We start from the raw sequence: 54,370 nt of genomic DNA, 5'->3' as shown, positions 1-54,370 counted from the left end.
CCCCGGATGCCGACACGATGCGGCGAACGGTGTTGGCGTCATGAACGAAGTTCTGGCCGAACGACTTGCGTGGTCGGAAATCCAGTTCCTTCGCCAAATGTCTTATCTCGGTTCGACCGAGGAGCCGAATCGTCAGCGTGCACCCACTCTCCCACTACACACAGGCCAAGCGCCCCATCCTTGACGCGCCCGAGTTACCTCAGCTATCGCGATCTGCTCTTCCTTAGTAGCTAGATCGGCTCTCGGAGCATACCGCAAACCGCCCTGCCGTTCCCAAGTGTTCTGATCAAATTGGACGCCTCCGTAAAAACCGTTACCAGTGTTTATAGCCCAATTACCACCGGCCTCGCAGCGGGATAGCGCGTCCCAGGTGGCGCCGTTGGACACCGGCGGCACCTCGGTACCGGGCTTGGCACCCACCCGGAGCACCCCGTCGCGGGCCGGAGTGATTACGACATTGGCTACTGGCAACCTGCTGGTTTCAACTCCGTTGAGGTAGGCCACGGCAAAGGTGACGTCCTGCGTGCCCGGGGTTCCGGGGTCCTCGACGACCTGGCGGCTCATGTTCAGCGTGGGGTCGGGGATCTGCTTGTTGCCCGGCGCCAGCGGCATCCGCTGGGTGGTCTTCTCGACGCGCATCCGCGTCACCTGGATCTGCATGCCGTCGACGACGGGCGACGACGCGACCGGCACCACGGAGTCACTCTGCAGCAGCGGAGCGCCCGCCGCCTCAAGCAAACCGGCGACGTTAGCGGCGGCCAACCGGACGGTCCGCACGACTCCCGCATCGTTGATCTGCACCGTCCGTGGGCTCACGACGGGCAGTGACATGCCCTCGAGTGGCACGCGGCTGCCGCGGGAGGCCGCTGCCGGCGCGGTGTCGGACATCGACAACTGCGCGAGCGCCTCGGACACGGTGGATGCAGTCGTCCAGACCTGGCGGCTGTCGTGACCGTCCAGCGAGATCTGCAGGGGCCGGCTGCGGCGCAGCACGATGGTGTCCGACTGGTGCACGTCGGCGTCCCCCGCGGGGTACAGGTCGTCGCGCTCGCCGACGTCGAACCCGTACTCCTTCACCACGTCGATGACGTGGGATTTCATGGTCGGCACCGTCATGGACGCGCCGTCGACCGTCAGCGTGACGGTCTTGTGCACCACGACGGCATAGCCACCGGCGTAGACGAGCGTGACCAGCAAAGCGCCGACGAGTAGCCGCAACAGGGGCGAGCGTGCGTGATGAAGTTTGTCCAAGGCGTTCAAAAGTGTCTATCCCCGACTATGTGGGCGGCATGAAGTACCTCTCCAGCCGACCGTTGAATAACAGGACGGTAACGAAAGCCCCTGGTAGGGGCAACTCGCATCAGCGACTGATTCCGTAGGTTCTCATGGCGTTCTCCGATGTCTGGTGAGCGAGATCACCCGGCGATCGGCCTACGACCTCGGCCAATGCCCGCACGGTGTAGGGCAGGCAGTACGACTCATTCGGTGCCCCTCGGTACGGATGCGGGGTCAAGAACGGCGCGTCGGTCTCGACGAGCAGCTGCCCGGGCGGGATCAGCCGGGCAGCGTCGCGCAGCGCCGACGCGTTCTTGAAGCTGACCGTTCCCGACAGGCTGAGCAGCCAGCCCGCGTCCACGCAGATCCGCGCCATCTCCGGCCCCGACGAGAAGCAGTGGAAGATCACCGCGTCGGGAGCGCCCTCGGCGCGCAGCACGTCGATCACCTCGGCGTCGGCGTCGCGGTTGTGGATCATCAGCGGCTTGCCGGTGCGCTTGGCCAGATCGATGTGCCACGCGAATGCCTCGCGCTGCTGGGCCGGGTCCGCGCAGCCGTCGAGCTTGCCCGGCCAGTACAGATCGATCCCGGTCTCCCCGATCGCGACCACCCGCGGATGGGCCGCGAGCCGCTCGATCTCGGCCCGCGCGTCGTCGGTCAGCGCGTTGGCGCGCGTCGGGTGCAGCGCCACCGCTGCGTACACGCGGTGATCCCAGTCGGCGGCCTGTGCCGCCCACTGCGCCGAGGCCAGGTCGTCGGCGATCGTGACGACGGCCTGAACTCCCACCGCCTCGGCGCGGTCGAGGATCGCGCGGACGTCGTCGGCGTGGGACGCACCGCAGGCGTCGAGGTGGGTGTGCGAGTCGATCAGCGGTGTCAGCGGCTCCGGGGCCGGTGGCCTCTCGCGTCTGGAACTCACACCACACAATAAGGTGAGGACAAATGAGTGAGCCCTTCTACATCACCACGGCGATCGACTACCCCAACGGCGCCCCGCACATCGGGCACGCGTACGAGAAGACCGCGACCGACGCGATCGCGCGGTTCAAGCGGCTCGACGGTTTCGACGTGCGGTTCCTCACCGGCACCGACGTGCACGGGCTCAAGATGGCGGAAACCGCCGCGGCGGAGGGCATACCGACCGTCGACCTCGCCGGGCGCAACTCGGACGTGTTCCAGCGGATGCAGGAGCGGCTCAACGTCTCGTTCGACCGGTTCATCCGCACCACCGACGCCGACCACACCGCGGCGTCGATCGAAATCTGGAACCGGATGAATGCCTCGGGCGACATCTACCTTGGCGCCTACGCGGGGTGGTACTCCGTGCGCGACGAGCGCTTCTACACCGAGGACGAGCTCGAAGAACGCGCCGACGGCATCCGGTACTCCATCGAGACCGGCACGCCCGTCACGTGGACCGAGGAGCAGACCTACTTCTTCAAGCTGTCCGCCTACGGCGACAAACTGCTCGCGCACTACGAGGCCCATCCGGAGTTCATCGGGCCCGACGTGCGGCGCAACGAGGTGCTCAGCTTCGTGTCCGGCGGTCTGCGCGACCTGTCGATCTCGCGCACCACGTTCGACTGGGGCGTCCCAGTACCCGATCACCCCGACCACGTCATGTACGTGTGGGTCGACGCGTTGACCAACTACCTGACCGGCGTCGGCTTCCCCGACACCGAGTCCGATGCGTTTCGCCGGTACTGGCCGGCCAACATGCACGTGATCGGCAAGGACATCATCCGATTCCACGGCGTGTACTGGCCGGCATTCCTGATGTCAGCCGGAATCGAGCTACCGCGAAGGGTTTTCGCGCACGGCTTCATCAACGTCAAGGGCGAGAAGATGAGCAAGTCGGTGGGCAACGTCGTCGACCCCATCGCTCTGGTCGACGCGTTCGGGGTCGACCAGGTGCGCTACTTCCTGATGCGGGAGGTGCCGTTCGGACAGGACGGCAGCTACAGCGAGGACGCGATCATCGGCCGGATCAACGCCGATCTGGCCAACGAGTTCGGCAACCTGGCCCAGAGGTCGCTCTCGATGGTGAACAAGAACCTGGACGCGGCCGTGCCGACGCCGGGTGAGTTCACCGACGAGGACCGCGAACTGCTTGCCACTGCCGACGCGCTATTGGAGCGCGTGCGGGCCGATTTCGACGTCCCTGCCATGCACCTTGCGCTGGAAGCCATCTGGCTGATGCTCGGCGCAGCCAACCGGTACTTCTCCGCCCAAGAGCCGTGGGTGCTGCGCAAGTCCGAATCCGAGAGCGATCAGGAGCGGTTCCGGACCGTTCTCTATACGACGCTCGAGGTGGTGCGCATCGCCGCGCTCCTGGTGCAGCCGGTGATGCCGGAATCGGCAGCCAAGCTGCTCGACCTGCTCGGACAGCCCGCCGATCAGCGCACCTTCGCGGCGATTGCGACGCGGATCGTGCCAGGCACGGCGCTGCCGATACCCGAGGGCGTGTTCCCCCGCTACCAGGTGGAGTGACTCGCGCCACATCGGGCGGCAGCGTGTCACACTTCGGCAGTCAGCGGTGTCTTGAGGTCAGACCCGGCTCCCCATCACAGGGAAGAGGAGGCGGACCTACCTCAAAGGAGCAGTAGTCATGACCGAGAAGACCAACGTCGTCGTCATCGGAGGCGGATACGCCGGTGTCCTCGCGGCCAACCACCTACGCGTCAACGGTGACGTCGCAGTCGCGCTGATCAACCCGCGGCCGCAGTTCGTCGAGCGGATCAGGCTCCATCAACTCGTCACCGGATCCGACGACGCCGTCGTGGACTACGCCGACGTACTCGGCGCTGACATTCGACTCGTGGTCGACACGGCGGAGGGCATCGACGCCAGGTCGCACACCGTGACGCTGGGATCCGGCGACACCATCGGATACGACTACCTCATCTACGCGGTCGGAAGCACCGGAGCGGCATTGACGGTTCCCGGAGCTACCGAATTCGCCTATCCCATCTCGGATTTGGAGCACGCCGAGCAGTTGCGTGCGGCGATGGCCGCGGTTCATCCCGGCGCGATGGTGACGGTGGTCGGCGCAGGCCCCACCGGAATCGAGACCGCCGCCGAACTCGCCGAAGAAGGCCAAGCGGTGACGCTGGTGTGCGGTGGCGTGCTCGGCCCGTACCTGAGCGAGGCCGGCAGGAAGTCGGTGGTCAAACGGATGCGCAAGCTCGGCGTGACGGTCGTTGACGGGCCTGGCGCCAAGGTGACCGAGGTGCGCAAGGACTCGGTGCTGCTCGCCGACGGCCGCGAGCTGCCAAGCATCGTGACGATCTGGACGGCCGGGTTCGGCGTGCCCGACCTGGCCACCCGCAGCGGTCTGGCCACCGACGCGATCGGACGCCTTCTCACTGATGAGACGTTGACCAGTGTCGACAACCCGTACATCGTTGCCGCGGGCGATGCTGCCGCGCCATCGGATTCACCGCTGCGGATGAGCTGCCAGGCGGCGTTGCCGCTCGGCGCGCAGGCCGCCAACACCGTGCTCAGCCGCATCGCGGGCACCGAGCCTGCGGTGCTGAACCAGGCGTTCACCGGGCAGTGCGTCAGCCTTGGCCGGGCAGGCGGCACCATCCAGATCGCGCACAGCGACGACCGGGTGACGCGGTTCTACGTCGGCGGTCGCGCCGCGGCGTCGATCAAGGAGGCGGTGTGCAAGGGCACGGTCTGGGCCCTCGGCCGAGAGGCCCGCAAACCGGGTTCGTACTTCTGGTTGAAGGGCGGCAAGCGGGCCGAGCGGCTCGCCGAGGTGAAGGTGCCGGTCGAGTGAGCAAGGACGAACACGCCGAGCGGTTCACCCTGCTGCGGCCACTGCTGTTCACGATCGTCTACGAAATACTGGGCTCCGCATCCGAATCCGACGACGTACTGCAGGACAGCTATCTGCGGTGGGCCGACGTGGACCTCGCGACGGTGCGGGACACCAAGTCGTATCTCGCACAACTGGTGACGCGCCAAGCGCTCAACGCGCTGCGGGCGGGCGCCCGTCGTCGGGAGGACTACATTGGCCCGTGGCTGCCAGAGCCGCTGCTGCTCGACGGTCGGGATGCTTCCGCCGACGTCGTGCTCGCGGAGTCGGTGTCGATCGCGATGCTCGTCCTGCTCGAGACGCTCACCCCTGACGAGCGGGCGGTGTTCGTGCTGCGCGAGGTGTTCGCCTTCGATTACGACGAAATCGCAGGGGCGGTCGGCAAATCCGCGGCGACGGTGCGGCAGGTGGCGCACCGGGCCAGGGAGCACGTGCAAGCCCGGCGCAAACGGTTCGAGCCCGTCGACGCGACCAAGACTGCCGAGATCACCGAGCAGTTCATGACCGCAGCCGCCACCGGCGACATGGAGGGGTTGCTGTCGATGCTGGCACCGAACGCCACCTGGACTGCCGACAGCAACGGCAAGGCCAGCGCAGCACGACGCCCGGTGGTTGGCGCCGCGAAAGTCGCCGCCGCCCTGGTCGGGCTGTTCCGCCGGGCCAGTCAGCTACCCGATGTCCGGCTGGAGACGGTGACGGCCAACAGCGCGCCCGCGATCATCGTCTACAGCGGCGATCACCTGGAGGGCATCTTCACCGTCGAGATCATCGACGGCAAGATCACCAACTTCTACGCCATGCGCAACCCCGACAAGCTGGCCACGATCTCGGTCCCCCGGACCATCAGCCGATAGCTTCTGTCACGCTAGGACGATGCGCGTCGAGCGAGTCGCCGGGCTGGGGCAGGCACCGTCGGTGCTGCGTGCCCTGGCCTCGGCGACGGCGCTCCGAGGCCTGCCTCCGCCCGCCGCCCTGACCGGCGACTGGTTCGGATCACGCGCGGTGATCGTGCCGAGTGTGGCGATCGAACCGGTCGGCGTCGGCGACGTCTTCGACACCACGCCAGGGTCATCCGGCGATGAAGTGGGCGGCGGATGGATCGGCTACCTGTCCTACCCCGATGCGGGTGCCGACGGGTCAGGGCCACGTATCCCCGAGGCCGCCGGTGGATGGACGGACGACGTGCTTCGTCAGGCCGTCAACGGAACCTGGTGGTACGAAAGCCTTTCCGGCAATCCCGCACCGTTCTGGCTGGCCGATGCCCTGAGCGCCGACGTGCCTGCGACGCCCTGCCGGATCGACTGGGGCCACGCCGATCGCGACGCCCACCAAGCCGGGGTGCACGCTTGCCTCGAAGCGATCGCCGCGGGTGAGGTGTACCAGGCCTGCGTGTGCACGCAGTTCGTCGGAGTGGTCACCGGCGAGCCCGTCGACTTCTTCGCCGAGGCGGTGGCGCGCACCGCACCCGCCCGCGCAGCGTTTCTCGCCGGCGACTGGGGCGCCGTCGCGTCGCTGTCGCCCGAGCTGTTCCTGCGCCGCGTTGGCGAGGCCGTCGACTCGAGCCCCATCAAGGGCACGCTGCCGATCGGCGAGTCACCGTCGGCGCTGCGCGCGTCGGTCAAGGACGTCGCCGAGAACATCATGATCGTCGACCTGGTCCGCAACGATCTCAGCCGGGTCGCGGTCACCGGCAGCGTCACCGTGCCCGAACTGCTGGCGGTGCGACCCGCGCCGGGAGTGTGGCATCTGGTGTCGACCGTGTCAGCGCGCGTCGACACCGCCGTGCCGATGTCCGCCGTCCTCGACGCGACGTTTCCCCCCGCATCGGTCACCGGCACACCGAAGGCAAGGGCCCGCGACCTGCTCGCGACGTGGGAGCCGGTGCGGCGCGGAATCTATTGCGGAACAGTTGGATTGGCCTCACCCGTAGCGGGCACCGAGCTCAACGTGGCGATCCGCACTGTCGAATTCGACGGCACCGGACGCGCGGTGCTCGGCGTCGGTGGCGGCATCACCGCGGACTCCGACCCGGAAGCGGAGTGGCGGGAGTGTCTGCACAAGGCGGCCCCGACCATCGGCGCTACTGCCTTGCGCGACAACGTTCGACGAGGATCTCAGCCAGCCGTTCGGGTTCGCTGACCATCAAGCCGTGACAGGTGTTCATCTCGATCACCTCCTGCACGCCGCCGATCGCCTCGATGCTCGCCAGCTGCTCCTTCACCGGATGAATGCGGTCCCGCCGGGTCAGGATCCAGGTGCGCGGGACGTCGCCGGGCATGCCGCGGCGGGACACCTTCTCCACCGTGATGCGCGAGGACTCCGGATACAACCGGCCAGCCATGAATCGGCGCCGTGCGCGCGGAACCCCGTTGAGGAAGACGAACCTCGGCACCAAGGGCGGCCACTCGTACGGTGCCCCCTTCTTCGAATTCCAGCGGGCGCCCAGTGCAAGCGGCCCCGACAGCGCGTCCACCATGGCGGCGCCTTCGGGTGGAACACACGCCGCCGCAAGGATCATCTCGCGAACGCGCGATCCACCGAGCTTCGTGACCACCCCTGGCACTGTGAGGCCGGCCATCGAATGACCTACGATCACAACGCCATCCAGACCGGCGTCCTCGATGTCGGCGACGACGGAGTCCACCCAGTCGGCGATGGTCAGCGTCCAAAGATCACCCGGCTTACCGCGCCGACCCGGCAGGTCCACCGCGAGCACCGTCGACTCCGGTGCGCGACGATGGATCTCGTCGATGGTGAGATCCCAGCAGTCCGCAGCGTGGGCGCCACCGTGGACGAGGACCAGCGCAGGCAATGACATGGTGACCTTTCAGCGGCGGGCTTCCAGAACCGCGTCGTAGAGCGCACGCCGCGACGGCGCGCCGGGATTCTCGGCGATCACCTCGGCGCAGGCGTCCTTGACCCGCTCGCCGCCGTCCACTCGTGCGAGTACCTCGGCGACCAACGTCGCCACGTCCGCGCGCGGCGCTGCACCGGCGAGCACCACGGTGATCTCGCCAAGCACGCCGTCGGCGGCCCAGTCGGCCAGCTCGCCAAGTGAACCCCGCTTGACCTCCTCGTGCGTCTTGGTCAGCTCGCGGCACACCACCGCGCGCCGACCGGGGCCGAGCGCGTCGACGGCGTCGCGCAGGCACTGCTCAAGGCGACGTGGCGACTCGAAGAACACGCAGGTCCGCTGCTCGGCCGCCAGCCCGCCCAGCCACGACCTGCGGGCGGCTTGCTTGCGTGGGGCGAAGCCCTCGAAGCAGAACCGGTCCGACGCCAGGCCCGACACCGCGAGCGCCGTAGTCACCGCCGAGGGGCCAGGCAAGCAGCTGACCTGCAACCCCAACTCAGCACACGCTGCGACCAGGCGATAGCCGGGATCGCTGATCAGCGGCATGCCCGCATCGCTGACCACCAGCACCGTCGCACCGGCCACGATGTCGTCCACCAGGGTCGGCACGCGCGACGCCTCGTTCTGATCGAAGAAGCTGACCACCCGGCCGGCAGGCTTGACGCCGAGCGCCTGCGCCAGGGTCCGGACCCGTCGGGTGTCCTCGGCGGCGATGACGTCGGCGCTGCCGAGCGCCTCGACGAGGCGCGCCGAAGCATCCCCGACCTGCCCCAACGGCGTGGCCGCGAGCAGCAGTCGACCGTCCGTCACAGTGCACAGCCTACGATCGCTCGTGTGACCGCCCCGCCCGTCTCGGATATCGGTGATGTCCCGGACGTCCCCGACGTTCCGGACGTTCCGGATGTCGTGGACACCCCCCGCGCGGTCCCCGTGATCAGTCCCGCCCCCTTGATGCCCGCCCCCGACTTCGGGCCGATGGACCGGTTGCAGGGCTGGGCCATGACGGCGGTGATCACCGCGCTGGCGGCCTTGACGCGGTTCCTGAACGTCGGCTCCCCCACCGACGGGGCAACGCCGATCTTCGACGAGAAGCACTACGCACCGCAGGCCTGGCAGATGCTCGGCAACCACGGCGTCGAGGACAACCCGGGTTACGGGCTGGTCGTCCACCCGCCGGTCGGCAAGCAGCTGATGGCCATCGGTGAGGCGCTGTTCGGCTACAACGGGGTGGGCTGGCGGTTCAGCGCCGCGGTGTGCGGCGTGATCATCGTGCTGCTGGTGGCCCGCATCGTCCGCAGGATCAGCCGCTCCACGCTGATCGGCGGCATCGCGGGCCTGCTGATCGTCGCCGACGGCGTCAGCTTCGTCTCGGCGCGCACAGCGCTGCTGGACGTCTTCCTCGTGGTGTTCGTGGTGGCGGCGTTCGGTGCGCTGATCGTGGACCGCGACCAAATGCGTGAGCGGATGCACGTCGCACTGCTCGAGGGCCGCATCGGCGAGACGCCGTGGGGCCCACGCCTCGGGGTGCGCTGGTGGCGGTTCGGCGCGGGCGTGCTGCTGGGTCTGGCGTTCGCGACGAAGTGGTCGGGCCTGTACTTCATGGTGTTCTTCGGCGTGATGACGTTGGCGTTCGACGTGGCGGCGCGTCGTCAGTACCGGGTGCCGCGGCCATGGCTCGGCACGCTGCGCCGTGACTTCGGGCCGTCGCTGTATGTGATCGGGCTGATTCCGTTCGGCGTCTACCTCGCGTCCTACGGTCCGTGGTTCGCCTCCGAGACCGCGACCAACCGGCACGAGGAAGGGCAGACGATCGGCGAGGGCGGCCTGATGCCCGACGCACTGCGCTCGTTGTGGCACTACACCTATTCGGTCTACAAGTTCCACTCCGAGTTGACCAACGCCGCGGGCAACCACCACCCGTGGGAATCGAAGCCGTGGACGTGGCCGATGTCGTTGCGGCCGGTGCTCTATGCGATCGACCAGGACAACGTCGCCGGGTGTGGCGCGCAGTCCTGTGTCAAGGCGGTCATGCTCGTCGGTACGCCCGCGATGTGGTTCCTCGCGGTGCCGGTGCTGGGCTGGGCCATGTGGCGCGCGTTCGTCAGGCGCGACTGGCGCTATGCCGTGGTGCTGGTCGGCTACGGCGCGGGATACCTGCCGTGGTTCGCCGACATCGACCGGCAGATGTACTTCTTCTATGCCGCGCCGATGGCACCGTTCCTGGTGATGGCGATCGCGTTGATCCTCGGCGACATCCTCTATGCACCACGCCAGAGCGCCGAACGCCACACGCTCGGGCTGCTCGTCGTGTGTCTGTATGTGGCCGTTGTCATTACGAACTTCGCGTGGATGTACCCGATCCTCACCGGGCTGCCCATCTCGCAATCCACCTGGGACATGCAGATCTGGCTGCCCAGCTGGCGCTAATTGGGTCTTCCCTGCGCCCAAGCCCGTTGAGATTGTCCTGACGGCTGCTGTTCCGAGTTATCCACAGCCTTCGGCGCAATATCAACGAACAAGGCGCCGAATTGTCGTGGCGTCTCGCGAGCATCACGGCATGCGAGACGTTTTTATTGGCAGCGAGCGGTTGGCTCAGGGTGTGCTCACTCGCGGGCAGCTGCGGTGGAACTACGAGGCGATCTTCCCGGACGTCTACCAACCCAAGGACGCTCTGCCGTCACTGTGTCCGCGGATCGTCGGCGCCTGGTTGTGGTCGGGTCGCAACTACGTCGTCGCCGGGCGCGCAGCCGCTGCACTGCATGGGGCGTTGTGGGTCGACGCCGCAACGCCAATCGAGCTGATCGGGTGTCGCGGCCGTCCGCCGCGCGGCATCGTCGTGCGCAACGAGCGGATCGACCCCAGCGAGCTCACCGTCGTCGACGGCATGCCGGTGACCTGCCCGGCGCGCACCGCGCTGGATCTTGCTCGACACCTGCGACGCGATCCCGCGGTCCAACATCTCGACGCGCTAGCCCGCGCAACGGGTGTGTGTGCCGACGACGTGCTGTCAATGGCAGGTCGCTACTCCAGTGCGCGCGGGCTTCGTCGGGCTGAAGTGGCGCTTGGGCTGATGGACGGTGGCGCGCAGTCGCCGAAGGAAACGTGGCTGCGACTGGTACTGATCGATGCCGGGTTTCCGCGGCCGCGCACCCAGATCCGCGTGAGTGACGGCTTCAACACCGCCTTCTTCGACATGGGCTGGGACGAGCCGATGATCGGGATGGACTGCGACGGCGACCAACACCAGTTCGACCGCCAGCGCTACGTTCACGACATCGGCCGCAATGAATTGGTGCGACGCGAGCGCTGGCTCGACCTTCACGTGGTCGCCGAACATTCGAAGCGATTCATCGTTCACCGCGCCGCACAGGCGTTCGCCCGCCGCGGTCACTCGTTGACATTGCGCCCAGGGTGGTGAGGAACGCCGGATCACAGCCGTGGGCGCAATCTGAACGCGTCGCGGGGTGAGTGTGCGGATTCCGGAAGCCGCGTTACCTCCTACGACGATTTCCGAAGGCGATCGAGGTTCAAGCGGCGCCGTGCAGTGGACATGATGGTCCCCACGCCGGCACGACCGGTCCACTCAGTAGGGAGCCGACCATCAGCACATCGACGGAACTCGTCAGAGCGACGGTCACGCCGCCGCCCGACGTGCGCAAGACCCGTCGCTGGACCGGGCTTGCGCTGCTGTCGCCAGCCGTCGTCACCTTGCTCCTAATTGCCGTCGTTCCAACGGCGTTGGTGATCAGGAACAGCTTCGCGATCGCCGACGACTACGGTGGGGTCGTCGGCGGATTCACGCTGGACAACTATCGCGGGCTGGCCGATCCGGTCTACCTGAAGGTGCTGGGCTACAGCCTCACCGTGGCCGGAATCAACACCGTCTTCTGCCTGGTGGTCGGCTACTTCACCGCCAGCTACATCGTGTCCCGCCCACCGCAACGGCAGGCACTGATCCTGCTGCTGATCATCGTGCCGTTCTGGACCGACTTCCTGGTTCGGACGTTCGCGTGGATCAACCTGCTCAGCGACGGCGGCCCGGTGGTATCGATGCTTCGGACCATCGGGGTGGTCGACGGAGTGACTCAATGGGTGCCGGGTCAGGGTGCCGTCCTCGCCGGCCTGCTCTACGCGTTCCTTCCGACGGCAATCTTTCCGATCTACGCATCCATGCGCAGCATCGACGGATCGTTGCGGGAGGCCGCGGCGGATCTCGGCTGCGGCTGGTGGGATACGCAGCGCCGCATACTCGTTCCGCTCTGCCGGCCAGGCTTGATCGCGGCGGCGGTCCTGACGTTCATCCCGACGCTTGGTGTGTTCGTCATCCCGATTCTGCTTGGCGGCGGCAAGGACCAGCTGGTCGGCAACTTGATCGTCACGCTCTACACCGAGTTCCGCAATCAGCCGATGGGAGCCGCAGCGGCCACCATCCTCCTGGTGTTGATGCTCATCGCGCTGAGCGTCGCCGCCGCGTTCCTCCGCCCATCTCGCCGTCGAAAGGCGGTGTGACATGGAACGTCTCACCAATTGGATCGGTCGCGGAGTCCTCGTCTTCCTCTACATCCCGATCGTCGCCGTGGTGATCTACTCCTTCAACGCATCGCCCGTCAGTTACCGGTGGGACGGCCTGAGCCTGCACTGGTACCGGGAGCTGTTCGCCGACGGCCCGCTGCTGGACGCCGTTCGGGTCAGCGTGCTCGTCGGGGTGTTGTCCGCCACTGCCGCCACATTGATCGGCGTCATGACGGCGGCCGCGCTGGTGCGCCCGGAAACGCCTGGCCGCAAGGTCGTGACGGGGTTGGTGTTCATCCCGCTGATCGTTCCCGAGATCGTCCTCGGGGTGGCTCTCCTCAGCCTGTACAGCGCGTTGCACGTGCCGCTTGGCGTGACGACCCTCGTCCTCGGTCACATCGTCGTCACCCTGCCGATGAGCACCCTCATCATGACCGGCGCGATGAATGCCCTCGATCCGAATCTTCCCCATGCCGCAGCGGATCTCGGCACCACTGGGCTTGGGGCCTTTCGGCGGGTCGTGTTGCCACTGCTGTGGCCCGCGATCGGAGCTTCGTGGCTGCTCACCTTCACCACGTCCTTCGGCAACATCGTGATGTCCACGTTCACCAACGGCGTCGGGTCGACGACGATGCCGCTGCGGGTGTACTCGCTCCTCAAGACCGGCCTGACGCCGGAGATCAACGCACTCGGATCACTGTTGATTCTCAGTACTTTCGCGATCGTGCTGCTCGTCGGCGTGCGTCAGATGCGAACCATTCTCGCCGGTACCAATCGCTAGCCCCTCCACCCGTCCCGACCCTCCACACAAAGGAACCCGTCTCGTGATCAAGAAGGCATTCGTTGCACTGGCGGCACTGCCGCTGCTCGTCCTGACCGCGTGCGGCGACGGATCATCCAGCGGCTCAGGTGATCCCAACACTCTCAACGTCTATGCGTGGGCGGGTGAGATTCCTGACTCGGTGGTTCAGGCGTTCACCAAGGAGACCGGCATCAAGGTCCAGATGGACACCTTCGACAGCAACGAGACGATGATCGCCAAGCTGGCCGCAGGCAACTCGGGTTACGACCTGGTGGAGCCGAGTCAGTATGCGGTGCAACAGCTCGTCGGCCAGAAGCTCATCGAGGAGCTCGACCACTCGCGGATCCAGGGACTGGAGAATCTCTCCAAGAAGTTCGCGGATCCGTCCTACGACCCGGGCAACAAGCACAGCGTGCCATGGGTGTGGGGCACCACCGGTCTGATCTACAACGCAAAGTGCACCGGCAAGCCCGTCGACAGTTGGCAAGCGCTCTTCGACCCTGCCTACAAGGGCAAGTTGTACATGCTCGACAACATGCTCGCCGCATACATCGTCGGCCTGCAGATTCTCGACTTCAAGGCCGACAGCACCGATAAGGCGCAGATCGAGGCGGCCACCAACAAGCTGCAGGAGCAGAAGTCACTGCTGGCCGGGTACAACTCGACCAACTACGCCGACCTCGTCTCGCAGGGTCAGGCGTGTGTCTCCGAGGCCTGGGGCGGCGCGTCGACGGCGAAGGTGGTGGAGACCAACCCGGACGTCCACTACGTGATTCCGAAGGAGGGGGGCACGCTGTGGACCGACGGGTTGTCAATCGCCAAGGGCGCCAGTCACTCCGATGCCGCCTACAAGTTCATCTCCTTCACGCTGCGTCCCGAGATCGCCGCCATGGCCACCGATGACGGATCCATGGCAAGCGTGAACGAGCCCGCGCTGGCGAAGATCACCAACAAGAGCCTGCTCGACAACCCCGCGGTGTACGCCCCGACCGCGAGCCTCGAGAATGCCGACTTCGTCGTCGACCCCGGCAAGGCCATGGCGTACTTCCAGCAGGGTTGGACGAAGGTCAAGTCGTCGTGATCGAGGTGGCTGACATGCCAGCAGTAGAAGCGACGCCGGTTGACGCCGCTCCGCCGGCCATCCAATTGATCGGCGTGAGCAAGTGTTTCAACGAGGGCTGGGCAGTTCAGCCCACCGATCTGACCATCGGGCGAAACGAGTTCTTCTCGATCCTTGGCCCCTCGGGGTGCGGGAAGACGACGCTCATGCGCATGATCGCCGGGTTCGAGACGCCGTCCGACGGTGCCGTCCTACTGGACGGGAACGACGTGCGCGACCAGCCGACCCGCAAGCGCGACCTGAACATGCTGTTCCAGAGCTATGCACTGTTTCCTCATCTCGACGTCTACGACAACGTTGCGTTCGAGCTGAAGGTCCGCTACGGCAAGAAGGGCAAGAACCTGCCCTCTTCCTTCGGCGGCGAGTCTCTGGATTCCATTGTCCGGAGGTCGCTTTCGCTGGTCCGGATGGAGGACTTCATACATCGCAAGCCGGATCAACTCTCCGGCGGCCAGCGTCAGCGCGTCGCACTTGCCCGTGCCATCGTGTCCAATCCGTCGGTCGTGCTGCTCGACGAGCCACTCGGTGCGCTCGATCAGCAGCTGCGCAAGCAGATGCAGTTCGAGCTGACCAGGCTGCAGCGAGAGGTCGGCATCACCTTCGTCTACGTCACGCACGATCAGGAAGAAGCCCTGACGATGTCGGACCGCATCGCAGTGATGAATGCGGGTGTCGTCCAGCAGATCGGTACACCGCGCGAGATCTACGAGGAGCCCGCCAACGCCTTCGTCGCCCGATTCATCGGCACGTGCAATCTCTTGCCGGTGAACGTCATCGGGGATTCCCGCGGATCGTTGATCGTGTCCATCGACGGCGTCGGCCCGGCTCCCGCACCGCACGCCGCCGAGCTGGAGGGCACCGATCTCGAGCTCGCCGTGCGGCCCGAGATGATCGACGTCGCTGCGTATCCGGAAGGCGACGGCTGGCTCGCCGCCACGCTCGTCGACAAGGTCTATCTCGGAAACCAGTGGCTATTGCGGCTGTCGCTTGGCGACCATCCGCTGACCGCCAGCCTCACCACCCTTCCCGAAGATCTCGAGTCCGCGGCAGCAGGTGCACCGGTACACGTCACGTGGCCGGCGCACCGTGCCCGCCTCGTCACCAAGAATTGAGCGGAGTTCAAGAAGTGAAGATCACCCTGGGCCAGTTCGCGCCCACCGCAGACCTCGCGGCCAACCGCACGTCCATCGAAGCACTCGCACGCAGTGCGGTAGAAGCGGGTTCAGACCTACTGGTGCTGCCCGAGGAGGCGATGGTCTTGGCCTCCGAGGCCTCGACGCCGCTCGGCGACATCGCAACCGCGGAGTGGCTGCCGTTCACCGAGTTCATCCGTGATCTGTCCAAGGCCACCGGGATTGGCATCGTCGCCCCGGGATACGAGCCCGGCAGCTCCGGCCTGCCCTACAACACGATCGTGGTGTCCGACCGCACAGGGGCGCTGGTCGCCACCTATCGCAAGATGCACCTGTACGACGCCTTCTCCTACCGGGAGTCGAGCTACGTGATGCGTGGCGAGGTCAAGCCAACCGTGTTCGCGATCAACGGCACGGTCTTCGGGCTGCTGAACTGCTACGACCTGAGGTTCCCCGAGCTTGCTCGTGCGCTCGTCGAGCTGGGCGCCGACACGCTGCTGGTGTCGGCCGCCTGGATGTCGGGTCCGCTGAAGGTCGATCACTGGCTGACGTTGTTGCGTGCGCGCGCCATCGAAAACACCTGCTGGGTCATTGGTGTCGGATCGAGCAGCCCGGAGTGCATCGGCGTCAGCACGGTCGTCGACCCGATGGGGCAGGTCCTCGACCAACTCGGCGACGAACCCATCGCGGCGATCCACGCGGAGGTCAGCAAGGAACGGCTCGACGAGGCGCGCTACGCCCTTCCGGTTCTGCTGAACCGCCGCATCATGATCAACGGGAGCTGAACCGTGGCAATCACGATCGGCCGGCGCCCAGCCCCGGTCGCACCCGACCTTGTCGACCGGCTGCGTGCCCTCGCCTATCCGACCATCGGCCACTACCTCGAAGAGGGGTTCCTCGACACGGGAATCCGCCGGCTCGTCGGGCAGGGCAAGGTGGCGGGTCGCGCCGTCACGGTGCGCACCACGCCAACCGATTCGAGCAACCTGCACCACGTCGTGAGCGACCTGGAACCCGGCGACGTGCTCCTCGTCGACACTGGCGGCGATCGACGACACGCGCCGCTCGGCGAGGTGGTCACGGAGGCGATTCGCGCACGCGGTGCGGCAGCGGTGGTCGTCGATGGCGTCTGTACCGACATCGACGAACTCCGGCGCATCGGCCTGCCCGTCTACGCCCGCGGCACCAGCCTGCTGACGACCAAGCTGGAGGACACGGGCGTCGGGAGCATCTATCAGCCCATCGTGTGTGGCGGTCAGCACGTGCTGACGGGCGACATCGTGCTCGCCGACGAGAACGGCGTGTTGGTCGCGTCGGCGGAGACGCTGCAACGCCTCGTGAAGACCGTCGAGGTCGACGACGAAGAAGAACCGGCATTGATCGACGCCATCCGCGCGGGCGCACGCCTTGGCGACCTGACGGGCGCAACCGCGAACATCGAGCGACACAGCGTGTTTCGCTCTGACCTTGATTCGGAAAACTGAAGGGAATGTATGTTTCTCAAGGCCGCGATCAACGGAGGCCTCAGCCGCGCCGACCATCCCGCGGTGCCCTTGCGCCTGGATGAGATCGTCGAGGACTCCCTGCGGACCGTCGCCGCGGGCGCAGACGTGGTGCACACCCACACGTTCGGGGCGGACGGCAAGCAGTCGATCGCAGCCGACGACATCGCCGCACTGGTGCAAGCAGTTCGGCGGGGCGCCCCAGGACTGTCCGTGGGTACCACCGCGGGCCTTTGGACGTGCGACGGCCAGGCAGACCGATTGGCGAAGATCAGCCAATGGTCGGTGTTCCCTGACTTCGTTGCGGTGACCTTCAGCGAGGATGGTGCCGACGAAGCCGCGTCACTGCTGGTGGACCGCGGCATCGAACTCGAGAGTGCCGTCTGGTCATTGGACGACGTCCCCGCCCTGCTGGACTCCAGAACCCTGCACCGCAACGTCCGCATTCTGATCGAACCGCAAGGTCTCGACCCGGATGGGGCCGTGAGCGTGTGCCGTGACGCACGCGATCTCATTCGCGCGGCTGGTGTCCGGTGTCCGTTGCTGTACCACGGCGATGGGCCGACCGTCTGGCCCGTCTTCCGGGCGGCGATCGAGGACGGTGCTCAGGTCCGGATCGGCTTCGAGGACGGCGTCGAACTACCCGACGGGACAGTCGCGGGGGACAACGTCGCCCTAGTGCAGGCCGCCATCAGCGAAGCTCAGATGACCGAGGCCGCCGTGCGCAGCAGAGTGGTTTGACATGATGGCACGGTGATCGGTGACCTCGATCGGGATCTGTTGCGGCTTCTCGGCCGGGATGGTCGTCGGCCATACTCGGCGTTAGCGGCCGAGCTAGGCGTATCGGAGACGACCGTGCGCAACCACGTCGCGCGGCTCCAAGAGGCCGGAATCCTGACCATCGTCGCGCTCTGCGATCCGCAGTCGCTCGGCCATCAGGCCCTTCGGCTTCTGATTCGCACACAAGACCTCACGCCGAGGGCCGTCGCCGCGATGCTGCGTGACATGCCGATGGTCAACCACGTGGCGCTATGCGCAGGGGGTCACGACATCTTCGTCGAAGCGACGTGCCGCGACATCGATCAACTGGTGCAGCTGCTCGACGACGTGAGGCGGTTGCCTGGCATTGCGAACGTCGAACAACTCGTCGTGCTGGAGATCTTCAAGGACTATTCGTGGTCGGGGCTTGGCCAGAGTCTTGGGCAGGACCTCGACGGATGACGGGCCGTCCGACGGTGCCCGCGTCCCGGAATCCGGCCCACAGGTAGGAATCCTTCATGACTTCCAGCACCGTCAGCGCTTCGGCGTGTGCGATGCCCTGTACTCGCCGGACGCGGTCGGTGAGCAGCTGACTCAGATGTTGGAGGTCTGAGCATTGCGCATCGGTGATCAGATCGTATGGGCCCGAGCACGAGCCCACGTATTTGATTTCGGGCATCCGCGCCAATTGCCGAGCCACCATCGCGACCGGGACTCCGCGGACGCGAATCGCGAGGTGTACCGCCAGTTCGCCCACCCGGACCGCATCGGACATGCCGATTACCTGAATGACGCCGAGCCGCTGTAACCGTCGATAGCGTTGCCGCACAGTCGCTTCGGATAGCCCGACGGTCCGGCCGATCTCCCCGAAACCTCGGCGCCCGTCGATCCTCAACTGATCGATGATCGCTCGGTCGAGGCTGTCGACGTTCGGCAGTTGCCTCACCACGTGTCAACGATACGGGCTTGGAGGAGTTCGCACGCCGCGGCTACAGCGGGTCCCTGGCAGCGGGGCACGACATGCAGCGTGGCCCACCGCGACCCGTGCCCAACTCCGACGCCGAGATCCGCAGCACCTCGATGCCGGAATCCTCGAGGCGCGCATTGGTCTCCGCATTGCGTTCGTAGGCCACCACCACACCCGGCGCCAAGGCCAGTGTGTTGTTGCCGTCGTCCCATTGCTCACGCTCGGCGGTGACGGGGTCCAGCCCGGTGTCGATGACCCGGAGCTTGCCAATTCCCATCGCATCGGCGGCGGCTTGCACGAACGGGGCGGCGCGATCGATCGTGACACCACCGGAGGAACGGCGAATGGTGAACGCGGACAACGAGTCGACGATGTTGGGATACATTACGACCGCGTCGGTGTCGACCATCGTGCAGACGGTGTCGAGGTGCATCTGCGCGCGTTCCTGGGCGATCGGCACCGCGAGCACGGTATGGGCGAGTTCGTCGTCGAACAGGCTGCGCGCCAACGCCTCCGCACCCGCTGGCGTGGTCCGCTCCCCCACGCCGACCGCCACGACTCCCGGCGCAAGCAGCAGCACGTCGCCGCCCTCGACCGGCGCAGACCGCGACTCGTAGGCCCGTCGAACGCCCCGGAATCGTGGGTGGTGTGCATAGATCAGGTCGGTCAACGACGTCTCGCGGATCCGCGCGGGCAGGGCGAGCGACGTGATCGCCACCCGTGCCCCGATCCAGAACGACGAGTCGCGGGTGAACAGCAGATTCGGCAGCGGATCGATGACGAAGTCCGCACCATGGTGCATCCGGCGTACCAGCGACAGTTCGCTCTCGCCGAACGGCAACTCGTTGAACGTCATGCCTGCCATCAGCACGCGGGCCAGCGGTGCGGCCTCCAGTGTTCGCAGGTAGACCGAAAGTTCCTGGGCCAGAGGCAAACCAAGGCGCCGCGAATCCACGGCCGCGGAGATCCCGTGCATCCTGGCCGCCCCGCTGTTCAACGCCTCGGTGAGGAGATCGGAGAGCAGCAGCACCTCGACCCCGCGGGAGCGAAGCAGGTCGGCGAACGCGTCGTGTTCCTCCTGAGCCCTTGCGACCCAGGGCAGCCCGTCGAACAGCAGCGTGTCATTGTTCTGCGGCGTCAGGCGCTGAAGTTCGGCACCAGGACGGTGCAGGATCACCACCCGCAGCGTGCCTACCTCGGAGTTGGAGCCCAGCACCGGATCCGTCATGTCTAGCACCGTAACGTCAATTCGCCACCTCAACTACGGTTGAGGTCATGGAGTTGGCCGAATTGACGCCCGGCGAGATGGCACACCGCAGCGGCGTTGCAGTGTCTGCGCTGCACTTCTACGAACGCGAAGGCCTCATCCACAGCAGGCGCACGTCGGGCAATCAACGCCGCTACCCTCGCGAAACCCTGCGGCGGGTGGCGTTCATCCGCATGTCGCAGCGCCTCGGCATCCCACTGGCGCGGATCCGCGATGCGCTGTCCACGCTGCCGACCAACCGGGTTCCGACAAGCAAGGACTGGGCCCGGCTGTCGGCCGGCTGGCGCGGGGACATCGACGAGCGGATCCTGCACCTGCAGCGATTGCGCGACAACCTGGCCGGATGCATCGGCTGCGGCTGTCTGAGCCTGAAGACGTGCCTTCTGGCGAACCCCGGCGACGTCATGGCCGAGCGCGGCCCTGGCGCGGCCAACCTATAAATTCGAACGCCTGTGCGATAACATTCGATCGTGTCCTTGACGGTTCAAGGGTCGCTTTTCGACCATGCCGAACGGCGCTCGCTGGGCGACGGCGCGTGGATCGACGTGCGATCCGGCTGGCTCACCGACCACGACACGCTGTTCGACGAACTCGAGGCGTCGATCCCGTGGCGCGCCGAGCGCAGACAGATGTACGACCGCGTGCTCGACGTGCCACGGCTGGTCAGCTTCCACGACCTCGGCTCCGAGCCCGCACCGCACCCCGCCATCGCCAAGCTGCGCGTCCGCCTCAACGACATCTACGCCGGGGAACTCGGCGAGCCGTTCACCTCAGCGGGCCTGTGCCTCTACCGCGACGGCGCCGACAGCGTGGCCTGGCACGGTGACACCATCGGCCGCAGCAGCACCGAGGACACCATGGTGGCCATCGTCACGCTCGGCGCGACAAGGGTTTTCGCAATGCGGCCCCGCGGCGGCGGGAGGTCGCTGCGGCTACCGCAGGGCCACGGCGACCTGTTGGTGATGGGCGGCTCCTGCCAGCGCACCTGGGAGCATGCGGTGCCGAAGACGGCCAGGCCGACCGGCCCGCGGATCAGCATTCAGTACCGCCCGCGCGACGTGCGCTGAGCTCAGCCGCGTACCGCGGCCACCGCGGCGGCCAGCAGATCGCGGGCCCGCTGCGTGTTGACCGGGGCGACGGGCTGATTGGGCTGCACCAGCGGGTTGGCCGTCACGATCACCAGAATGCTGCCGAAGCTGGCCACGTAGTTGTAGAGCTCGCCACTGGCCGGCTTGCCGTTGACCACGGTCTGCACGACGCGGTGGGTGCCGAGCGTGCGCGCGCCGTCGATCGTGGGCGATTCAGCGACCTCGACGAGACCGCGCGACCCCGGGCCTGCGAAACCCACCTTTTGGCAGGCCTGCCCGGGGTCGGTCAACGGCACCGGTTCTGAGGTCTCGACCGCGATCGCGATGAACCGGTTGCCCTCCCCCTCCGCCGTCGTGGCCGCCATGTTTCCCTTCAGACCGGCTGGAAGGGCCAGGCCCGCCGCGAACTTTGCGCAGTCGGCCGGTTCGAACTTCACTCCTGGCGGAAGGGTCTGCGGCGCAAGGATGCGCGGGTCGATGCCGGTCGGCGCGACGGTGGTGACCTTGAAATCCGGCCCGAAGGTCGACTTGACGTCGAGGACGTGCGAGATGTCGTCGGGGACGTCGGCTGCGGTCGGTTCACCGCTGGAGCAGGCGGCCAATAGAGCGGCGCATGCCACGGCGAACAGCGTCCTGAGCATCGCCGCCAATCTACCTGCACCGGGTGCGCTCAGCCTCGCAGCGCGGCCACCGTCTTGACCAACAGCGCCGCGGCGAAGTCGGCATCGAGCACGGGACCCGACGAGCCTGGGTCGGTCACCACCGTCACGTACGCGGTGTATCCCTCGAAGTAGGCGGTGAACGTGTCTGCGTGGGAATGGGTTTCGGTGCCGCCCTCGACGACGGTGGTGGTTTCCGTGCGGAGGCCAAGCGTCGTCGCAGCGTCGATGGCGGGCGCCTCGACCGTCGTCACCGTGCCGCTGGTGTGTCCGGCGGTCAACGTCGACGTGCCGCACTCGCCTAGCACCGCGGGGTCGACAACCGTCCCGCTGACATTTCCCGGGTCGCTCCGCTCCTGCCCTCCGAAAGACGCCGCCACTACGTACACGATGCCGCCTGGTCCCGACCCCGACCAGCCACGGATCGTGGCGCCGTCGACGGGAGGATCGGACAGCGCCCCGCACTGCGGCGGGTCGGCGACCCATTGCGGACCGAAACCCCAGAACGCCAGCGGCGCGGCGCGCCCGACCAGGTCGGCGATCTCGTAGCCGGCGGGCAGGTCGCCACGGACCCGGGCGACGTCGGCGAGATTGATCGCCGACGGCCGTGACGACGGCTCCGGTGACCCGGCCGTGGGTGGGGGCGCGTCAGACGCGCCGCAGGCCGCACACACCGCCGCCGCCGCACAGGCCGCGAACACGCGCACGCTGTCTTGTTACCACAGCTACGCTGACGTGCGCCGACATCCCGAAAGGACACGCCAATGTGTACCCGAGTCTTGTGGAATACCAATGGCATCGCTGTCCTGACCGGTCGGAGCATGGACTGGCCGGAGTCGACGCAGCCGATCATCGTGGCCTTCCCGCGGGGTCGTCAGCGCGACGGTGGTCTGCTATTGACCGAGGTCGTGGTGCCGGACAACCCGCTTCGCTGGACCAGCACGTACGGCAGTCTCGCGACCACGGTGTACGGCATCGGCACCGTAGACGGCCTCAACGAGCGCGGGCTGGCCGTGCACGCCCTGTACCTGAAGTCGACCGACGTGGGGCCGCGCAACCCGGAGCTCCCAGGGCTCCAAACGGCACTGTGGGCGCAGTACCTGCTCGACCAGGCGGCCACCGTCACCGAGGCACTCGCGCTGATGGACGGGGTCCAGTTGGTGATGGTCGGCGCCCATGGGTTCGACGCGACGTTGCACCTGGCCATCGAGGACGCCGACGGCGACTCGGCGGTCATGGAGTTCGCCAACGGCGAGCTCGTCGTCCACCACGGACGGGAATTCACCCTGATGACCAACGATCCGACCTATGACGAGCAACTGACGTTGCTTGCTGCGCAAGACTTCTCGAATCCCAGCAGCGCCATGACCCTGCCCGGCAACGTCAACCCCGTCGACCGGTTCCAACGGGCCGCCTACTACTCGGCACTGCTGCCCAAGCCGGTCAGTGAGCGCGAGGCCGTGGCAGGCGTGATGGCGATCATGCGCAACGTCTCGGTGCCGTTCGGCGCGCCCTACGCCGACTTCGGCGTGTACAACACCGAGTACCGCTCGGTGTGCGACCTGACCAACCGCACGTACTTCTTCGAGCTCACCACCAGCCCCAGCACCATCTGGGTGCAGCTCGGGGGCCTCGACATCGACGAAGGAGCACCGACCAAGGCCGTCGACCCATACGACGACACGCTGACTGGCAACGTGACCGACCGTTTCGTCCCGCGCGAGATCGGTTTCTGACTGGCCACCGGCATTTCACGTGCGTACTCGGTTTGCTGACCGTAGGCTCATGCTGCTTCCGACGACAGGAGACCCCATGCCCTTCCCCATGAAAGCCGGTGGAACCGTCATCACCGTTGTCGCACTGAGCCTCGCCCTTGCGGGTTGCGGGTCTGACACCAAGTCCGCACCGAGTTCGTCCTCGTCGAGCAGCAGTAGCAGCTCCGAGAGCAGTAGCTCGAAGAGCAGCGCGCCGTCCACGCCTGCGCAAGCAGGCAAGAACGAGACGATCGCCGACTACATCAAGGAGAGCGGGATCACCGAGACCCCGGTCAAGCGCGGCGAACCGGGAACCCCGACCCTCGACCTGCCGATCCCCGCAGGCTGGGCGGATGCCGGGGCGAAGACACCCGACTACGCATGGGGCGCCATCGTCTCCACCGATCCGACCATGGCCGCCGATCCGCCATCCATCGTTGCGCTGATGTCCAAGCTGACCGGCGACGTCGATCCGGCCAAGATCCTCGAGTACGCGCCCGGCGAGTTGAAGAACCTGCCCGGCTTCGAGGGCGGCGACGGCGACAAGAGCACGCTGGCCGGGTTCGACGCTTATCAGATCGGCGGCAGCTATGTGAAGGACGGCGCCAAGCGGATGATCGCCCAGAAGACGGTCGTCATCCCCGGCCAGGGCGGCGTGTTCGTCCTGCAGCTGAATGCCGATGGCCTCGAGGACCAGATGGGTCCGTTGATGGACGCCACCTCCGAGATCGACGAGAAGACCACGATCACGCCATGACCGCCGTCCAGCCTCCCCACCCCGGCGAACCGTTGCCGCCGGAGCGCGGACTCACGCGCGACGAGCGCGGACGCGACATCAGCGAGGCACAGGCGGAAGCCGAAGCCGAGCGGTCGAAGTGGAAGCAATTCCTGCACATGATGAGCCCGAAGCTCGTCTGGTCGATGGCCGAGGGCTACCCGGTGGTGCTCAAGCAGTTCATCCAGTTCTGCCTGATCCTCATCTACCCCGCGTGGGTCTTCGCCGTCCTGGTGGGCGGGCTCTTCCAGTTGCTGTTCTATGTCACCGTCTATCCGCTTCTGTGGCTGCTCTTCTGGCCGGTGCGCGCCTACCAGAAGAAGAACAATCCAGAGGAATACGCGGCGAACAGAGCAAAGTACAAGAAGAACCCAAAGGGCTAAGTGGGTCTGTTCAGCCGTTCTGGCGGCGCCAAAGTCGTTGTGTCGCCGACGAATGTCGCGCCCAGGCAGACGGTCACGGCGACCGTCACCACCGACAAGGCCATCGACAAGGTCAGGTCGGCGCGGCTGGACTGGGGTTACACGAACTTCTATCAGTACCACTGGGCCGGTCGCGTGGACTCCGTGGCAGCGCAAGGCAACGACACCATCTGGACGATGGATCAGGTCGGTACCAACTACGGCGGTGACCGCGACACCGACGACTGGGTGAGCGTCATCGCCGAGGACATTCCGATTGCCGTCGGCGAGTTCACCGGTGCGTCCTCGACGTTCCGCATCCCGTCGTGGGCGCCTGCGTCGTCGCAAGCGATCGCCCGGTGGGAATGCCGGCTCACCGTCGATCGAGGCGGCCGCGACATCGACACGAATGGCGAGTTCACCGTGGTCATCGGCACCGCTGACGTCGAGGCCTACGTAGAGCCGCTCGAGGTGGTCTCCGGTGCGGCCGAGACCGTCATTGACGTCGCGCTGTCCTCGCCGGTGCATCGGGCCGGCGAGACCATCACCGGCCAGGTGACTCTCACCCCCACGATGGATTTGCCCGACGGTGACCTCGCGGTGTCGTGGCAGCGCGAACGGGAGTCTCATCCATTGACTCGCGCGCCGGGCCCCGGCACTGAGTTGGACGGCCCAATCGTGACGCTGGGCAAGCGAATTCCGCTACGGGCAGGGGTCCCCGTGGTGCTGCCGTTCGAGATTCCCCTTCCGGCGGACGCCGCGCCAACGGCCGCGGCCGTGCACTCTTCGATCAACTGGTTCGTTCAGGCCCGGATGATGTACGCGGGCTTCACCGGACACATGCTCGAACGGGTGCGACGCCCCATCGTGGTGGTCAACGCCCCCTGATTCAGGCCCGCGAGATCGCCGACGCCTCCGCGATTTGCTCGGCCGTCGGCCGCACGCCGGTGTAGCGCTCGAACTGCTCGGCGGCCTGCAATGCGATGACCTCGGCACCGGTGATGACGGGGACGCCCGCAGCGCGGGCCGCAGTGATCAGCGGCGTCTCCGACGGCAGCGCCACGACGTCGAATACCGTGCGCGCGTTGGCGATTGCCCGATCGTCGAAGGCTTGCTCGACCGCCTCGGGTGCCCCCGCCATCCCCAGGGGCGTGACGTTGACGATCACCGAGGCAGAGCGGGTGCCGACCTCCGGCGCGTAGTCGTAGTCGAGTCGGTCGGCGAGCGCACGGCCGGCGTTCTCGTTGCGCGCGACGACGGTCCCTGACCGGAATCCGTGGTCGCGGAATGCGGCGCCGACCGCGCTGGCCATCCCTCCACTGCCGCGGATCAGCACCGTCCCTGCGGGGTCGAGGCCGTGTTCGTCGATGAGCCGTTGCACCGCAAGGTAATCGGTGTTCGACGCAGTCAGGTAGCCGTCATCGTTGACGATGGTGTTCACCGAGTTGATGGCGCGGGCCGACTGCTCGACCTCGTCGACGAGCGCGATGACGTCCTCCTTGAACGGCATCGACACCGAGCAGCCACGAATGCCCAGCGCACGCACGCCACCGATGGCCGCGCCGATGTCGGTGGTGGTGAACGCCTTGTAGATGAAGTCGAGGCCGAGCACGTCGTAGAGGTGGTTGTGGAACCGCGTGCCGATGTTCGACGGCCTGGCCGCCAGCGACATGCACAGCCGGGTGTCCTTGGATAGCTGCGGGCGCATCAACCGACAGCCCTGAGGGTTTGGCGCGCAAGCGAGCTGATCTTCCGATAGAACTTCGGGCCGATCGTCAGCTCGCGGAGCGGGGGCACGTCGATTTCGGTGGTCACGATGCCCTGCTCATCGCGGTGCCACTCAGCTCCGTACCGGTCGAGGATCTTGCGCATGGAGTAATTCTCCGACAACACCCGCGCGGTGAAGCGATTTATCCCATCGCCGCGCGCCGCGACGGCCAACGCATCCATCAAGAACGTCCCGACACCCCGGCCCTGGTAGTCGTCGCCGACGATGAATGCCACCTCGGCGACGGTCGGATCCGCCACGTCGCGGACGAAGCGCGCGTCGGCGACCACCAGTCCGTCGACACCCTCGGTCATCACCCACACGAAGTGGTCGACGTAGTCGACCTCGAACAGGTAGGTCATCAGCGACGCCGTCGGAGTACGGGTGGTCTGAAACCGGCGGTAGAACGTCTCGCTGGAGAACAGCACCGGCCCGTGCACCGTGCGCTCATTGTCACCGGGCAACACGGGACGCAGATACAACTCCGTCTCGTCGCGCAGGCGCACCCGAAGCGGCGTGAGGTAGGTGACCAGCCGCTGGCGCGCCGTGCGCAGCAGTTTGTTCAGCATGCAGGGCGCGTCGAGCATCGCGGCGAAGGCTTCCCGCCCGCCGATCCAGCCCGAAAGCCCGTCGATGGCCGTCACCGTGGCGTTGCGCGGCGCGGCGCGCAGCAGCGCGATCTCGCCGACGATCAGACCCGGCCCGACCTCCACGACGCTGACTTCACCGCCGTCTCCGACGTGTTCGACCTTGGCGTGACCGGAGCCGATCAACAGAAAGGAGACGGCCTGCTCGCCCTGGCGAAGCAGAACCTCTCCCGGCGCCGCGTTCAGCGTGCGCAGATGAATTGCAAGCGGACCCAGCGATTCGACGGTACAGCCCGCAAAGAATTCAAGGCCAGCCAGTTCCTCGGCGCTGACCGCAGTGGATCCCGCCACGTCCCGAGGCTACGGCGTAGCCCCGGGACAGGCAATCATCAAGGACTACCCGGCAGAACGACTAACCGGGAAGTCCCTGCTCCTCCTTGGGCAAGGGCGCGGGGCCCTTGATGCTGGGTTGCGCCACGGGGACCGGCGCTGCGCTCGCCGGGGTGGTCGCGGTGATGGTCACCCCGGTACTCATCTCTCCGGCCATGGGACCCGAATCCGACGGTCCCTGCAAGATTGCCCCCACCAAGGCGGCTCCGGCGATCGCAACTCCTGCGCCGATGACGGCGAACGGCTTGATGCTTCTAGCACTCACAGTCGGAACTCCTTACCTTCGCTAAATCCTTACCTTTGCTAAATAAGCCTGCGAGTTACAGCGAGTGCCGGGCCGCATCTATTCCGCTTCGGCAGATTTAATTTCGGAGTCTTGACGTGCGATGTGGTCAGCTCAGGGTGTCGCAGGCAGCGCAGCAACGTCGTCCATGGGAGGTCCACTCAGGTCGGACACGGCCCGGCCTGCGACGGTCGTCGCAATCGCCTTGCCGTCACGGATCACCGCAAGGATCGAGACCTCGTCATTCACCACGAAAGACGAACCCGCACTGCCGACTCGGCTTCCGCCATCGGTGATCGCGGCGGTCTGGGCATCGATCTGGTAGGTACGCGCGAACCCGTCCGAGCTACGCGCCGTGAGGGAGTCCGGCGTCACGGCCACCAGAGTGCCCTGTTGGCTCACCGGCTGTGGCGCGGGTGCAGCGTCGGGCCTGCCTTGACCGTAGGGCACCGATGAACCGAGGAAGTACACGACCGCCGCCGACACGACAGCGGCGAACACGACGGCCACAATCACCACGACGAAGACGCGCTTGAACTGGAGGTCCTGCGGTTCCTGCCTCAGATGCTTGGAGCCCATGGTGGCTCTCGCTTTCCGCGATCACCGCCGGTCTAGGCGTCCATGGCGGTGACCACTGTCTTCCGATGCGCTAGAGGTACCCCTGCTTCAACGCCGAGAAACGCGCATCCATACCGGCACGGCCACCCAGAACGCTCCGAACGCCACCAGCGCCGTCGCGCCGGCGACCATCGCGGCGGTCCGTCCGGCCACGGCGTCGAAGATGACCACCGTCGTCCCCACCATGACCAGCCCCAACAACAGCAACCCCGCATACGCCGTCCGGTGCGCGGCCGACACCAGAGAACCGAGACGGCGCTGCCTGAACAGCACACGGTGCATCCCGACCGGAGCGATCAGGAGCACCGTCGACGCCACCGAGCACGCGACCGTCGCGAGGTAGACCATGCGCATGTCGTGGTCCAAAACGTCGAAACGCTGCTGAAAGGGCAGCGTGAGCAGAAAACCCGTCAGCAACTGCACACCGGTCTGCACCACCCGCAGTTCCTGCAGGAGGCTGGACCAATTGCGGTCCAGCCGTTCGGTTTCGGTCTCCGAACGAGCAGACTGATCCCACTGCTGGTCGTCCTGGGGACGGTCGACGTCCACGGCTCGATCATCTACTCCCGTTAGCTCCCGGTACCGCAGATTCCCTTTACTCACCCGCGACAAACCCACTGACCAGCAATTGTTATGTCGATCTAATCGTCATTGTCGCGCCCCCGAGTTCGTACTAAGGTTGTCTGAGGTTGAGTTCACAGCCGCGGGAGACGTCATCAACGCCCTGGCGAAAATTCTGGGCGGCGGCTTTCAGGGAACAGAGCCCACGACCTCGACGTGATCCTCAGTACGACTGATGGAGTTCACCATGTCAATCGCTCCGACTTCTGCCCCCAGGTCGACACCCCGCTTTCCCCGCGAACGGGCCAACTTCACCAGCTGCTTCGTCAGCGCGTCGACGGTGATGGTTGCGGCCGAGGGTGAGGTCGACGCCTGCAATGCCCACGAGCTCGCCGAGTACGTGGAGCGCAGCCTCAATGCATCGACCAGGTTGGTCGTCGACCTACGTGATTTACGGTTCTTCGGTACCCAGGGCTTCTCCACGCTGCACAAGATCAACGTCACCTGCTCGGGAAGCGGCGTGAACTGGGTGGTCATCCCTGGTCGCGACGTGGACCGGCTGTTGCGAATCTGCGATCCTCGCGGCGGCCTGCCCGTCGCCACCACCCTGGAGGCGGCGGTTGCGGCCGTCGCGCGGGGGCCGCGTAGCCATCTGAGGATGATTCTGCGGACCTAAGCCAGGTCGGCGACTCCCGGGACGCCGGTGCGGGTGGCGACCGACTGCGCCTCGCCGTTGGCGTACACGTCGATGACGACGTCGTCGTCCGAATAGTGCGCCACCGCCTGCAGACCAGTGGTGCCGGCGATCACGAAGTTCGCCTCATCGCCCGTCAGCGGATAGTCCTCGACGGGATGGCGCCAATGCGCCGCGATCAGCGTCGCTCCCGTGGCGAGGCGCGGGCATTCCCGGTCCAGGACTGCGCGCAGGCTCTCCGCATCGAAGTAGTACGCCACCTCGGAGAGGACGACGAGGTCGAAATCGTCTGTCGGCCAGCCCGAATCGAGTGAACGCCGGTCGAGCGTCACCCGATCGGCATGCCCGCCACGCATCAGTCGCTCGGCCGTCGCCTCGAGGGCCGTCGCCGCGACGTCGGTGGCCGTGACGTGATCGCACCTGGCGGTCAGCAGTTCGGTGAGCACGCCCACCGAACAGCCCGGCTCGTACGCATGGTGGTAACGAGGACGCGGCAACATCGCCATCGTCATCGCGTACTTGCGCTGCTCGTACCAACGCCCCGCGAGCTGCCACGGATCGCGCGACTTCGCGTACATGGCGTCGAAGTAGTCGTCGGGCACCCTCCGCATCAGCGGAACACCACCTCTCCCACGGCAAGCAGGCGTCGCACCACGAATGGCGGCAGGACTGCATCCGTCTCGGATCGACCCGGTGTCAGCTGTGTGCGAAACACCTTGGTGGCACGTTGTTTACGTGCGATTGCGGCAAGGTCGAGCCGCACCCGCGACATGCGCTGCCATGGCACGTCGTCATCGTCCGGCGCCGCCCAGTGCCACATCCACACCGGATACTCGAGCAGCGCCGCTCCGGTACGTTCCGCCGCCGCGGCGCTCGCCCGCCCAACCGCTTCGTGGTCGGGGTGTCCGTCTCCCTGCCACGTCGCGGCACACCACATGCCCTTCGGCCTGGCTGCGAGCAGTCCGGCGAGGTGGTCTGTCAGCTCCGCCTCGTGATCGCTCAGTTCGCCGTCCGGAAGCTCGAGGCAGATGGGAGCCTTGAGACCCAAGATCTCAGTGGCACGGTGCAATTCGGCGCGACGAGCACCCTCCAGCCACGCCCGCTCCACGCGGGACAGCCCTGGAACGGCACCGCCGCCGTCGCTCGCCGACACCACCTGAACGTCGACGCCACGCGACCGAAGCATGGCGGCGGTCGCACCAAAGCCGAGCGTCTCGTCGTCCGGGTGGGGTGCCACCAGCACCAGCGCTGGGCAGTCGTGGAGGTCCAGTTCGGGGAACGGACGCCGCCAGCCGACCCATTCATCGGTCGGCGTGCCTCCTGCGGCGATCGGCCTTGCGGCGAAGCGCGAACCGTTGCCTGCAGACACCGACGTCACTTCGCCGCCAGCCGGCCAAGGACGGCGAGGTCGCGCTCGGCGTGGCTCTGCCGTACGTACAGCGTGAGATCGGCGACGCGTTGCGCGTGTTCGCCGTCGAGCGCGAGCGTCTTGGGGCCCAGTGCACGCCCGGTGCGCGTGATCACCTCGTCGGCGGCGTGCTCGACCACGGCGCGGACCCGCCGGGCCATCAATTCTGCCCGGTCGCCGTGCGGTTCGGCGTCGACGTAACAGGCAGCCGACAACAGCATCGCCTCGCCGGCCGCGAGCGCCGCGTCGATCGCCCCGAGGTGGGCATGGGCGTGCACGTCCCCCGAAGCACTGTTGTGCTCGTCGGCGATCGCACGGTACAGCGGCCCTGCGACGCCGCGGGCGCCGCCGAGCCAGCAGGCGGCCACGGCCATCGCGCCGTGCCAGAACCCGGCCCGGTCGAGATATTCGCCAGGCCGGCCCACGGGCACCGCAGCCGCATTGCACAGCTGAACCGATCGGGTGTCGCTGCCGCGCATGCCTGCGTTGCGCCAACTGTGGGTCAGCGGTATCACCTGCGGTTGACTCAGCTCGACGGCGTAGAGCCCTCGCACGTTGTCGGCACGGCGCGCGGTGATCAAGGCGTGCGTACACAGACCGGCACCCGAACACCACGGCTTGGTGCCGTCCAGAACGGCAGCGCCGCCGTCCTCGGTCACGGTGACGACCGCCTCATCCGACTCCGCGGCCCACACGCCCCACAGTTGGCCGGCCGCCGGTGCGGGGCCGCCGAGTTCCGCCAGGATTGCCGTTGCGTCCGTGTGGGCCTCGGCCAGCCGGCCCGCGACGACGTCGCGCTCGGTCAGCGCTGCGAGCTTCAACCATCTGCGCGCCGTCTGCCCTGATCCGGGTGCAGGCAGATCCAGTTCACCCGATTCGAGCCAGCGCCACACCAGTTCGGGGGTCATGCGGGTTCCCGTTCCGAGTTCAAACCGATCCCGCGCAGATGTGCGGCGAATCCCATTGGGGCCTTGCCCTTCTGCCGAGCCGACGTCGTGACCGACAGCCGTTCGTCCCGGTCGATGTGGTAGCCGTGCTCGTCGAACCGGCGGACCAGGTCGACGTCTTCACCGGTTTGGAGCGCGGCGAATCCACCTACCCGCCAATAGGCTTGGGCCCGGAAGCCCATGTTGGCGCCGTGGACGTGACCGTGTCCGTCTCGGCGACGCTTCGATCGGTATGCCGACAGGTACCGGCGCACCGCGGCGGTGGGCAGGTGGTGCCAGTTGACGATGCGGACGACACCAAGGACCATGTCGGCGCGGGACGCGGTCTGTCGAATCAGCCAGTCCGGATCGACCATGCTGTCGGCATCCGTCGTGGCGTACCAGGTGCGCGATTCGTCGGTGCAGTCCACGCCAGCCGTCGACCGCGCGTAGCTGAAGCCCGCAGCACGCGAAGCCCCGACGTTGCGGACGTCGACCTCGATGAAGTGCACGTCGCTGCCGAAACGGCCCGCCAGGTCGATGCTCGCATCGTCACAACTGTCGAGCACCACGACGGTCGAAACCGTCATCGATAAGCAGGCTGCCGCCGTCACCACGGACTTGAGAGTGTCAGGAAGGTTGACGGACTCGTTGTGCGCGGGGATCACCACGACGGCTCGCTCGAACGTCATCACCACTTCGGCCACACTCCCGTTCATCGTGAGCCGGTGAGTCGCCGGCGCGCCAGTACACGTGTCGATACCCCACATGTAGTGGGCGGAAACGGCGTCGGAGCGGCCAACTTGGTCCCACTCGCAGCGGTTCGCTCGGTCGGGATCCGGGTATGCACGACCACCACGAGGCACAGGAGGCGCGACATGTCAGACCGCAACAGCTACGAGGCCGAGTCGGACGTCGAAGCAGATCCGCACGTCGCCGGCTCACGCGCACACGAAGACGAGGACGGCTCCTATGTGGGCCGCGCGGCACCCGACGACGATTTCGACGCCGGCGAGACCGGTGCCGAGACGCGCGGACGCCACCGCCGTTAGTCCGCCTCCCATGGCGGCGTGTCGTCCATCTTGCGGTAGTACTTCGCCAGGTGGCTCTTGATCCGGTCGACGTCGCCCTTCGGCACGTCGACCCCACCACGTGAACCCTGCATGACCGCACCAGCGGCCATCACGCCGCGCGGCACCGCCACCAACCGCCCGTTCACCACGTCGGCGATCAGCAGTTTGTACGCCGTGAAATTCCGCTTCGCGTCACCGTCGTAGAAGACGTGCGCATCGCGGTACTTCTCGTTGGGCTCGTCGGTGGCCTTCGCCCATTTCCGGACACGCTTCTCGGCTTCCGCGCCATCCCACTCGCGGTCCCGATCGGTCACCGGTAGATCCTGAAATGCAGTGACGGACATTGCCTTCCCTCCTAAACGCTTCCGAATCGGCCCACGATCGCCCTGCAGAACGCGGGCAGGTCGTCCGGGGATCGGCTGGATATCAGATTGCCGTCGACGACGACCTCCTCGTCGACCGGATGGGCGCCGGCGTTGCGCAGGTCGGTACGCAGGCTCGGATACGACGTCAGCGTTCTACCCTCGACCACGCCTGCTTCGATGAGCGTCGACGGCCCGTGGCAAATCAAGCCGACGGGCTTGCCCGATTCGACGAAATCGTGGACGAACGCGACCGCCGACCGATCGAGCCGAAGCTTGTCGGCGTTGACGGTGCCGCCGGGAATCACCAGCCCGTCGAATTCGTCGACAGCGGCGTCACCGACCTCCCGGTCCCCGCGAAACTCGCCAGCCGGAAGGAGGTCATGGTCACGTGCGTCGATGGTGCCCAACTCGAGCGACAACAGCTCGGTGTCACCGCCGGCCTGAAGGACGGCCTCGACCGGTTCCTCGAGTTCGCGTCGCTCGACCCCGTCCGTCGCCAGGATCGCAATTCGCTTGCCTTCCAATACGTTGCTCATGAGCGTCCTTTCGCCAACTTGGTTGCCTTCAATCGGGTTTCTGCAGCGATCTGCTGCTCGCGTGCGTACAGCAGGCCATAGGTGAAACCGTTCTGCCCTTGAGACGGCCCGGTTCCAGCCGCCATGCGGCGCAGCACGTCCCTTGCCACCACGGTGTCTTGGTGATCGCCAAGAAGACCTTGAACCTTCTTGTACGCCTTGGCCTTCCGACGAGCGGGCGGGTGCACGGCGCCGCACAGCTCGCCCGCGTACCTGGCACGCTTCGCTGCCTTGCGGGCCGCGTGCAGCAGGGCGTCATCATCGCCGTCTACGGCGGCGGTCAGACGCCGGTCCGCCTTGTGACGCGCTTTCTTGAAGTACTTGCGGAGATCATCGACACCAAACCCCTCCTTCAATGGTGGTTCGGTGCGCCAACCTCGCAGCGCGGCCATCATGGCCAGATAGCGTTCGGAATTCATTGCGTCCGTCACGCGACTGCGAGCGGGCCGTTCGATGCCGCGCAGGGTGATGCGGATATCAGCCCGGACGGGTCCAAGGACCAGTTCTTCGGGAAGCCGATCAATGGCCGCGCCGAACCGTTTGCGCTGCACCTGGCAATCCCGGACGTCGCCGAGCGCAGCCGCGAACCACTTCAGCTCTGATTCCAGCTCGGTCGCGGCGGCGCGGTCGAATAGCTTCGCGAATACCCGCAACGTGCTGCGTAGCCTGCGGATCGCCACCCTGGTGTCGTGAATCGGGTCGGAGCCCGTGCGCAGTCCCGTGTCACCCGCGTCGATGCGGTCGATCTGTGCGTTCAGATACTCGGTTACGGCGCGCCGCGCAGGTGACGAGTGCGCCCTTTCAGATGTCACCGCGCCATCGAGCTCGTGCAGCGAGAGCTCGTGGGTGGGCCGCGAACTGCGCTCGCGTTGAAGTGTGACGGCCATGACGGTCGAATTCCCTACGTCAAACCGATCAAACATTGCCACGGTTTTCCCCAACCCTCCGCCGGGTATGCCGTAACGAGTTTCCGTATCGATTCTGGGAGGCGGTTATGTCCGCAGCAGACGTCCGTCAGGAAGAGCGCGCCGGTGACGACGGGGTCGGCACGAAGCCACGCACCAAGCGCGCGGTCGTCAATTGGATTCTTGCGCTACTGACCGTCCCAGGCGCCGGGGCCGTCGTCGCGTACTCCTACCTGCAGGTGTTGAGCACCGCAGCGTGCACCGGTGGGGCCTGCGCCCAGGAGGGGCCAAGTGAGTTCGTGTTCGGGCTCATCATGTACGGAACGCCCTTCGTGGCCGTGGCAGCGATCGCGCTGTCGTTCTTCACCGCCCGCCGCGCGCGGGGGTTCGTGGTGCCCGCCATTGCCTGGACGCTCCTGGTGGTCGCGTTCGCGATTCTCGCTCTGACGTTCCGCCGGTGATGTCACCCGCAGTACTGTTCGACATCGACGGCACCCTGGTGGATTCGAACTACCTCCACGTTCACGCCTGGCAGCGCGCATTCACCGAGGTGGGACTGCATGTGGAATCGTGGCGGATCCACCGATGCATCGGGATGGACGGATCCTCACTCGTCGACGAGTTGGGGTCGGGCGAGGTCGATGATCCCGAACGCTTGAAGGATCTCCACTCCCGGTTCTACGGGCAGACGGTCGACCTGCTGCGGCCACTGCCAGGAGCGTGGGCCCTGCTGGAGGCCGTCGCCGAGATGGGTCTGCAGGTGATACTGGCGACATCGGCCCCCGAGGACGAATTATCCATTCTCCGAGAGGTTCTCGGCCGCGATGACATCGTCTCCGCAGTCACGTCTTCCGGCGACGTCGAGACGGCGAAACCCAACCCGGACATCGTGCGCGTGGCACTCGACCGTGCCGGTGTCGGGCCCGATCACGCGGTGTTCGTCGGTGACAGCGTGTGGGACGTCGAGGCTGCAGCACGTGCGGGCATGGAATGCCACTGCTTGCGCAGCGGCGGGATCTCCAAGGCCGAACTCGAGCACGCAGGCGCGACCGCCGTCTTCGATGATCCCCGCGACCTTGCCGAGCACCTCGGCGACACGCGGATCGGCCGGCTGGCGATGTCAGAAGCCTGAGAAATCCGTCAGCCAACACCGACCGTCGGTGCGCCACTGGCGATTCCGGCGTGGCGCAATTCAGAGACCACCAGTACGCGCAGTCGCCTGCCGACGTCGAACTGCTTACCCGGGAGGGTCCGGGCCACCATCTGAAGCTTGATGGTGTCAACGCCGATGCTCTCGACACCCATCATCGACGGCTCGTCGAGCAACAGAGCCGGCAGGGTGTCGTCCTTCATCGCGTTGGCAGACACGTCGCGAAGTACCTCGTTGACCCGGTTGAGGTCGGCCGATGCGGGCACCGGGATGTCGATGACGGCCCGCGCCCAATCCTTGGACAAGTTCAGCGCTTTCACGATCTGCCCGTTGGGTACCGTGTACATCTCGCCGTCGCTGGTGCGAAGCTTCGTCACGCGCAGCGTGACGTCCTCGACCGTGCCACGCGCGTCGACCGAGGAGCCTGTGATGGTGAGCTGAACCAGATCACCGAAGCCGTACTGCTTTTCGGTGATGATGAAGAACCCGCTCAACAGATCCTGGACGATGCGTTGGGCGCCGAAACCGAGAGCCGCACCCAATACGGCCGCGGGGGCCACCAGCGATCCGACGGGTAGGCCGAGTGTGTTGACGATGTCGACGGCGACCACGATGTAGAGCACCGCGACTGCTACCGATGAGATCACGGAGGCGACGGCTTGGCGATGTTTGACGGACTCGGAGCGCACCTCCGAATCGGTTTCGACGGCCAGCCGCCGGCTGATCTTGTCGGCGACCGAGCGGATCACCCGCGTCGCGATCCATGCACCGGCCACCACCAAGAGGATGTGAAGGCCCTTCGTGGCGATCCAATGACCGAATTGTGATGTCCAGACGTGGTTCCAGGTCTCGCCGACCGGGAAGGCAATGATTGTGTTCACCATGGGTTTTCACGCAGAGGAAGGCCCGGCTCGTCGTTGAGCCGGGCCTCCGCATCGCCCTACTGCTCGGCGGCCTGGCGTGACTCGTTCACCTTGGCGGCCTTGCGGGCACTTTCGGCCTCCGCTTCCTTCTTCGCTGCGTCGCGCTGCGCGTCTGCCTTGTCCTGTTGGGCCTGACCCTCGCGGTGAAGGTCCTCGCGATCGGTCACCTTGCCGATGACCTCCTTTGCCTTGCCCTTGACGCCTTCGACGACGCCTTCGACGGCCTCTTCGACTCCGTTGCGCTGAGCCATGCATCGCTCCCTTCGTCGGTAAGCACCCAGTCTCTCCGGGTCCGTCAGTGGGCTTCCCGACGATGGCCGCTCCGAAACACCACCGCTCCACTCCGGTCGGGTCACCGGGTCTTGGGTGATCGGGAATCAGCTGTTGGCGACGCGTTGAATGAGCGTTCGGGTGGCCTTGTCCAGGATCGCTTGGCGCACGTCGACGTTTCGGCGACGTGCCGCGCGCCTCGATGCGGCGGCGATCGTGAGGTTGCTCTCATATCCGGTGATCACGCGCGGATCCACGTACGAACCGCGGGCCACGGCGGGGGTGTTGCCGAGCGCCTCGGCGACCTCCTTCATCACCGCCGATTCCACCCGCTTCACCACTGCCTTCGACTCCGGTGGGTCGGCGTCGACGAAGGCCTCGGCGGCCAGCACCGTGCCGTGCCAGGTGCGGAGGTCCTTCACGCTGTAGTCCTCGCCCATGAGTTCCTTGAAGCGCTCATTGAGGTCGTCGGCATGCACGTCGACCCAGCCGCTTCCGTCGCGGCACACCAGGAATCGCTCGGTGCGGTCGGGCCTGCGCAGCAATGACCGCACCGCCCGCGCCACTTCGGGGTCTTCGACGTCCAGGCTGCGGCGCACCCCGCTCTTGGCGGGATAGTCGAACGCGACCACGTCGCCGCGCAACGTGATGTGGTCACACAACAGCGTTGCCAGGCCGTGGGACTCGTTCTCCTCGGCGTACTGCTCGCCACCGGACCGGAAGTAGCCGAGGTCCACCAGATGCAGAGCCAACGCCAGCACGCGTTCCCGCCGCATACCGCGCCCGCGCAGATCGGCGGCCACGCGGCTTCGCCACTCGGGCAGCCGCTTCGACATCGCCAGGACGCGGTCGAACTTCTCCTCGGCCCGATCTTCCTGCCACCTCTGGTGATACAGGTACTGGCGACGACCCGCGACATCGGTACCGACGGCTTGAATGTGCCCGTTGGGGTATGGACAGATCCACACCTTCTTCCACGCGGGCGGGATCACCAACTCCTTGATGCGTTGCAGCGCGGCGTCGTCATGCAGAGTCTCACCGTCGGGTCCGTAGTACGAGAAGCCCTTGCCGCGGCGCTTACGCGCGATGCCGGGCCCGGAGAGCACGCTTTGGCGAAGTCGCATGGCAGCCATCACTTCTCACTCATGGGTGACTAGTACCCAGTAAACGCCCGCTGTCACAGGCATTCCTCCGCCGGTATGAGGTCGGCACCCATGTTGCGCTGCATCATCTGCAGCGCGGCCTCGCCCATCTCGGGGAAGATGTGCGCCACGGCGTTGGGCGGCACGACGACTTCGAGGTGTCGGATGTAGCCGTCCAGTGCGCTGTAGAGGATGCACTGCTCGGTGACCTGGCCAGCCAGGACGATGCGCTCGGTCTCGAGCCGGCCCAGGAGGTAGTCCAGTGGCGTGGCGTAGAACGCACTGTGGCGGACCTTGGTCAGGAACGTGGCGTCGGCGCCAGGCACGATCGGCTCGACGAGGTCGGGGCGCTCGCCGTGCATGGCGGACTGGACGAGTTCGTCCCGGCCCGCGCTGAAATCACCGCGATTGTCGTTGACGTAGATGAGTTCGACGTCGTCGCGCTCGCGAGCCGTTGAGATCAATTGCGTTACCGAATCGAGGACGTCAGCAACGCTCGCGGCGAGCGCCTCGGCGTCGGGATGGTCGTAGGTGTTCAGCATGTCGATCACCAGTACGGCAGTGGCACTCACCTGGCACGGATACCCGCCGTGCGGGGACCAAACTACTGCAGGTGGCCCGGAGCGACCGCGCGGCTACCGGCAGCGGCAGTCGTCGTCATGAAGTCGTCGATCAGGCCGACCACCTCAGAGGGCGCCTCGACGTGCGCGAAGTGCCCGACGTCGGGGAGCACCTCGACGCGGCAGTCCGGCCGCGCCTCGAGAGCCGAGTAGGCGTGGTCGACCGGGATGATGGCGTCCTCCTCGCCCCAGATGGCCAGGGTGGGCAGATCGGCGCGGAGATTCAACCGGTTGAGCGCGCTCACCGATTGCCCCCGGTAGTCGACCACCGAGCGCAGCGTGCGCAGGAATGCGTCCCGGGTCTCCCGATCCGAGAACGACGAGTAGGCGTTCCAGATCTCCGCGCCACGCGGCGACCGCAGTCCCAACGAACTCAGCCAGCCCCGCACGGAGTTTCCTGCCCGCAGCACCGGCGCCGGTGCGATCACCGGCATGACCAGTTCGGCGCCGGGCGCGGCGAGCAAGCGCAGGATCCAGCCGACGTCCGGGCCGAGACCGCCGCTGCTGATCAGGACGAGACGGCGACAGTAGTCGGGATGCTGATACAGGAACTGCATCGCGATGCCGCCACCCAAGGAGTGGCCGACGATCGTCGCCGATTCGACCCCCAGTTCGTCGAGCAGGTCGCGCAGGCCCACCGCGAAGGCGCCCAACGAGTAGTCGGTCCGTGGCTTCGACGACTGGCCGTGTCCCAGCAGGTCGGGAGCGATGACGCGGTACTTCTTGGCCAGCTGCGGCTGGATGTCACGCCACGTCTGCGAGCTTCCCGCCATGCCGTGGATCAGCAGCAGCGCCTCGCCCTCACCCTCGTCGCGGACTGCGAACCTTTCGCCGTGGATGTCGATGAACTTGGGATCGGTCACGTGTGCCTCCCTTTTCCCCACCACCGAGACTACCGGCGGGTAACTTTTCCGGAACTCATTTGAGGTTGCCCCGACTGCGAACGGTGCAACGTGAGTACCGTCACATTCATGCAGTTGATCTCGCCAACGGATTCGATGTTCCTGCTCGGCGAATCCCGCGAGCACCCGATGCACGTCGCGGGGTTGCAGCTCTTCGAGCCGCCCGAAGGTGCCGGCCCCGACTACGTCAGGGACATGTACGAGAGGATCGTCAAGAACGACGACTTCCAGCCGACATTCCGCAAGCATCCGGGCAGAATGCTCGGCGGCATCTCCAACGTCGCGTGGGCGTTCGATGACGACGTCGACATCGACTACCACTTGCGCCGGTCTGCGTTGCCGCGCCCCGGCCGGGTGCGGGACCTTCTCGAACTCGTCTCGCGTCTGCACGGCACCCTGCTCGACCGGCATCGGCCACTGTGGGAGGCAAGCCTCGTCGAGGGCCTCAGCGACGGCCGCTTCGCGGTGTACACGAAGATTCACCACTCGCTACTCGACGGAGTCTCCGCCCAACGCCTCATGATCCGGGCGATGACGCCGGACCCCAACGACCTCGAGTTGAGGGTGCCATGGACGCTCGGGCCGAAGCCGAGGAAGCCGGGACCGTCGCGGTCAGCTCTGCGGTCACTGATCGACACGGCGGGATCGGTTGCCGCACTGGCCCCCTCGAGCCTTTCGCTGGCCAGGGCTGCGCTGATCGAACAGCAGCTGACCCTGCCATTCCGGGCGCCCAAGACGATGCTCAACGTACCCATCGGCGGTGCACGGCGCGTGGCCGCGCAGTCGTGGTCACTCGCGCGCATCAAGGGTGTCAAGAACGCCTCGGGGACGACCGTCAACGACGTCGTCCTCGCGATGTGCTCCGGCGCGCTGCGTGCCTACCTCAGCGAGCAGGAGGCGCTGCCCGACAGCCCACTTGTCGCCATGGTTCCGGTGAGCCTTCGCACCGCGGACGACCAAGACTCCGGCGGCAACATGGTCGGCACGATTCTGTGCAACCTGGCCACCGACGTCGAGGATCCCGCCAAGCGGCTCGAAGCCATCAGTACGTCCATGCACGCCAACAAGAAGGTATTCGCCGAACTGCCACGCATGCAGGCGCTGGCGCTGTCGGCGTTCCTCAGTTCTGGCGTCGCCCTCGCCCTGGTGCCCGGCTTCGTCTCGGCGGCGCCGCCGCCGTTCAACATCGTCATCTCCAACGTGCCCAGTGCGCGAGAGCCGATGTACTGGAACGGCGCCCGGCTCGACGGTCACTACCCGCTCTCCATCGCGCTCGACGGTCAGGCGCTCAACATCACGTTGACCAACACCGCCGACAATCTCGACTTCGGCCTCGTCGGCTGCCGGCGCAGTGTGCCGCACCTTCAGCGGCTGCTCGGACACCTCGAGGACTCACTCACCGACCTGGAACGGGCCTGCGGAATCTGAATTGGCTTGATACGTCAGTACTTGCCGAAGGCGAGTACGACGTTGTGGCCACCGAACGCGAACGTGTCGCTCAGCGCGTACCGGTAGTCGCCCTTTCTGGCCGCTCCGGTGACCACGTCGAGGTCGACGCGCTCGTCGAGCTCCGTCAGGTTCAGCGTCGGGGGTACGACACCGTCACGTAGCGCCAGCACGGTGAGTACCGCCTCGATGGCGCCCGCAGATCCGAAGGTGTTGCCCAGCGCGGCCTTTGGGGCGTAGACGGCGGGTCGGTGGGAGCCGAAGGCCTTCTGCAGCGCAGCCGCCTCCACGAGATCACCGTCGCGGGTACCCGCGGCGTGGGCGTTCACGTGATCGACGTCGCCGGGCGCGAGACCCGCGAGCTCCATCGCCCGCGTCACCGCATGGGTCTCTTGTTCGGCATCGGGGTCCGACGCCATGATGTCGTAGCCGTCGGAGGTGATGGACCCGCCCAAAACGCGGGCCAGGATCCGCGCGCCACGGGCCTTGGCGTGCGCTTCGGTCTCCATCACCAGCAGCGCACCGCCCTCACCGAAGACCATGCCGGTTCGGTTTCTGTCGAACGGGCGGCAGGCGCCTTCGGGGTCGTGGTTGTCGGTGGACATGATGCCGTCGATTTGCGAATACGCCGCGACGGGCACCCCCTGGATGGGGAATTCGACGCCACCACAGATCACGACGTCGGCATCCCCGAAGACGATCTGCTGCCACGCCTGCGCGATGGCCGCCGCACCGGACGCATCGCCAAGCATCGGCGCCGATACGCCTCCCCGCGCTGCCAGATCCAATCCGATCGCCGCCGCGGGCCCGTTGGGCATGAACATCTGGACCGCCAGGGGCGAGACCGCCCTCAACCCGCGTTCGCGCATGGCGACGTAGGCAAGGATCACCTCTTCCCCGTTGCCGAACCCGGTGCCCACCGACACGGCGAGCCGGGTCGAGTCCATTTCCGGAGACCCTGCGTGCAGCCACACGCGACGGCTCAGCACCAAGGCCATCTTCTGCAGGTAGGACAGGCGTCGCAGTTCCACGCGACTCAGCTCACTGTCGAAGTCCTCGTGTATTTGGCCCCCGATGCGCACTGGTAGATCCAGTTCCTCCACGAATGGGTCGGACAGCTTGCGGATACCGCTGCGACCGTCGACCAGCCCCGTCCAGGTCTCTTCGGCGTCAGTCGACAATGCACTGGTCAGCGCTACCCCCGTGATGACTACGTCGGGAAGTTCGCGTCGCATCAGGCCCCCTAGTCGATGTGCGTAACCGCTCTACGGTAACCATCGACGGCGAATCTCCGGTAGCTGCCCGCCGCCCCAGAGGGTGCGCCGTCATCCGGATTGGATCGTCAGATGAGGCGCAAGCCGCTGCTCGCTGATCTCGGCACCGGCTGCGAGATCGTCGATCATGGCGTCGGCCCAGTCGACCAGGCCAGCCGTATCGATGCCGTACGGCGCCACCCGAACATCGCTGAGACGGCCCGACGCGCGCCGAAGGACGGCGAGCGCACCCTTGACGTTGCCTCGCTGGACGTGGGTGATGCCGACCGCGAGCTGGGCCAGGCCCTGCCATAGCAACCGCTCGTCGTCCGGACCGCTCTTCCATGCGGCCTCGAGCACCTCGTGCGCGTTGAACGCCAAACCCCGGTCCAGCAGATCCTGGGCATAGGCCAGGCTTGCAGCAGGCGTTAGCTCGAGTTCGTCGGGGATGCGCGGAATGCCTTCGCTGCCCGGCGGAAGGGGCCGCCCCATGGCATCCCGGGGACGGGTGTTTCGAGGCCTGCCCGACTCGTCACGATCGCGCTCGCGCATGTGCCCATCGTGGCAGGCCTCCGCGAGCACGAGGCGAATTGGCTTGAGCGGGCCGGGCTGTGGCATTGGCCACCGCCCCGAAGACGCGTTGCATCGAAGACGAGTTGCTACGTGATGTGCTGCATCGACGTCGCTCAACGCCCGACCCGCGTGGCCAGATTAGCACATCATCTGAACAGTTGGACAGATGGCGTAGGCTGGCGTCGGCGCGAAATCGCACGCCCGTGCCCGTCAAGTCACCACTGCGACTACGGATGTCGGCGCGAAGACCACCGACCGGAAGGACCCTCATGGCCGAGTACACCTTGCCTGAACTGGACTACGACTACGGTGCCCTCGAGCCGCACATCTCGGGCCAGATCAACGAGATTCACCACAGCAAGCACCATGCGACGTACGTGAAGGGTCTCAACGACACCATCGCCAAGCTCGACGAGGCGCGCGCCAACGGCGACCACGCCGCGATCTTCCTCAACGAGAAGAACCTGGCGTTCCACCTCGGCGGTCACGTCAACCACTCCATCTGGTGGAAGAACCTCTCCCCCAACGGCGGCGACAAGCCCACCGGTGAACTCGCCGCAGCCATCGACGACCAGTTCGGCTCGTTCGACAAGTTCCAGGCACAATTCACCGCCGCCGCCAACGGCCTGCAAGGCTCCGGCTGGGCAGTCCTCGGCTACGACACCCTGGGTCAGCGCCTGCTCACCTTCCAGCTCTACGACCAGCAGGCCAACGTGCCGCTCGGCATCATCCCGCTGCTGCAGGTCGACATGTGGGAGCACGCCTACTACCTGCAGTACAAGAACGTGAAGGCCGACTACGTCAAGGCATTCTGGAACGTGGTGAATTGGGCCGACGTGCAAGACCGATTCGCCGCGGGCTGCAAGGCCCAAGGTCTGATCTTCTAGAACAACACTCTTCTAGAAGGGCCACCCCCCCACCCCTCTTCGTGCGCTAAGCGGTCGTGTCAGTAGCGCCCATTCGTAAGTGCTCGATGTGGTAGACCGCTTCATCGAGCAGTTGTGCGACGTGGTTGTCGTAGAGGCGATAAACGATGTTCCGACCGTTACGGTCGCCCGCCACCAGTCCAAGTGCCCGCAACAGCCGCAACTGGTGAGACACCGAAGGCTGCTCCATACCGACCGCAGTCGACAGTTCCCCCACCGAGCACGGCGACTGCCGTAGTCGGGTCAGGATCATCAGGCGATTGGGTGAGGCCAACGCTTGCAACGTCTCCGCGATCTTGACCGCCGACCCCGGGTCGAGAGTCGCCGGCGGCGTCACACGGCCTTCGACGCCATGTCCCATTCATCCATTGAAGCACGCCGCCAGCTGCGCATATGATACATGTAGAGATTTACATGTATACATGTTGTGTCTGCGTTTCATGGCGAGGGGAGAAATCTTCGATGAGCACTGCCACGGTGCAACCGACCCGCAGCGGGCTGGTAGCGGCGCGTCGGCTCGGCGTCTCCGGTCTGTGGTCCGTCACATCGGTGCGATGGGCGGTCGCCGCGTTGTGCCTATTCCTCGTCGGCCTGGCTGCCCAACTGCTCGACGCGCCATCTGCGATCTGGTGGACGCTCTACGTCGCCTGCTACCTCACCGGCGGATGGTCTCCAGCCTGGGAAGGCTTTCAGGCGTTGCGTTCCCGAACGCTCGACGTCGATCTGCTGATGGTGGTAGCCGCCATCGGCGCAGCCGGAATCGGCCAGATTTTCGATGGCGCATTGCTCATCGTCATCTTCGCGACCTCCGGTGCGTTGGAAGATGCGGCGACCAAGCGCACCGAGGATTCGGTGAAGGGCCTACTGGACCTGGCACCGAGTCGCGCAACGCGGATCGACGCCGAGGGCGCCGAAGAATCCGTCCATCCGCAGGACCTTCAGATCGGCGAGCACGTCGTCATCAGACCCGGTGAGCGAGTATCAGCGGACGGAGTCGTCGTTGGTGGCTCGTCGGACGTCGATCAATCGTCGGTCACCGGAGAGTCGCTACCGGTCAACAAGCTCACCGGCGACAACGTCTTCGCAGGCAGCCACAACGGTGGAGGCGTACTGCGCATCCGAGTCACCCAAAACCCCTCTGACACAGTGGTCGCTCGGATCGTCGCACTGGTCGCAGAAGCATCGGCAACCAAAGCCAAAACCCAACTATTCATTGAGAAGGTCGAGCAACGCTATTCGGTCGGCGTGGTCGTCGCGACGCTGGCGTTGTTCACGATCCCGCTGGCCTTTGGAGCAGACCTGCAAGGCACGCTGCTTCGTGCCATGACGTTCATGATCGTGGCGTCGCCATGTGCCGTTGTGCTGGCCACCATGCCGCCCCTACTGTCCGCCATCGCCAACGCCGGACGTCACGGTGTTCTCGTCAAATCTGCTGTCGCCATGGAGCATTTGGCGGAGGCCACGGTTGTCGCCATCGACAAGACGGGCACCTTGACCACGGGAGCGCCGCGACTGACCAGCGTCGTGCCGCTGGCCGATCACCAGATGGACGTCGACGAAGTGCTGCGGATCGCGGCGAGCGCCGAGCAGTTCAGCGAGCATCCGCTCGGCCGTGCCGTCGTGGCCCATGCTCGCCAACGTGGAATCGACATACCAGAGGCCGCCGAGTTCCACGCCCTGCCTGGACGCGGAGTGCGCGCCCGCCTCGCAGGCCAGGTCGTCGAAGTAATCAGTCCACGCTCCTTCGGAGGCGAGACGCTGCCTGGTGTCACCGAGGTGCAGGATGCCGGGTCCACCGCAGTCGTCGTGATCGTCGATGCACTGCCAGTAGGCATCCTTGGACTCACAGACACCGTCCGCGAAGGCACCGAAGACGTTGTCCGCACCATCACCGCCCTGACATCCGCGTCCCCGATCTTGCTCACCGGGGACAACCAACGTGCCGCCAATCGGCTGGCGATGGATGTGGGGGTGAGTGACGTTCGCGCCGATCTGCTCCCCGAGGACAAGGTGGCCGAAGTACGCCGACAACAGACTGATGGTCACCGCGTGCTCTTCGTCGGCGATGGCATCAACGACGCTCCCGCCATGGCAGCCGCTCACGCTTCGATTGCCATGGGACTCAACGGAGCCGACCTGACGTTGGATACTGCCGACGCCGTCACGGTTCGCGACGAACTCGCCACCATCCCCGCCGTTGTCGCGTTGGCACGCCGAGCGCGCCGCGTCGTAATTGTCAACCTCGCCATCGCGGCGACATTCATCACCGGACTGGTCGCCTGGGACCTCTTCGGACACCTGCCCTTGCCACTCGGCGTAGCCGGTCACGAAGGCTCAACGATCATCGTTGCCCTCAACGGACTACGACTGCTGAGTGCCCGCGCTTGGCGCAGCGATCCGCCTACGAAGTCGTAGCGTCATGGTCCCCCCCGATTCTCCGCTGGCGGGCATCCGTTGCACGAGAGCCACCCCCGACGGGGCAGAGCGCGGGCGCAGGCCTATCGCAACGGGCCCTGACCTGCTGAAATGTGGTGGAGCTAGGGAGAATCGAACTCCCGACCTTCTCGATGCGAACGAGACGCGCTACCAACTGCGCTATAGCCCCTTGTACCGGAAGCACAGGTTACCAGTCACCCCGCCGAGGTCGAAAACCCCAGCGAGCTACTCGCCCGCGGCGCGCGGTAAGTCGTAGTCAGCGGCGAACGGAGCGTATTCGAGGTGCTCGAAGATCGGATCCTCGTCGTCGATCTCCAGCACCACGGCGCCGGGACGACGCAGCCGCGATGGCACGACGTCGAACTCGGGATCCTGGGTGCTCTCGACGCCGAGCCGCGACCGCGCCATCCGCTGTGCGCGACGGCGCCGCACCTGCTCCTCGATGCGGGTCTGGCGACGGAGGTACCCCAGGTAGAGGATGGTCACCGCACCGACGGAGCCACACGCCCACCAGAACGTCGGCGACACCAGGAACGCGGTGGCGGCCGTAGCCACCGACAACACACCCATCACCATCAGCATCCGCTTGCGGAACTTGTACTTTCGCGCGCTCACGGCGGCGGCCGTCTTGGACTCGTAGCGCTTGCGCCGCGCCTCCGAGATGGAGTCGGCGACGTGAAGGTCGGTGTCCGACGGCGCCTCCAGGCCCGAGGAGTCGTCGACGTACTCGTAGTCGTGGTCGGTGCCGTCGTCGAGGGACTCGAACACATCCGTGGACTCGTCGGACGCAGCCTCAGGCTCGGCTTCGACCTCATCGACCTCGTCGACCTCATCGACCTCATCGACCTCGTCGACCTCGTCGACCTCGGAGAGATCCTCGACCGAGAAGGTCTGCGTGTTGTCGTCGTAGTCCAGCGGCAGTTGCGCCTGCGCGGCGGAGGCTCCGACCGGCAGTGCGCCCGAGTCCATCTCGACGACGTCGACGTCGAGGTAGTCGGGTTCGGTCGACACCGCGGCAGCGGCCTGCACGACGGGCCGCCGTGATGGCGCGTCGTGGTGGTCGTCCTCTTCGTGGTCGTCGACGCCGTCGTCCACGAGGTCCTCGGACGGCCGCCAGTCGGGATCGCTGTAATGGCCTGCGGCAGGTCCGCTGCGGCGGCGCAGCAGCCTGGCGCCGCGTCCGGTGTTGAGCACGCGGGTGGCCAGGGCCACGTCACTGGTACGACGTACGGTGTCCCGCTTGCTGATCAACATCGGAACGAGCACGAAGAGCCAGAGCACCACGAGTGAGATCCACAGGAGTGATTGGGGGATGCTTGGCATGTAGCCGGCTCCTTTCCCCTTCAGGCTAGGTCTGTGACCAGCGCACCCGGGGGCGACGCGCCGAGGTCAATTACACACCTGTAATTCACCTCTTTCAAGCACATTAGCCCCACATGTCACATCTGCAACATCCATCACGACCAATTCGCCCGGCCCGTGCGGATCAACCGCGACGTTGCCGAGCCCTCGAGCTCCTCGATCGTGATCGCCACCAGAAGGTGATCCCGCCACGCTCCGTCCACCTCGAGGTACCGCTTCAGCAACCCCTCTTCGCGGAAGCCGACCTTGGCGAGCACTGCCCGGCTCGCGGCGTTCTCGGGCCGCACCGTCGCCTCGATCCGGTGCAGCATTACCGGTCCCAGCCCATGGTCGACGCCCAACGCAAGTGCCGCCGTCGCCACTCCACCTCCGGTCACCGCCTTGGCCACCCAGTAGCCGATCCACGCCGAGCGCAGCGCCCCGTGAGTGACGTTGCCGATGGTGAGCTGACCGCAGAACTCGCCGTCGAGCTCGATCGCGTAGGGCAACATGCGACCGCGGCGCCCCTCGGCACGCAAGCCCGAACAGATCGACGGCCACGACGAAAGCGCATGGCGCACTTCCCAATTCACTTCGGCGACAGGCTCCCACGGTTCGAGGTGTTCCCGGTCGGTCAGCCGCAGGCGACTCCAGTGCGAGCCGTCCCGCAACCGCACCGGACGCAGCCGCACCAACCCGGCGGGCACCCGCAACGGTCCAATCGGCTTCGGCCAACCCGGATGGACGGATGACGAACGCAGGAAGCTCACGCCGCCGCGCCCCGTCGATCAGCCACGACGCTTCTCAACCGCGTTGCGCCAAGAAGGCCACGTCGACGATCTCGCCGGTGCGGACCTGCTCGGCCTCGCTCGGGACGGTCACCAGACAGTTCGCCTCGGCAAGCGTGGCGAGCAGATGCGACGACGCACCTGGCGCGCCGCCAAGGGCCTGCACCAGGTACTCGCCGGTGTCCTGATCGCGCATCAACTGCCCGCGCAGGTATCCCTTGCGGCCCGCGACCGACGAGATCGGCGACAAGGTTCGGGCCTGCACGACACGCCGCAAGGGCTGCCGCTTGCCCAGCGACATCCGGATCAGTGGCCGCACCATGATCTCGAACACCACCAGCGCACTGACCGGGTTGGCGGGCAACAGGAATACCGGCACGCCCTCGCGGCCCAGCTGACCGAAACCCTGCACCGAACCCGGGTGCATCGCGATCCGGGCGACCTCCATCTCCCCCAGTTCGGACAGCACCGCACGCACGCTCTCGGCCGCCGCCCCGCCGACGCCGCCGGCGATTACGACCACCTCGGCGCGGCTGAGTTGACCCTCGACGACGTCACGCAGTTCCTTGGATTCGGTGTCGACGATCCCGACGCGGTTCACCTCGGCGCCCGCATCGCGGCCCGCCGCCGCCAGCGCATAGGAGTTGACGTCATAGACCTGCCCATTGCCTGGCGTGCGCGAGATGTCGACGAGCTCCCCGCCGACGCACATCACCGACAGCCGCGGTCGCGGATGCACCAACACCCGTTCCCTGCCGACCGCCGCGAGCAGGCCCACCTGGGCCGCGCCGATGATCGTGCCTGCCCGCACCGCGACGTCACCGGGTTGGACGTCGTCACCGGTGCGCCGGACGTAGGCACCCGACCGCACGCTGCGCAGCACCCGCACCCGCGACTCCCCGCCGTCGGTCCAACGCAGCGGCAACACCGCGTCGGCCAGCGTCGGCATCGGGGCGCCCGTCTGAACGCGGGCGGCCTGGCGTGGTTGCAGGCGACTGGGGGTGCGTGTGCCCGCCTCGATCACGCCCATCACGGGAAGGCTGACCTCGCGGTCACCGTCTTCGTCGGCGTCATCACCCGGATCGACGCCGAGCACGTCGACGCTGCGCACGGCATACCCGTCGATGGCGGCCTGGTCGAAGCCGGGGAGCGGTCGTTCGGTGACGACTTCCTCGGCGCACATCAGACCCTGCGCTTCGGCAATGGCCACCCGCACCGGCCTTGGCGCTACTGCAGCGGCGGCTACCTTAGCCTGCTGCTCCTCGACCGACCGCACAGTGCGCCTTTCTGCAGTGCCATGGCCCGCGGCGCACTCTTTAGTGTTCGCCCAGGCCCAATCGCTCGACCAGCCAGCGCCGTAGCTCCGGTCCGTAGTCGTCGCGTTCCAACGCAAAGTCAACCGCAGCCTTGAGGTAGCCGCCGGGATTTCCTAGGTCGTGTCGGCGACCGCGATGCACCACGACGTGGACCGGATGGCCCTCTTCGATCAGCAGAGCGATGGCGTCGGTCAGCTGAATCTCGCCTCCGACGCCGGGCTTCACCCGTCGCAGGGCATCGAAGATCGCACGATCCAGCACGTACCGGCCAGCGGCGGCGTAGGGCGACGGGGCGTCCTCGGCCTTCGGCTTCTCCACCATGCCCTTGACGCGCAGCACGTTCGGATTCGCGGCGTCGGGCACCACCTCGACGTCGAAAACGCCGTAGGCACTGATCTCCTCGGGCGGCACCTCGATGGCGCACAGCACCGAGCCGCCGCGCTTGGCGCGCACCTTCGACATCGTCTCCAGGACGCCCGTCGGCAGGACCAGGTCGTCGGGCAGCAGCACCGCGATCGCGTCCTCGTCGGGCAGCAGCTTTTCCTCGACGCACCCGATGGCATGACCGAGCCCGAGCGGCTCCTTCTGCACGACGGACTCGACCTTGATCAGCGCGGACGCCCGGCGCACCTTCTCCAGCATCACGTGCTTGCCGCGGGCTTCCAGCGTGCCCTCGAGGATGAGGTCCTGGACGAAGTGCGCGACCACCCCGTCCTTGCCCTCCGAGGTGATGATGATCAGGCGTTCGCCGCCGGCCTCGGCCGCTTCAGCGGCCACCAACTCGATTCCAGGCGTGTCGACGACCGGAAGCAACTCCTTGGGCACCGTCTTGGTGGCTGGCAGGAATCGCGTCCCCAGACCGGCAGCGGGAACGACCGCCGTGCGCGGAATCGGCACCTCGGCCCGTGTCGTCATCGTTCACACCATAACGTCATCCCCGGTTTGCGACCTCCCGAGCCTGGCAAGTCACAAAAGGTCGGTCGGTCGGATGTCATGGTGTGTTCGTGGAGCGGATGACGAAGGCCGAAGTGCGGGCAGTGGTGCTGCGGGCCCGTCGCCTGACTTCGCCCGAGCAACGACGGGCCGAGGCCGACGCGCTTGCCGGACACCTGCCCGCCCTGGTGGGCGCAGGAGACACCGTCTGCGCATACGTTCCGGTGGGTTCTGAACCCGGTTCGCCGGCGATGCTCGATGCGCTGGCCGGGCTCGGCGTGCGGGTTCTGCTACCCGTCGCCCTCGAGGACGAGACGGGCACCCCTCTGCCGCTGGAATGGGGCGAATACCGCGCCGGTGATCTGGTCGACGCTCGCTTCGGGCTGCGCGAACCGGAGCCACCATGGCTGGGTGTCGACGCGATCGCCGCCGCGTCGGTGGTCTTGGTTCCGGCTCTTGCGGTGGACCTCGCAGGCGTGCGACTCGGCCGTGGTGCCGGCTTCTACGACCGGTCGCTGAGCTACGCCGATCCGGCGGCGCGATTGATCGCGGTGGTCCGTGACGACGAGTTGGTGGACTGGTTGCCCGGTGCCGATCACGACGTGCCGATGACGGACGCGCTGACGCCAGGCCAGGGACTCGTCGCGCTCCGGCCGCCCGACTAACAGCCGGCGAGCACCTCGGCCATGGCCCGCTCCTCCTTGTCCGAGACCCACAGCCCGTAGTCCGTCTTGACCTCCACCTGGCGCGCGACGAACTCGCAGCGGAACCCCACGTTGGGTGGCAGCCAACTCGCGGCGTCGCGAAATGCCTTGTCGAAGTTGCCCTTTGCGCTCACGGCCAGGAGATTGCGCGGATCGTTGGCGAAGTCGCGGCGCCGCTCGTCATCCCAGTCGCGGGCACCCTTGTACCAAGCGTCGGCCAGCGACACGACGTGGTCGATCTGCACGGTGTCCGACGTTGCGGGCCCGCGGACGAAGGCGATCGTCTCGCCGCGGTAGGGGTCGTGGAGCGTGCCGCGCTGTACGAAGCAGGTGCCGGGCCGCATGGCGACGTCGGCGAGATCGCGGACCAGCACGTCGTCGCGGGTGTTGCAGCCGTTGCGGCCGAGCTCGACGTCGACGTCGTCACTCCACGCTTCGCCGAACCGATTTCTGGTGAAGTCGCGGCGCCGATCCCACCCCTTCACCGGCAGCCGCTGGAGGTCCGCCCTGACCTGCTCGTATCCGATCGAGCCCTGGGAAGGCGGTGCACCGGGTGGCACCGCTACGATCGTCTCGGCGCGGAAGTGGAGCCAGGCGGCCACGGCGACGCCGACCGCCACGACCAGGACTAGAACGGGAATGGCGCGGCCCACATTTCGGTTCTAGCACTTGCGCCGGTAGAGTGCTAACAAGTTTGACTGTCTCGGAGGTTTTCGTGCCGACCTATTCCTACGCGTGTACCGAGTGCGACAACCGGTTCGACGCGGTACAGGCTTTCAGCGAAGATGCGCTGACCACGTGCCCAGTGTGCTCCGGCCGGCTGCGCAAGCTGTTCGGCTCGGTGGGCGTGGTGTTCAAGGGCAGCGGCTTCTATCGCAACGACAGCCGCGAAAGTGCCAAGAGTGCGTCCGGCAGCGCGTCCAGCGGGTCGGCCAAGAGCAGCGAGTCGACGGGCTCGTCATCGTCCTCCGACTCGTCCTCCTCCTCTGGTGCGTCGTCCTCGTCGGGCAGCTCCGACTCCTCGTCCAGCTCGAGCTCGTCGAGCTCCGGTTCGTCGGACGGCAAGAGCTCGAGTTCGAGCAGCAGCTCCTCCGCCCCCGCCGCTGCCAGCTCTTAAACGAAGTTATCCACAGGCCCGGCCGTCGCCGGGGTTGGAAACCCGTCGCTGCCACCTAACGTTGGCGCATGGGGGAAGCACTCAATCCGTCACCGCTGAGCCGGCTGACGCAGGCACTCCGACCGGACTGGACTAGGACCGCCGCGGCCCGAAGGGTGACCGCGGGTGCACTCGTCGTACTTGCTGGAGCGGCGGCGCTGCGCCCCGACCCCGCCGACGGCCGCGCCGACGTCGTCGTCTTCGCGCACGACGTCGCGCCGGGCGTGGAGCTCACCGCGGCCGACCTTCGCATCGAATCACGTTCGAGGACAACCATTCCCGACGGTTCTCAAGCCGACCCGGCCGCGCTCCTCGGGTCGACCCTGGCCGGCCCGGCACGCCGCGGGGAAGTGCTCACCGACGTCAGACTGCTCAGCCCGCGACTCGCGGAGGCCACCGCAGGACCGGACGCGCGGGTGGTGCCGCTACGTCTGGCCGACGCCGCCCTCCTCGACCTCATTCGTCCAGGAGACGTGGTGGACGTGCTGGCCGCCGATTCCGCCGCACCCGGCGGCTCCGTCGATGAGCCCCGTGTGGTGGCCACGGACGCCGTCGTCGTCCTGGTCTCCGAGGAGGTCACCTCACCCGGAAGGGGCGACGACAGGCTGGTGCTGGTGGCCCTGCCCGCTCACACGGCGAACGAGGTGGCGGGCGCGTCGCTGACCCAGGCCGTCACGCTCACCCTGCACTGAGCGTCAATGCGGAGGCGGCGCAACGGGTGTGGTGGTCGGCGCACCGGATCCGGGTTGAATCGCATCCATCACCATGTCGGCCAGTTCGTCGGATGTCGACCCCGGTGGCGCAGGCGCCGGGGTTGTCGGCTGAGCTCCTGCCGTGCCTCCAGCCAATCCGGCAAGGCCGATCAGCACCATCGCAACGGGCACCAGCAACCGCATCGACACTCGTTCGCTCCAAATCCTCTACACGTGAACGGATTCCAAGAAGCTAGCACCGCGTTCCGGCATCCGCAGCGTCAGCAGCGATAACGTGGCACATCTGGACAACCACCCGTCACGCATGGAAGGGATCCGCACGTGTTGAAGGGCTTCAAGGAGTTTCTCGCTCGCGGCAACATCGTCGACCTCTCGGTCGCGGTCGTCATCGGTACTGCGTTCACCGCGCTCGTCACCAAGTTCTCCGAAAGCATCATCCAGCCGTTGATCGACCGCATCGGCGCGGGCGGCGACAAGAACTACGGCATCCTGAAGATCGGCATCGGCGGCGGACAGACCATCGATCTCAACGTCCTGCTGACGGCGGCCATCAACTTCGTCCTCGTCGCGGCGGTGGTCTACTTCTTCGTCGTGGTGCCCTACAACCGGCTCCGCAAGAAGGGCGAGGTGGAGCAGGCTCAGGACACCGAGCTGAGCCTGCTGACCGAGATCCGCAATCTGCTGTCCGACGGCGGCAGCGGCAAGCACGTGACCGGGCCCGGCACCGGGCCCAGCCCCGACACTGCCGAGACCACCAGCGCCGACAAAGAGTAGGCCGTCCCAGAACGCGAACAGCCCCCGGCCGAAGCCAGGGGCTGTTTGCGTTGTGAACCGGGGAGTTAGTTCATGTTCCACGGTTCGCCGTAGGTGGTGACGCTGTCACCGGTGGAGGCGATCAGGCGAGCGAACGGACGCAGCAGCACGCCGCCGGCAG

At 66.5% G+C, this 54,370-nt stretch carries 66 protein-coding genes, 1 tRNA gene and 1 pseudogene (1 of these 68 only partly in view); 31 read left to right on the top strand and 37 right to left on the bottom strand.

Features of this window, described 5'->3' with window-relative positions; translation table 11 throughout:
• From rsmA to HNP02_RS12840, 3 genes are all read right to left on the bottom strand, one after another.
• On the bottom strand, positions 1-136 hold the 5' end (the start) of the coding sequence (gene rsmA / locus HNP02_RS12850; protein WP_184438989.1) for a 16S rRNA (adenine(1518)-N(6)/adenine(1519)-N(6))-dimethyltransferase RsmA. Its footprint begins 770 nt before the window's first position; 136 of the gene's 906 nt are visible here — the first part of the coding sequence; its start codon is at positions 134-136; its stop codon lies beyond the left edge, outside the window.
• Complete coding sequence (locus HNP02_RS12845) at positions 133-1,260, bottom strand: resuscitation-promoting factor (RefSeq protein ID WP_221317484.1); 1,128 nt, start codon at positions 1,258-1,260, stop codon at positions 133-135. The genes rsmA and HNP02_RS12845 overlap by 4 nt, the downstream gene beginning before the upstream one ends.
• Positions 1,261-1,360: 100 nt before the next feature.
• Positions 1,361-2,194, bottom strand: a complete 834-nt coding sequence (locus HNP02_RS12840; RefSeq protein WP_375373662.1) for a TatD family hydrolase — start codon at positions 2,192-2,194, stop codon at positions 1,361-1,363.
• A gap of 23 nt (positions 2,195-2,217) precedes the next feature.
• Here HNP02_RS12840 and metG point away from each other — a divergent pair, with 23 nt between their 5' ends.
• The 4 genes from metG to HNP02_RS12820 all read left to right on the top strand — a co-directional run bounded on the left by metG (position 2,218) and on the right by HNP02_RS12820 (position 7,237).
• On the top strand, positions 2,218-3,765 hold the full coding sequence (gene metG, locus HNP02_RS12835) for a methionine--tRNA ligase (protein ID WP_184438780.1): 1,548 nt from the start codon (positions 2,218-2,220) through the stop codon (positions 3,763-3,765).
• 118 nt (positions 3,766-3,883) lie between these two features.
• Positions 3,884-5,059, top strand: coding sequence for an NAD(P)/FAD-dependent oxidoreductase (locus tag HNP02_RS12830; RefSeq protein WP_184438778.1), 1,176 nt, complete (start codon positions 3,884-3,886; stop codon positions 5,057-5,059).
• Positions 5,056-5,952: an RNA polymerase sigma-70 factor gene (locus HNP02_RS12825; protein ID WP_184438776.1), complete on the top strand. Its 897-nt coding sequence runs from the start codon at positions 5,056-5,058 to the stop codon at positions 5,950-5,952. Before HNP02_RS12830 ends, HNP02_RS12825 begins: the two co-directional genes overlap by 4 nt.
• A 19-nt stretch (positions 5,953-5,971) precedes the next feature.
• The gene (locus tag HNP02_RS12820; protein WP_184438774.1) at positions 5,972-7,237 is read left to right on the top strand and encodes an aminodeoxychorismate synthase component I; all 1,266 of its coding nucleotides are present in this window, start codon (positions 5,972-5,974) and stop codon (positions 7,235-7,237) included.
• Here HNP02_RS12820 and HNP02_RS12815 read toward each other — a convergent pair.
• Together HNP02_RS12815 and rsmI are read right to left on the bottom strand one after the other, a co-directional pair.
• The gene (locus HNP02_RS12815) at positions 7,179-7,916 is read right to left on the bottom strand and encodes an alpha/beta fold hydrolase (protein ID WP_184438772.1); all 738 of its coding nucleotides are present in this window, start codon (positions 7,914-7,916) and stop codon (positions 7,179-7,181) included. The genes HNP02_RS12820 and HNP02_RS12815 overlap by 59 nt on opposite strands.
• Before the next feature lie 9 nt (positions 7,917-7,925).
• Positions 7,926-8,762 (bottom strand): 16S rRNA (cytidine(1402)-2'-O)-methyltransferase, encoded by an 837-nt coding sequence (gene rsmI / locus HNP02_RS12810; RefSeq protein ID WP_184438770.1) that lies wholly within the window; start codon positions 8,760-8,762, stop codon positions 7,926-7,928.
• A 141-nt stretch (positions 8,763-8,903) separates the two neighbouring features.
• On the opposite strand from rsmI, the gene HNP02_RS12805 reads away from it, so the two are divergent.
• From HNP02_RS12805 to HNP02_RS12760, 10 genes are all read left to right on the top strand, one after another.
• Positions 8,904-10,379, top strand: coding sequence for a dolichyl-phosphate-mannose--protein mannosyltransferase (locus HNP02_RS12805; RefSeq protein ID WP_184438987.1), 1,476 nt, complete (start codon positions 8,904-8,906; stop codon positions 10,377-10,379).
• 130 nt (positions 10,380-10,509) lie between these two features.
• Positions 10,510-11,370, top strand: coding sequence for a hypothetical protein (locus HNP02_RS12800; RefSeq protein ID WP_184438768.1), 861 nt, complete (start codon positions 10,510-10,512; stop codon positions 11,368-11,370).
• A 233-nt stretch (positions 11,371-11,603) separates the two neighbouring features.
• A complete protein-coding gene (locus HNP02_RS12795) occupies positions 11,604-12,461 on the top strand; it encodes an ABC transporter permease (RefSeq protein ID WP_221317483.1) in 858 nt (285 codons plus the stop codon).
• 1 nt (position 12,462) lies between these two features.
• Positions 12,463-13,245 (top strand): ABC transporter permease, encoded by a 783-nt coding sequence (locus HNP02_RS12790; RefSeq protein WP_184438766.1) that lies wholly within the window; start codon positions 12,463-12,465, stop codon positions 13,243-13,245.
• Between the two features lie 43 nt (positions 13,246-13,288).
• A complete protein-coding gene (locus tag HNP02_RS12785; RefSeq protein WP_184438764.1) occupies positions 13,289-14,347 on the top strand; it encodes a PotD/PotF family extracellular solute-binding protein in 1,059 nt (352 codons plus the stop codon).
• Between the two features lie 14 nt (positions 14,348-14,361).
• The gene (locus HNP02_RS12780; RefSeq protein WP_184438762.1) at positions 14,362-15,498 is read left to right on the top strand and encodes an ABC transporter ATP-binding protein; all 1,137 of its coding nucleotides are present in this window, start codon (positions 14,362-14,364) and stop codon (positions 15,496-15,498) included.
• A gap of 14 nt (positions 15,499-15,512) precedes the next feature.
• Positions 15,513-16,304, top strand: coding sequence for a carbon-nitrogen hydrolase family protein (locus tag HNP02_RS12775; protein ID WP_184438760.1), 792 nt, complete (start codon positions 15,513-15,515; stop codon positions 16,302-16,304).
• A 3-nt stretch (positions 16,305-16,307) separates the two neighbouring features.
• A complete protein-coding gene (locus HNP02_RS12770; RefSeq protein ID WP_184438758.1) occupies positions 16,308-17,003 on the top strand; it encodes an RraA family protein in 696 nt (231 codons plus the stop codon).
• Between the two features lie 9 nt (positions 17,004-17,012).
• Positions 17,013-17,762: a 3-keto-5-aminohexanoate cleavage protein gene (locus HNP02_RS12765; protein ID WP_184438756.1), complete on the top strand. Its 750-nt coding sequence runs from the start codon at positions 17,013-17,015 to the stop codon at positions 17,760-17,762.
• A gap of 12 nt (positions 17,763-17,774) precedes the next feature.
• Entirely contained in the window at positions 17,775-18,242 is a 468-nt protein-coding gene (locus tag HNP02_RS12760) for an Lrp/AsnC family transcriptional regulator (protein WP_184438754.1), read from the top strand.
• On the opposite strand, the gene HNP02_RS12755 is transcribed toward HNP02_RS12760, so the two are convergent.
• Complete coding sequence (locus HNP02_RS12755; protein WP_221317482.1) at positions 18,184-18,729, bottom strand: Lrp/AsnC family transcriptional regulator; 546 nt, start codon at positions 18,727-18,729, stop codon at positions 18,184-18,186. The genes HNP02_RS12760 and HNP02_RS12755 overlap by 59 nt on opposite strands.
• A gap of 40 nt (positions 18,730-18,769) precedes the next feature.
• Positions 18,770-19,975, bottom strand: a complete 1,206-nt coding sequence (gene arcA / locus HNP02_RS12750) for an arginine deiminase (RefSeq protein ID WP_184438752.1) — start codon at positions 19,973-19,975, stop codon at positions 18,770-18,772.
• A 47-nt stretch (positions 19,976-20,022) separates the two neighbouring features.
• Here arcA and soxR point away from each other — a divergent pair, with 47 nt between their 5' ends.
• On the top strand, positions 20,023-20,454 hold the full coding sequence (gene soxR / locus HNP02_RS12745; protein WP_184438750.1) for a redox-sensitive transcriptional activator SoxR: 432 nt from the start codon (positions 20,023-20,025) through the stop codon (positions 20,452-20,454).
• A 30-nt stretch (positions 20,455-20,484) separates the two neighbouring features.
• Entirely contained in the window at positions 20,485-21,081 is a 597-nt protein-coding gene (locus HNP02_RS12740; RefSeq protein ID WP_184438749.1) for an alpha-ketoglutarate-dependent dioxygenase AlkB, read from the top strand.
• Between the two features lie 2 nt (positions 21,082-21,083).
• On the opposite strand, the gene HNP02_RS12735 is transcribed toward HNP02_RS12740, so the two are convergent.
• Together HNP02_RS12735 and HNP02_RS12730 are read right to left on the bottom strand one after the other, a co-directional pair.
• Positions 21,084-21,743, bottom strand: a complete 660-nt coding sequence (locus HNP02_RS12735; protein ID WP_184438747.1) for a DUF5642 family protein — start codon at positions 21,741-21,743, stop codon at positions 21,084-21,086.
• A 29-nt stretch (positions 21,744-21,772) separates the two neighbouring features.
• A complete protein-coding gene (locus tag HNP02_RS12730; RefSeq protein ID WP_184438745.1) occupies positions 21,773-22,468 on the bottom strand; it encodes a DUF5642 family protein in 696 nt (231 codons plus the stop codon).
• A gap of 57 nt (positions 22,469-22,525) precedes the next feature.
• On the opposite strand from HNP02_RS12730, the gene HNP02_RS12725 reads away from it, so the two are divergent.
• The 4 genes from HNP02_RS12725 (at position 22,526) to HNP02_RS12710 (ending at position 25,579) form a co-directional block, all read left to right on the top strand.
• Positions 22,526-23,497 (top strand): linear amide C-N hydrolase, encoded by a 972-nt coding sequence (locus HNP02_RS12725; protein ID WP_184438743.1) that lies wholly within the window; start codon positions 22,526-22,528, stop codon positions 23,495-23,497.
• 76 nt (positions 23,498-23,573) lie between these two features.
• Positions 23,574-24,272, top strand: a complete 699-nt coding sequence (locus tag HNP02_RS12720; RefSeq protein ID WP_184438741.1) for an LpqN/LpqT family lipoprotein — start codon at positions 23,574-23,576, stop codon at positions 24,270-24,272.
• Positions 24,269-24,673: a hypothetical protein gene (locus HNP02_RS12715; RefSeq protein WP_184438739.1), complete on the top strand. Its 405-nt coding sequence runs from the start codon at positions 24,269-24,271 to the stop codon at positions 24,671-24,673. The genes HNP02_RS12720 and HNP02_RS12715 overlap by 4 nt, the downstream gene beginning before the upstream one ends.
• A 39-nt stretch (positions 24,674-24,712) precedes the next feature.
• A complete protein-coding gene (locus tag HNP02_RS12710; RefSeq protein WP_309241528.1) occupies positions 24,713-25,579 on the top strand; it encodes a hypothetical protein in 867 nt (288 codons plus the stop codon).
• Position 25,580: 1 nt separating this feature from the next.
• On the opposite strand, the gene HNP02_RS12705 is transcribed toward HNP02_RS12710, so the two are convergent.
• From HNP02_RS12705 to HNP02_RS12685, 5 genes are all read right to left on the bottom strand, one after another.
• Positions 25,581-26,399, bottom strand: coding sequence for a shikimate 5-dehydrogenase (locus HNP02_RS12705; protein ID WP_184438735.1), 819 nt, complete (start codon positions 26,397-26,399; stop codon positions 25,581-25,583).
• On the bottom strand, positions 26,399-27,397 hold the full coding sequence (locus tag HNP02_RS12700) for a GNAT family N-acetyltransferase (RefSeq protein ID WP_184438733.1): 999 nt from the start codon (positions 27,395-27,397) through the stop codon (positions 26,399-26,401). Before HNP02_RS12700 ends, HNP02_RS12705 begins: the two co-directional genes overlap by 1 nt.
• A gap of 61 nt (positions 27,398-27,458) precedes the next feature.
• Complete coding sequence (locus HNP02_RS12695; protein WP_184438731.1) at positions 27,459-27,701, bottom strand: hypothetical protein; 243 nt, start codon at positions 27,699-27,701, stop codon at positions 27,459-27,461.
• Positions 27,702-27,833: 132 nt separating this feature from the next.
• Complete coding sequence (locus HNP02_RS12690; RefSeq protein WP_184438729.1) at positions 27,834-28,298, bottom strand: hypothetical protein; 465 nt, start codon at positions 28,296-28,298, stop codon at positions 27,834-27,836.
• A gap of 87 nt (positions 28,299-28,385) precedes the next feature.
• Positions 28,386-28,886, bottom strand: a complete 501-nt coding sequence (locus tag HNP02_RS12685; protein ID WP_184438727.1) for a DUF6328 family protein — start codon at positions 28,884-28,886, stop codon at positions 28,386-28,388.
• 259 nt (positions 28,887-29,145) lie between these two features.
• Between HNP02_RS12685 and HNP02_RS12680 the strand changes: the two genes are divergently transcribed.
• Positions 29,146-29,574 carry an STAS domain-containing protein gene (locus tag HNP02_RS12680; protein ID WP_184438725.1) on the top strand — a complete coding sequence of 143 codons (429 nt, stop codon included), beginning with the start codon at positions 29,146-29,148 and terminating at the stop codon, positions 29,572-29,574.
• On the opposite strand, the gene HNP02_RS12675 is transcribed toward HNP02_RS12680, so the two are convergent.
• From HNP02_RS12675 to HNP02_RS12660, 4 genes are read right to left on the bottom strand one after another with little or no spacing between them, the layout of a single operon-like run.
• On the bottom strand, positions 29,571-30,203 hold the full coding sequence (locus HNP02_RS12675) for an SAM-dependent methyltransferase (protein WP_184438723.1): 633 nt from the start codon (positions 30,201-30,203) through the stop codon (positions 29,571-29,573). The two genes, HNP02_RS12680 and HNP02_RS12675, sit on opposite strands and share 4 nt — an antisense overlap.
• Positions 30,203-30,970, bottom strand: a complete 768-nt coding sequence (locus tag HNP02_RS12670) for a PIG-L deacetylase family protein (protein ID WP_184438721.1) — start codon at positions 30,968-30,970, stop codon at positions 30,203-30,205. The genes HNP02_RS12675 and HNP02_RS12670 overlap by 1 nt, the downstream gene beginning before the upstream one ends.
• Complete coding sequence (locus HNP02_RS42670; protein WP_184438719.1) at positions 30,967-31,908, bottom strand: acyl-CoA dehydrogenase; 942 nt, start codon at positions 31,906-31,908, stop codon at positions 30,967-30,969. The genes HNP02_RS12670 and HNP02_RS42670 overlap by 4 nt, the downstream gene beginning before the upstream one ends.
• Positions 31,905-32,645: a glycosyltransferase family 2 protein gene (locus tag HNP02_RS12660; protein WP_255506447.1), complete on the bottom strand. Its 741-nt coding sequence runs from the start codon at positions 32,643-32,645 to the stop codon at positions 31,905-31,907. The genes HNP02_RS42670 and HNP02_RS12660 overlap by 4 nt, the downstream gene beginning before the upstream one ends.
• Before the next feature lie 159 nt (positions 32,646-32,804).
• Between HNP02_RS12660 and HNP02_RS12655 the strand changes: the two genes are divergently transcribed.
• On the top strand, positions 32,805-32,978 hold the full coding sequence (locus HNP02_RS12655) for a hypothetical protein (RefSeq protein ID WP_184438717.1): 174 nt from the start codon (positions 32,805-32,807) through the stop codon (positions 32,976-32,978).
• Here the strand turns inward: HNP02_RS12655 and HNP02_RS12650 are convergent.
• The 3 genes from HNP02_RS12650 to HNP02_RS12640 are packed head-to-tail and all read right to left on the bottom strand — an operon-like array spanning position 32,975 to position 34,826.
• Positions 32,975-33,343: a hypothetical protein gene (locus HNP02_RS12650; RefSeq protein WP_184438715.1), complete on the bottom strand. Its 369-nt coding sequence runs from the start codon at positions 33,341-33,343 to the stop codon at positions 32,975-32,977. The two genes, HNP02_RS12655 and HNP02_RS12650, sit on opposite strands and share 4 nt — an antisense overlap.
• A gap of 11 nt (positions 33,344-33,354) precedes the next feature.
• Positions 33,355-33,900: a type 1 glutamine amidotransferase domain-containing protein gene (locus tag HNP02_RS12645; RefSeq protein ID WP_184438713.1), complete on the bottom strand. Its 546-nt coding sequence runs from the start codon at positions 33,898-33,900 to the stop codon at positions 33,355-33,357.
• Positions 33,897-34,826, bottom strand: a complete 930-nt coding sequence (locus tag HNP02_RS12640) for a CHAD domain-containing protein (RefSeq protein WP_255506446.1) — start codon at positions 34,824-34,826, stop codon at positions 33,897-33,899. Before HNP02_RS12640 ends, HNP02_RS12645 begins: the two co-directional genes overlap by 4 nt.
• Before the next feature lie 107 nt (positions 34,827-34,933).
• On the opposite strand from HNP02_RS12640, the gene HNP02_RS12635 reads away from it, so the two are divergent.
• Together HNP02_RS12635 and HNP02_RS12630 are read left to right on the top strand one after the other, a co-directional pair.
• A complete protein-coding gene (locus tag HNP02_RS12635; protein WP_255506445.1) occupies positions 34,934-35,305 on the top strand; it encodes a hypothetical protein in 372 nt (123 codons plus the stop codon).
• A complete protein-coding gene (locus tag HNP02_RS12630) occupies positions 35,305-35,976 on the top strand; it encodes an HAD family hydrolase (protein ID WP_184438976.1) in 672 nt (223 codons plus the stop codon). Before HNP02_RS12635 ends, HNP02_RS12630 begins: the two co-directional genes overlap by 1 nt.
• Before the next feature lie 8 nt (positions 35,977-35,984).
• On the opposite strand, the gene HNP02_RS12625 is transcribed toward HNP02_RS12630, so the two are convergent.
• The 5 genes from HNP02_RS12625 to HNP02_RS12605 form a co-directional block, all read right to left on the bottom strand.
• The gene (locus tag HNP02_RS12625) at positions 35,985-36,878 is read right to left on the bottom strand and encodes a mechanosensitive ion channel family protein (RefSeq protein WP_184438709.1); all 894 of its coding nucleotides are present in this window, start codon (positions 36,876-36,878) and stop codon (positions 35,985-35,987) included.
• 56 nt (positions 36,879-36,934) lie between these two features.
• A complete protein-coding gene (locus tag HNP02_RS12620) occupies positions 36,935-37,168 on the bottom strand; it encodes a CsbD family protein (RefSeq protein WP_184438707.1) in 234 nt (77 codons plus the stop codon).
• Between the two features lie 126 nt (positions 37,169-37,294).
• Complete coding sequence (locus tag HNP02_RS12615; RefSeq protein WP_184438974.1) at positions 37,295-38,311, bottom strand: DNA topoisomerase IB; 1,017 nt, start codon at positions 38,309-38,311, stop codon at positions 37,295-37,297.
• Positions 38,312-38,364: 53 nt separating this feature from the next.
• Positions 38,365-38,901 carry a cysteine hydrolase family protein gene (locus HNP02_RS12610; RefSeq protein WP_184438705.1) on the bottom strand — a complete coding sequence of 179 codons (537 nt, stop codon included), beginning with the start codon at positions 38,899-38,901 and terminating at the stop codon, positions 38,365-38,367.
• Between the two features lie 32 nt (positions 38,902-38,933).
• Entirely contained in the window at positions 38,934-39,812 is an 879-nt protein-coding gene (locus HNP02_RS12605; protein WP_184438702.1) for an alpha/beta fold hydrolase, read from the bottom strand.
• 108 nt (positions 39,813-39,920) lie between these two features.
• On the opposite strand from HNP02_RS12605, the gene HNP02_RS12600 reads away from it, so the two are divergent.
• Positions 39,921-41,279, top strand: a complete 1,359-nt coding sequence (locus tag HNP02_RS12600) for a wax ester/triacylglycerol synthase family O-acyltransferase (protein ID WP_184438972.1) — start codon at positions 39,921-39,923, stop codon at positions 41,277-41,279.
• Between the two features lie 14 nt (positions 41,280-41,293).
• On the opposite strand, the gene HNP02_RS12595 is transcribed toward HNP02_RS12600, so the two are convergent.
• Both HNP02_RS12595 and HNP02_RS12590 read right to left on the bottom strand, forming a co-directional pair.
• Positions 41,294-42,532, bottom strand: coding sequence for a KasA/KasB family beta-ketoacyl-ACP synthase (locus HNP02_RS12595; protein ID WP_184438700.1), 1,239 nt, complete (start codon positions 42,530-42,532; stop codon positions 41,294-41,296).
• Positions 42,533-42,622: 90 nt separating this feature from the next.
• Complete coding sequence (locus HNP02_RS12590) at positions 42,623-43,102, bottom strand: DUF309 domain-containing protein (RefSeq protein WP_184438698.1); 480 nt, start codon at positions 43,100-43,102, stop codon at positions 42,623-42,625.
• A 290-nt stretch (positions 43,103-43,392) separates the two neighbouring features.
• Here HNP02_RS12590 and HNP02_RS12585 point away from each other — a divergent pair, with 290 nt between their 5' ends.
• Entirely contained in the window at positions 43,393-44,010 is a 618-nt protein-coding gene (locus HNP02_RS12585; protein ID WP_184438696.1) for a superoxide dismutase, read from the top strand.
• 46 nt (positions 44,011-44,056) lie between these two features.
• Here the strand turns inward: HNP02_RS12585 and HNP02_RS12580 are convergent, their stop codons facing one another.
• Positions 44,057-44,410: a metalloregulator ArsR/SmtB family transcription factor gene (locus tag HNP02_RS12580; RefSeq protein ID WP_184438694.1), complete on the bottom strand. Its 354-nt coding sequence runs from the start codon at positions 44,408-44,410 to the stop codon at positions 44,057-44,059.
• A gap of 101 nt (positions 44,411-44,511) precedes the next feature.
• On the opposite strand from HNP02_RS12580, the gene HNP02_RS12575 reads away from it, so the two are divergent.
• A complete protein-coding gene (locus tag HNP02_RS12575) occupies positions 44,512-46,464 on the top strand; it encodes a heavy metal translocating P-type ATPase (RefSeq protein WP_184438692.1) in 1,953 nt (650 codons plus the stop codon).
• Between the two features lie 114 nt (positions 46,465-46,578).
• On the opposite strand, the gene HNP02_RS12570 is transcribed toward HNP02_RS12575, so the two are convergent.
• From HNP02_RS12570 to HNP02_RS12550, 5 genes are all read right to left on the bottom strand, one after another.
• Positions 46,579-46,654: transfer RNA gene (locus tag HNP02_RS12570), tRNA-Ala, on the bottom strand.
• Between the two features lie 56 nt (positions 46,655-46,710).
• The gene (glpR, locus tag HNP02_RS12565; protein ID WP_184438690.1) at positions 46,711-47,808 is read right to left on the bottom strand and encodes a gephyrin-like molybdotransferase receptor GlpR; all 1,098 of its coding nucleotides are present in this window, start codon (positions 47,806-47,808) and stop codon (positions 46,711-46,713) included.
• Between the two features lie 134 nt (positions 47,809-47,942).
• Positions 47,943-48,596 (bottom strand): GNAT family N-acetyltransferase, encoded by a 654-nt coding sequence (locus HNP02_RS12560; RefSeq protein ID WP_184438688.1) that lies wholly within the window; start codon positions 48,594-48,596, stop codon positions 47,943-47,945.
• A gap of 34 nt (positions 48,597-48,630) precedes the next feature.
• A complete protein-coding gene (gene glp / locus HNP02_RS12555; RefSeq protein WP_184438686.1) occupies positions 48,631-49,890 on the bottom strand; it encodes a gephyrin-like molybdotransferase Glp in 1,260 nt (419 codons plus the stop codon).
• A gap of 40 nt (positions 49,891-49,930) precedes the next feature.
• Positions 49,931-50,845 (bottom strand): UTP--glucose-1-phosphate uridylyltransferase, encoded by a 915-nt coding sequence (locus HNP02_RS12550; protein WP_184438684.1) that lies wholly within the window; start codon positions 50,843-50,845, stop codon positions 49,931-49,933.
• Positions 50,846-50,943: 98 nt separating this feature from the next.
• On the opposite strand from HNP02_RS12550, the gene HNP02_RS12545 reads away from it, so the two are divergent.
• A complete protein-coding gene (locus tag HNP02_RS12545; protein ID WP_184438682.1) occupies positions 50,944-51,528 on the top strand; it encodes a 5-formyltetrahydrofolate cyclo-ligase in 585 nt (194 codons plus the stop codon).
• Here the strand turns inward: HNP02_RS12545 and HNP02_RS12540 are convergent.
• Positions 51,525-52,220 carry an HNH endonuclease family protein gene (locus HNP02_RS12540; RefSeq protein WP_309241527.1) on the bottom strand — a complete coding sequence of 232 codons (696 nt, stop codon included), beginning with the start codon at positions 52,218-52,220 and terminating at the stop codon, positions 51,525-51,527. The genes HNP02_RS12545 and HNP02_RS12540 overlap by 4 nt on opposite strands.
• Before the next feature lie 62 nt (positions 52,221-52,282).
• Between HNP02_RS12540 and HNP02_RS12535 the strand changes: the two genes are divergently transcribed.
• Both HNP02_RS12535 and HNP02_RS12530 read left to right on the top strand, forming a co-directional pair.
• Positions 52,283-52,684, top strand: a complete 402-nt coding sequence (locus HNP02_RS12535; protein WP_184438680.1) for an FmdB family zinc ribbon protein — start codon at positions 52,283-52,285, stop codon at positions 52,682-52,684.
• Between the two features lie 68 nt (positions 52,685-52,752).
• Positions 52,753-53,415: an SAF domain-containing protein gene (locus HNP02_RS12530; RefSeq protein ID WP_184438678.1), complete on the top strand. Its 663-nt coding sequence runs from the start codon at positions 52,753-52,755 to the stop codon at positions 53,413-53,415.
• A gap of 3 nt (positions 53,416-53,418) precedes the next feature.
• Here the strand turns inward: HNP02_RS12530 and HNP02_RS12525 are convergent, their stop codons facing one another.
• Entirely contained in the window at positions 53,419-53,619 is a 201-nt protein-coding gene (locus HNP02_RS12525) for a hypothetical protein (RefSeq protein WP_184438676.1), read from the bottom strand.
• A 138-nt stretch (positions 53,620-53,757) separates the two neighbouring features.
• Here HNP02_RS12525 and mscL point away from each other — a divergent pair, with 138 nt between their 5' ends.
• Positions 53,758-54,210, top strand: coding sequence for a large-conductance mechanosensitive channel protein MscL (gene mscL, locus HNP02_RS12520; protein WP_184438674.1), 453 nt, complete (start codon positions 53,758-53,760; stop codon positions 54,208-54,210).
• 65 nt (positions 54,211-54,275) lie between these two features.
• Here mscL and HNP02_RS42665 read toward each other — a convergent pair.
• Positions 54,276-54,370, bottom strand: a pseudogene (locus HNP02_RS42665) (MspA family porin); the annotation flags it as partial.

Origin of the sequence: Mycobacterium sp. AZCC_0083, assembly GCF_014202335.1 — a bacterium.
GTDB lineage: Bacteria > Actinomycetota > Actinomycetes > Mycobacteriales > Mycobacteriaceae > Mycobacterium.
The sequence above is the reverse complement of the archived record's forward strand: the minus strand, read 5'-3'. Positions and strand labels throughout refer to the sequence as shown.

What these genes read in the sequence shown, in the direction of transcription:
- metG (WP_184438780.1), top strand. Translation starts at nt 2,218, where the DNA reads ATGAGTGAGCCCTTCTACATCACCACGGCGATCGACTACCCCAACGGC.
- HNP02_RS12830 (WP_184438778.1), top strand. Translation starts at nt 3,884, where the DNA reads ATGACCGAGAAGACCAACGTCGTCGTCATCGGAGGCGGATACGCCGGT.
- HNP02_RS12820 (WP_184438774.1), top strand. Translation starts at nt 5,972, where the DNA reads ATGCGCGTCGAGCGAGTCGCCGGGCTGGGGCAGGCACCGTCGGTGCTG.
- HNP02_RS12815 (WP_184438772.1), bottom strand. Translation starts at nt 7,916, where the DNA reads ATGTCATTGCCTGCGCTGGTCCTCGTCCACGGTGGCGCCCACGCTGCG.
- HNP02_RS12805 (WP_184438987.1), top strand. Translation starts at nt 8,904, where the DNA reads ATGCCCGCCCCCGACTTCGGGCCGATGGACCGGTTGCAGGGCTGGGCC.
- HNP02_RS12800 (WP_184438768.1), top strand. Translation starts at nt 10,510, where the DNA reads ATGCGAGACGTTTTTATTGGCAGCGAGCGGTTGGCTCAGGGTGTGCTC.
- HNP02_RS12790 (WP_184438766.1), top strand. Translation starts at nt 12,463, where the DNA reads ATGGAACGTCTCACCAATTGGATCGGTCGCGGAGTCCTCGTCTTCCTC.
- HNP02_RS12780 (WP_184438762.1), top strand. Translation starts at nt 14,362, where the DNA reads ATGCCAGCAGTAGAAGCGACGCCGGTTGACGCCGCTCCGCCGGCCATC.
- HNP02_RS12765 (WP_184438756.1), top strand. Translation starts at nt 17,013, where the DNA reads ATGTTTCTCAAGGCCGCGATCAACGGAGGCCTCAGCCGCGCCGACCAT.
- arcA (WP_184438752.1), bottom strand. Translation starts at nt 19,975, where the DNA reads ATGACGGATCCGGTGCTGGGCTCCAACTCCGAGGTAGGCACGCTGCGG.
- soxR (WP_184438750.1), top strand. Translation starts at nt 20,023, where the DNA reads ATGGAGTTGGCCGAATTGACGCCCGGCGAGATGGCACACCGCAGCGGC.
- HNP02_RS12735 (WP_184438747.1), bottom strand. Translation starts at nt 21,743, where the DNA reads ATGCTCAGGACGCTGTTCGCCGTGGCATGCGCCGCTCTATTGGCCGCC.
- HNP02_RS12725 (WP_184438743.1), top strand. Translation starts at nt 22,526, where the DNA reads ATGTGTACCCGAGTCTTGTGGAATACCAATGGCATCGCTGTCCTGACC.
- HNP02_RS12720 (WP_184438741.1), top strand. Translation starts at nt 23,574, where the DNA reads ATGCCCTTCCCCATGAAAGCCGGTGGAACCGTCATCACCGTTGTCGCA.
- HNP02_RS12715 (WP_184438739.1), top strand. Translation starts at nt 24,269, where the DNA reads ATGACCGCCGTCCAGCCTCCCCACCCCGGCGAACCGTTGCCGCCGGAG.
- HNP02_RS12705 (WP_184438735.1), bottom strand. Translation starts at nt 26,399, where the DNA reads ATGCGCCCGCAGCTATCCAAGGACACCCGGCTGTGCATGTCGCTGGCG.
- HNP02_RS12690 (WP_184438729.1), bottom strand. Translation starts at nt 28,298, where the DNA reads ATGGGCTCCAAGCATCTGAGGCAGGAACCGCAGGACCTCCAGTTCAAG.
- HNP02_RS12680 (WP_184438725.1), top strand. Translation starts at nt 29,146, where the DNA reads ATGTCAATCGCTCCGACTTCTGCCCCCAGGTCGACACCCCGCTTTCCC.
- HNP02_RS12675 (WP_184438723.1), bottom strand. Translation starts at nt 30,203, where the DNA reads ATGCGGAGGGTGCCCGACGACTACTTCGACGCCATGTACGCGAAGTCG.
- HNP02_RS42670 (WP_184438719.1), bottom strand. Translation starts at nt 31,908, where the DNA reads ATGACCCCCGAACTGGTGTGGCGCTGGCTCGAATCGGGTGAACTGGAT.
- HNP02_RS12660 (WP_255506447.1), bottom strand. Translation starts at nt 32,645, where the DNA reads ATGAACGGGAGTGTGGCCGAAGTGGTGATGACGTTCGAGCGAGCCGTC.
- HNP02_RS12655 (WP_184438717.1), top strand. Translation starts at nt 32,805, where the DNA reads ATGTCAGACCGCAACAGCTACGAGGCCGAGTCGGACGTCGAAGCAGAT.
- HNP02_RS12650 (WP_184438715.1), bottom strand. Translation starts at nt 33,343, where the DNA reads ATGTCCGTCACTGCATTTCAGGATCTACCGGTGACCGATCGGGACCGC.
- HNP02_RS12645 (WP_184438713.1), bottom strand. Translation starts at nt 33,900, where the DNA reads ATGAGCAACGTATTGGAAGGCAAGCGAATTGCGATCCTGGCGACGGAC.
- HNP02_RS12640 (WP_255506446.1), bottom strand. Translation starts at nt 34,826, where the DNA reads ATGGCCGTCACACTTCAACGCGAGCGCAGTTCGCGGCCCACCCACGAG.
- HNP02_RS12635 (WP_255506445.1), top strand. Translation starts at nt 34,934, where the DNA reads ATGTCCGCAGCAGACGTCCGTCAGGAAGAGCGCGCCGGTGACGACGGG.
- HNP02_RS12630 (WP_184438976.1), top strand. Translation starts at nt 35,305, where the DNA reads ATGTCACCCGCAGTACTGTTCGACATCGACGGCACCCTGGTGGATTCG.
- HNP02_RS12625 (WP_184438709.1), bottom strand. Translation starts at nt 36,878, where the DNA reads ATGGTGAACACAATCATTGCCTTCCCGGTCGGCGAGACCTGGAACCAC.
- HNP02_RS12620 (WP_184438707.1), bottom strand. Translation starts at nt 37,168, where the DNA reads ATGGCTCAGCGCAACGGAGTCGAAGAGGCCGTCGAAGGCGTCGTCGAA.
- HNP02_RS12615 (WP_184438974.1), bottom strand. Translation starts at nt 38,311, where the DNA reads ATGCGACTTCGCCAAAGCGTGCTCTCCGGGCCCGGCATCGCGCGTAAG.
- HNP02_RS12600 (WP_184438972.1), top strand. Translation starts at nt 39,921, where the DNA reads ATGCAGTTGATCTCGCCAACGGATTCGATGTTCCTGCTCGGCGAATCC.
- HNP02_RS12595 (WP_184438700.1), bottom strand. Translation starts at nt 42,532, where the DNA reads ATGCGACGCGAACTTCCCGACGTAGTCATCACGGGGGTAGCGCTGACC.
- HNP02_RS12590 (WP_184438698.1), bottom strand. Translation starts at nt 43,102, where the DNA reads ATGCGCGAGCGCGATCGTGACGAGTCGGGCAGGCCTCGAAACACCCGT.
- HNP02_RS12585 (WP_184438696.1), top strand. Translation starts at nt 43,393, where the DNA reads ATGGCCGAGTACACCTTGCCTGAACTGGACTACGACTACGGTGCCCTC.
- HNP02_RS12580 (WP_184438694.1), bottom strand. Translation starts at nt 44,410, where the DNA reads ATGGGACATGGCGTCGAAGGCCGTGTGACGCCGCCGGCGACTCTCGAC.
- HNP02_RS12575 (WP_184438692.1), top strand. Translation starts at nt 44,512, where the DNA reads ATGAGCACTGCCACGGTGCAACCGACCCGCAGCGGGCTGGTAGCGGCG.
- glpR (WP_184438690.1), bottom strand. Translation starts at nt 47,808, where the DNA reads ATGCCAAGCATCCCCCAATCACTCCTGTGGATCTCACTCGTGGTGCTC.
- HNP02_RS12550 (WP_184438684.1), bottom strand. Translation starts at nt 50,845, where the DNA reads ATGACGACACGGGCCGAGGTGCCGATTCCGCGCACGGCGGTCGTTCCC.
- HNP02_RS12545 (WP_184438682.1), top strand. Translation starts at nt 50,944, where the DNA reads ATGACGAAGGCCGAAGTGCGGGCAGTGGTGCTGCGGGCCCGTCGCCTG.
- HNP02_RS12530 (WP_184438678.1), top strand. Translation starts at nt 52,753, where the DNA reads ATGGGGGAAGCACTCAATCCGTCACCGCTGAGCCGGCTGACGCAGGCA.
- HNP02_RS12525 (WP_184438676.1), bottom strand. Translation starts at nt 53,619, where the DNA reads ATGCGGTTGCTGGTGCCCGTTGCGATGGTGCTGATCGGCCTTGCCGGA.